The organism is Thioalkalivibrio sp. ALJ24, assembly GCF_000377785.1.
In the GTDB taxonomy this organism is placed as follows: Bacteria; Pseudomonadota; Gammaproteobacteria; order Ectothiorhodospirales; family Ectothiorhodospiraceae; genus Thioalkalivibrio.
In genome coordinates this window covers 118473-174845 of record NZ_KB898728.1, presented here as the reverse complement: position 1 = coordinate 174845, position 56373 = coordinate 118473, and the positions used below count along the sequence as shown (strand labels likewise).

Below are 56373 nucleotides of genomic sequence, written 5' to 3'. Positions count from 1 at the left end.
CGTGCTGCTGCATCCGACCTCGCTGCCGGGGCCGCACGCGGTGGGCACGCTGGGCGAAGAGGCCTTTCGCTTCGTCAACTGGGCGGCCTCTGCCGGCTTCTCGCTGTGGCAGATCCTGCCGCTGCATCCGGTGCAGGGCGACGGCTCGCCGTACGCCAGCATTTCGGCATTCGCCGGCGATCCGCGGCTGATCGACCCGGCCCGCCTGGCGGAAGCGGCCGGTATCGTGGACGACGGCCGGCCGCCGGCGGACCTGCTGGCACTGGCCGGCGAGACCGTGGCGGGCGAGGGGCATGCCCTGCATGCGGCCTATCGGGCGTTCCTCGAGGAGCAGGGCCCGGTGTGGCTGGATGATTTCGCCCTGTTCTGCGTGATCCGTTCCCTGGAGGACGGCCGCCCGTGGTGGGAATGGGCGCCGGAGCTGCGCGATCGCCAGCCGCAGGCGCTGGAGCGGGTGACCCGCGATCACGCGGATGCGCTGGAGCGGGTGCACTTCGAGCAGTTCGTGTTCGCCCACCAGTGGCGCGCGGTTCGCCGACACGCCAACGACTGCGGCATCATGCTGCTGGGGGACATGCCGATCTTCGTGGCCCATGATTCCGCGGACGTGTGGGCCCACCCGGACCTGTTCGATCTCGACGAGCAGGGCCAGCCGCGGACCGTGGCCGGTGTGCCCCCGGACTATTTCTCCGAGACCGGCCAGCGCTGGGGCAATCCGCAGTATCGCTGGGATCGGCTTGCGGAAACCGGCTACGCCTGGTGGATCCGCCGCGTGCGCCGCGCGCTGGAGACGGTGGATGCCCTGCGCATCGACCACTTCCGTGGTTTCGAGGCGAGCTGGGCGATCCCGGCGCAGGAGCCCGATGCGACCCGGGGCTACTGGTTCGAGGGACCCGGAGCGGAGTTCTTCGAGGCCCTGGCCGGGGAGCTTGGCAGCCTCCCGGTGCTGGCCGAGGACCTCGGGGTGATCACCCCGGAGGTGACGGCTCTGCGCGAACGCTTCGATTTCCCGGGCATGCGGATCCTGCAGTTCGCGTTCGAGGGCGGGGACGACAACCCCTATCTGCCGGCGAATCATGACGAGGTGAGCGCGGTCTACACCGGCACCCACGACAATGACACCACCGTGGGCTGGTTCGCTTCGCTGGACCCCGACCAGCAGCAACACGTGCTGAACGTCCTCGGAGAACCGGATGCCGCGGCGGCGATGCCCTGGCCGCTGATCCGCGCCGCCTGGGCCTCGCCCGCGTGCATCGCGATCGTGCCGATGCAGGATGTGCTGGAGCTGGACGGCGAACATCGCATGAACCGTCCGGGAACGGTCGAGGGCAACTGGTCCTGGCGCTTTGAATGGGACCAGGTGCCGGCCGGCCTGGCGGAAGAACTGCGGGCGCTGTCCGAGGCCCACGGTCGCCTTCCGGCCGATTCCTGACCTCGTTGCCCACGCGGCGAACGCTCGGGTCGCAACAAAAAAGGCCCGGTCCTGAGAGGACCGGGCCTTGCTGGCTCGAACGGTTGTCCGCAGTGATTACTGCTGGGGCGCCATGCCCGGAGCGCCACCGCCACCCTGCTGTTGCATCATCTCCTGCTGCAGGGCTTCCATGCGCTCGATGACGTCGTCGATGTCGGCGTTCTCGGCGCGCATCGCCTCCATCAGGTCATCCTGCAGGGCTTCCTGGGCCTCGAGGATCTCGCGATCTTCGGCCACGGCCTGCTGGGCTTCCTGCAGATTCTGCTGCGCCTGCTGCACGTCTTCGGACTGGATCAGCTGCTGACGTTCTTCCGCGCTCAGTTCCGGATCCTGCAGGCCTTCTTCGGCGGACTCCAGGGTGTCCAGATCGGAACGCGGCTGGAATCCGGCTTCTTCCATCTTGCTGATCACCAGCTCTTCGAGTTCCTCACCCTTCTGTTCCAGTTCGGGGTTGTTCTCGATGGCCTGCTGCTGGGTCTGGATCAGGGTCTGCTGGAGCTCCTGCATCTCCATCTGCGGGCCACCCTGCTGCTGTTGCTGCTGTTGCTGCTGGCCACCCATGCCCTGACCTTCGCCCATCTGGGCGTGGGCCAGGCCGCTGGCCATCGCGAGAGCCGCCGCGGCGGCAAGGCCGATGATCGACCGGGAATGATTGTGCATCGTTACTGCTCTCCTGAAGGGATGTCTTTGCGACGCTACTATCGAGTCATGAACCCAAGCTTAACAGTCCCGGGGCCCGGATGTCCGCCCGGGGAAGGGACGCAGGCCTGGACCGTACGGGTCTGAGACGTTCGCCACGGCCTTTCGTTCCGCGGGACCGGGTCAGCGGCGCAGGAAACGGAACCAGGACGCGATGTTGAGCAGGCTGGCCAGCGACTGCGCGAGATAGGTGTACGCGGCGGCGCGCAGGATGCGTTCGGCGTGGCGATAGTCCGGCGGATGCAGGTAATCGCCGTCGCGCAGCATCGGCATGGCCCGCCGGAAACTGGCGTCCAGCTCGGTGGGCAGGGTCACGAAGTGCACCAGCGCTGCCAGCCCCATCGACAGCACGCCGGCCAGGAAGAACAGGATGCCCGGGGCCGGGTGGCGGGTGATCAGGGTGATGATCGGGATGCCGATCATCAGGATCGCGCCGAGGCGCTGGGCGTGACGGGTGGCGGCCACCAGGGTCCCGCGCAGCTGCAGTGGCCGATAGCCCCGGGCATGCTGTACCGCGTGGCCGACCTCGTGGGCCGCCACGGTGACCGCGGTCAGCGAATGGCCGTGATAGTTCTCCTGCGACAGCCGCACCGTGCGGTCGGCCGGGTCGTAGTGGTCGCCGTCCTTCGTGACCTCCACCGCGACCTGCGTCAGGCCATGGCGATGCAGCAGTTCGCGAGCCATGGCCGCCCCGCTGTGGCGGTAGCGGTCTTCCGGACGGTGATACTTCTGCATGGTACGCCGGACCCACCAGCCCGGCAGCCAGGCGATCAGCAGAAGCAGCGGTATGACCAGGATCAGCAGACGCATGGGATGATCATCGCCGGGGCACCCGGCGCGGGAAAGATCCCCCGGTCGGGTGCGGGTCGCGGCTGGTCCGCGCGGTCACTCGTCGACGTCGTCGTAATCGCCCTTGTGTTTTGGATTGGGGCGCGAGCGACGATCCCGCGAGTAGTCGGTTTCGTCGGTGTCGCCCTCGGGCATGCGCCGTGATTCCAGCACCCGCAGGTTGGCCGCCGGCGCGGAGCCGTCCTTGTCCTCGCCGAAGTACAGCGTGGTGTGCGGGAACGGGATCTCGATGCCGGCGGCGTCGAAATGACGCTTGACCAGGCGGTTGAACGCCCGGCCCAGGCCGAACTGGGTCCCCGGCGCGGTCATGATGCGGATGCGGATGTTGACCGAGGAGTCGTCCAGCGCGGTGACCCCGTGCACCTCCATTTCGTCGAGCACGTTGGGGCCCTGTTCGGGGTCCTGCTTGAGCTCCTCGAAGGCTTCGCGCAGGCGCACGATCACCTCGTCGATGTCCTCGCGATAGGCCACCCCGTATTCGCCCACGTGGTAGCCGTATTCGCGCATGTAGTTGGACACCGCGTCCACCGAAGAGAACGGGATCAGGTGGTAGGTCCCGGCGAGGTCACGCAGGCCGAGCGAGCGGATGGTGAGTTTCTCCACCGTGCCGGTGGTGCCGGTCACGGTGATCACGTCGCCCACGTTGATGGCGTTCTCCAGCTGGATGAACACCCCGGTGATGATGTCCTGCACCAGCTTCTGCGCGCCGAACCCGATGGCCAGGCCGAGCACGCCGGCGCCGGCCAGCAGCGGGCCGATGTTGATGCCGATCTCGGCCAGCACGATCATCAGGGTGAACACCAGCAACGCGATCGCCACCGCGTTGCGGAAGATGGTCAGCAGGGTCTTCTCGCGGGCGTTGGGCTCCCCCTCGCCGGTGTTGGGGTTGAGGCGGTGTTCCACCCAGCTGGCGAACACCAGCCAGGCCAGCGCTGCGGCGAGCAGGATCAGGGCCACCGAGATGGCGGTGCCGAGGATCAGCGCGCCGGCATCGGAACGGATCCAGTCGAGCAGGCTGAAGCTGCCCCAGGCGTCGGCGATCACCGCCAGTACGATCAGCAGGATGACCAGGCGCATGGTCTTCAGCGCCTTGGGCACGTAGGCGTTCAGACGTGTCTCCAGCAGCGGGAACTTCTCGCGGGTGTCCGCGGGGATCGCGATCTCGCGTCCGATGATCTGGGTCAGCAGGCTCGCGATGAAGAACCCGGCGAACGCGGCGATGACCGTCTGCAGGGTGGCGGCGGCCATGAACGGCAGTGCGTCGTCCGGGCGCACGATGCTGACGACGGTCAGCGAGAGGAAGTAGACCAGCGCGATCACGTGCCAGAAGCGCGCGAGCAGGCCGGTCGCGATGCGGGTGAACGAGAAATACGAGCGATTCGCCAGCGCCATCAGCCGGTCATGCACCCGGCGCCGGTTCTGCAGGATGATGGTCGCCGCGTAGAGGAAGGCCGTGAGCATCACCAGAAGGCTCAGCGAGCGGCCTGCCTCGAACGACACGTGCATGTTGGTCAGCGGCACCAGCAGCAGCAGGCCGTAGCCGATGTAGGACACGATGCGTGCCAGCCAGGCGTTCCAGTAGGCCGCCTCCTCGCCCTCCATCGGCAGCAGCCGCAGGCCCTGGTAGCGGGTCGCGAAAATCAGCCGCAGCGCCGCGCGCGCCAGCTCGATCAGCAGGAAGGCATTGAGGAACAGCGAATGCCGCGTCTCCATCGCGCCGGATTCGCCAAGCAGGAACAGCGCCAGGCCATAGCCCGCGACCCAGGCCAGGACCACGGCGAACAAATCGATGAGCGCAGCGAGCCCCACGCCGGGCAGCGTTCGCAGCAGGCGGTACTGTTCGCCGGCACCGAGGACCCAGCGGTCCAGTCCCGCGAACAGCGGCGAGACGACGCGGCGCAGGACCCAGTAGACGATCAGGGTGAACAGGATGACGATCGCCAGATCGCCCACCGCGAGCCCGAAGGCAACCGGCTCGATCGCGCGCAGCTGCGCGACCGTATCCTCGGCGACCGTGCCGAGCGTGCGGATCTCGGCCACCGTGCCTTCCGCCAGTCCCTGGGTCAGCTGGGCGATGCGTCGAGGCAGGGTGACCGCCTCCTCCCCGGGCGCGGCTTCCTCGGCCGCCTCCGCGTCGCGTGGGACGCCCTCGGCGCGCAGGGTCTCCAGCAGGCGTTCGCGGGCCTCGGGGTCTTCCAGCAACTCGATCAGCGCTGCATGGGTCTCGGCGGAAGACGGCGCCTCGTCGGCCGTGGCCGGACCGGCGGTCATGGCCAGCGCCAGCAGCAGTGCGGCGAGGGCGGCAAACAGCCCGGACGCGCGGGGGGAGAGTCGTGAGGACACGCGGAACCTCGGAAAGGGTGTGATGGAAGTCCCGGAGTGTAAAGGAAACCCCGAGCCGTACGCACGGGAACGCACGACGGGGCCCCTCAGCGGTCGCGCGACCGCACGGGTCGCAGCCAGCCGGTCCCGAGCACTTCCATCTGGCCTTCGATCCAGGCGATGCGGCGTTCCAGACCGTCGTTCGGGGAGACCGGATCCAGGCGGCCCGGCGACGGCAGGATGGCGGCCAGGCGGGCGGCCTGCTCCGGGGTCAGGTCGGTGGCGGGGATGCCGAAATAATGCTGCGCGGCGGCCTCGATGCCGTAGAGGCCCGGGCCCCACTGGGCGAGGTTGAGGTAAACCTCGAGGATGCGTTCCTTGCTCCACAGCAGTTCCATGCCCACGGTCAGGCCGGCCTCCAGCGCCTTGCGCAGCCACGAACGGTCGTGCCACAGGAACAGGTTCTTCGCTGTCTGCTGGGTGATGGTGGAGGCCCCGCGCAGGCGTCCGCCGCGCGCATGGTCGGTCAGCGCCTGGCGTACCGAAGACCAGTCGAAGCCGCGATGCCGCGGGAAGCGCTGGTCCTCGGCCGCGATCACCGCCAGCAATACGGCGTCCGGCAGCTCGTCCAGCGAGCGCCAGTACGGGCGGTAGTGCGAGGCGGTCGCACGGTCGGTCGCCGTGACCATCGCCATGCCGTAGGGCGGATCGACACGGGCAAAGTAGAGCAGGACCGCCACCACGGCGGTCAGCGCCAGCGCGAGCAGCGCCAGCAGGAACCCGAACAGGTAGCGCAGCGGGCCCGGTGGCCGGGCACGGCGGCGGCGACCGAGCAGGATCATCGCGCGAACCCCTCCGTTATCGGATTCTCGTGGCGGTGATGGCCGAAACGGGTTCTCATGGCCGGCAAGAATAGCGCACCATGCGAAGTGTTGGGTGGCCGGGCGAACTTGCGCGTCCTTGTGTGGCCCAACCTGCCAGCGGCACCGGCTGCGTTATGCATCATGACCTGTGCGGGAACGGGCCCGGCCCGATAATGACGACAAGGAGGCGAGCCATGGAATATCTGCCGTATCGCTACACCAGCGGGAGCGGGGAGCAGCTGAGCTTCGATTTCCCGCTGCATCCGGAGACCGATTCGGCCGTGCGCGTGCAGCAGCTGCTGGACCGCGTCCTGACAGCGATGGACCACGAGATCGCGGTGCTGGGGGACACCTGCAACGGCGACGTGCTGCAGGCCCTCGCGATGGCCCTGGCGGTGCGCACCGAGATGATTCCGGCTGACGGCGAGATGACCCGCGGGCTGGCGCGCGACGTTGTCGAACGGGCTCTGGGGGCTCTGCCCGAGGCTCACCATCATCTGATGGGACCGGTGGGACATGCCTGAGGCCGATACGCGACCGGTGGTGTTCTTCGATGGCGGCTGTCCCCTGTGTCGCCGCGAGATCGGCCACTACCGGCGGCTGGACAGTGCCGGCCGCATCGAATGGCAGGACATCCATGCCGACCCCGCGCCGCTGGCCGGCTACGGCATCGATCCGGAGGATGCGATGCGGCGGATGCATGCGGTGGACGAGCGGGGAAGGGTGGTCAGCGGGGCCCCTGCCTTCGTCGTCACCTGGCGCCACCTGCCGTACTACCGTCTGGCCGGAGCGGTGTTGCATCGCCTGCCGCCGGTGGTCTGGCTGATGGACCGGGTGTACGGCCTGTTCGCCCGCGCACGCTGGCGTTCGCGCTGCCGCGACGGCGTCTGCCCGCCACGGTGAGGCCCCGGTGAGCCGTGCGGCGCGGCACGGGCCGCAAAGGCCGCAGAAGACCTGTGCGGTATGCGGCCGTCCGTTCACCTGGCGGCGGAAATGGGCGCGCTGCTGGGACGAGGTGAAATACTGCTCGCAGCGCTGCCGGCGGATGCGGGGCCGGCGCGGCCCGGTATAATCGCGGCCTGGTCCAGGCATGCCCGGGAGGGCCGATGTCCCGACACGATGCGCCCGACGCGCTGGAGCTGACGCTGGAGGCGGTTCTGTTCGCCGCCGACGAACCCGTACCCCTGCGCGATTTGCGTGCTGCCTGTGCGGAACTGGGACAAACCGACCGCGCGGCGGTGGAGGCGGCGCTGGCACGTCTGGACGCACGCTATTCCGACCGCGCGATCGAACTGGTGCGCTCGGCCGGCGGTTACCGTTTTCGCGTACGGCCGCAGTACTCGGGCAGCGTGCGCGCGGCGCGGCCGGAACGCCCGCAGCGGCTGTCGCGCGCGCTGCTCGAGACCCTGGCGATCATCGCCTATCGCCAGCCCGTCACCCGCGCGGAGATCGAATCGGTGCGCGGGGTCGCGGTCAGCTCCGGCATCATGCGCGGACTGCAGGAACGCGAATGGATCTACGTCGTCGGGCACAAGGAACTGCCGGGGCGCCCCGCGCTGTACGGCACGACCCGCACCTTCCTCGATGACCTCGGGCTGCAGACGCTGGACCAGCTGCCGCCGCTGGATGCGATCCGTGATCTGGCCGATGTGGCGTCGGATGCCGGCCTGACGCTGGCTCCGGAGGGCTCCGATGAACCGGCTGCCGTGCCGGATGGGAGCGGGGACGGGACGGAAGATGACGAGTCCGGCGGCGACCCGGTCGGCGAACGCTGAGTCACACCCGTCCCGCAGGGGGCAGCGGGGCCGGCCGTTCAGCGGTCGCGCCCCTCGTACATGCTCTCGATCGCCTCGCGGTAGTGCTCCTGGACGACCGGGCGCTTGAGCTTCATGGTCGGGGTCATCATCCCGTTCTCTACCGTCCAGGGTTCGTGAATCACGTAGACGTGGCGGATACGGGCATACCCGGGGAAATCCGCCAGCTGGTGGTGAATGCGGTCAAGGATCGCGCGTTCCACCTTGCGCGGCGGTTCGCCGGCGGTCGCCGGATCGATCCCCTGGTCGGAGGCGAAGGTCTGCCAGGCGTCCGGTTCCGGCACCATCAGCGCAGTCAGGAACGGGTGGCCGTCGCCGACCACCATGATCTGGTCGAACAGGCCGTCGAGGCCGATGGCCATCTCCATGTCCGCCGGGGGCACCTTCTCGCCGTTGGTCAGCACCAGGATGTCCTTGATCCGGCCGGTGATGAACACGTGGCCCGAGTCGTCGATGCGCGCCTGGTCGCCGCTGCGCAGCCAGCCCTCGGCGTCGATGGTCTCGCGCGTGGCCTCCTCGTTCTTCCAGTAGCCCAGCATCACGCAGTTCGAGCGCGTCTGCAGTTCCTGGTTGTCGCCGATGCGTACCTCGACGTCCTTCAGCGGCTTGCCGATGGAGGCCGGCAGGTTGTCGTCCGGGGTGTTCACGGTGACCACCGGCCCGGCCTCGGTCATGCCGTAGCCGTGCAGCACCGGCAGCCCGAGGCCGATGAACAGCTGCGCGACCGGCGGGGGCAGCGGGGCCCCGCCGCAGACCGCGAAACGCACCTGGCCGCCCAGGCGGTCGAGCACCTTGCGCGCGACCAGGCGGTCGAGCAGCGGCCACAGCAGGAAGCCGGGGGACCAGCCAGCGCGCCCTTGCTGGTGTTCGAAACGTCGCCAGCCAACGGAGACGGTCTTTTCGAACAGCCAGCGCCCCACGGCCGACTTCTGCCGCAGCCCGGCGCGGATGCGGCCGTGCACGCGCTCGTAGATCCGTGGCACCGAGATCAGCACGGTCGGCCGGATGGTCTGCAGATCCTCGCCGAGCCGCTGGATCGAGCGGGCGAAGGCGACCTCGGCCCCGACCATCATGGGCATGTAGCAGCCGGCCGTGCGCTCCAGCATGTGCGACAACGGCAGGAACGACAGGAACCGGTCGGACGGTCCCAGCGGGCCGGTCAGCGACGAGGCCCAGGCGTTCTCCAGGATGTTGCGGTGCGACAGCATCACGCCCTTCGGACGCCCGGTGGTGCCCGAGGTGTAGACGATGGTGGCCAGCGCATCCGGCTCCAGTTCCGGATAGTGAATCGCATCCGGCTCACCGGTCTCCAGCCACGACTCCAGGCCTGTGACCCGGGAACTGGCGGGGACGTCGTTGCCTTCGGTCAGGCGTACCACCCGCTTGAGCGACGGCATCTTCTCCAGATGCTCCATCAGGCGGCGCCCGTGCACGGTGTCGCCGATCAGCAGGGCGCGGGCCTGGGTCTGACCGACGATGTAGGTGACGTTTTCCGGGCGGTCGTCGGTATAAAGCGGTACCGTGACCAGGCCCATCTCCATGGCCGAGAGGTCGGCCGCGATCCACTCGCGGGAATTGCCGACCATGATGGCCACCCGATCGCCCGGGCGCAGCCCTTCGGTGGCCAGCGCCGCCTGCCAGCGGTCGACCATGCGGCCCATCTCGTCCCAGGTAGTGGAGGTCCAGTCCTCGCGCTCGGGATCGAACTGGCGATAGGCCGGGGCGTCCGGGGTCGCGGCCACACGGGCGCGGAACAGCGCGGGCAGGGAGGGGGCGTCTTCCGGACGGATGGTCCCCGGGTGGACCTGGGCGTAGGACATGCGGCGTCTCGCAGGACTGGTCTCGCCTCGCAAGTTAGAGGACCGACCGGCCCCGGGGCAAGGGCAACGCGAAACCTCCTGGCTACATCCCCAGCGGGTGCATCGCCGGGCCGGCGGCCACCGCACCCAGCACCAGGCTGAAGCCCAGTACCGCGATGACGGCGCCGCCGGCGAGACCGAAGGCGGGGCCGATCCAGGTCAGGCCGGCCGCGCGGGTGCCGGCGAAGCGTCGCCGTGTCCAGTCGCGGGCATACACCGCCAGGGCGGCGAGCACCGAGACCGTGATCGCGGTCCCCAGCGACATCGCGAGCACTGCCGCGACCCCGGCCCAGACCAGACCCACCGCGACCGAGACCGCGAGGATCAGCACCGCCCCCGAGCAGGGCCGGATCCCCACTGCCAGCACCGTGCCCCACCAGGTGCCCCGGTGGTCGGGGTCGACGTGGTGGGGTGTGCCGCAACCGCAGTCGTGGTCATGATCGTGCCCGTGGTCATGATCATGGGCATGTTCGTGGTGGTGCCCGGGGTCATGGTGCGCGTTCGCGGCCGCGCGCCGGCGCCGCCAGGCCTGGCGCAGGCCGCGCCACATCAGCCATACGCCCAGCAGTCCCACCAGCGCGAAGCTGGCGACCTCCAGGTGGCGCACCTGGCCCAGGGTCTCGCGCGTCAGCCAGCCGAGGATGCCGACCAGCACACCCACCAGCAGGATCGCGGTCAGCCCCTGGGCCAGCGCCGACAGGGTGGACAGCGCGATGCCCCGGCGCAGGTTCTGTGGCTGGGTCAGCAGGTAGGTCGTGATCACCGCCTTGCCATGCCCGGGGCCGGCGGCATGGAACACGCCGTAGAGGAAGCTGACCAGGATCAGCAGGCCCCCGGCCTGCGCCGAGGGGGCGTCGCGCAGGCCGTGCAGTCCCTGAGTCAGGTCGCGATGCAGCTGGCGCTGGGTCTGCAGCACCCAGCCCACCAGGCGTTCCAGCGGGCCCGCCTCGTCGTCCACCGGCCATTCTTCCCCGGCGTCGGGGTCGGCGAGCTCCGCCGGCGGATCGGCGAGGCCCGGGGCGTCGGGATCGGGTTCCGGTGCGCTCTCTTCTTCCGCGCCGCCGCCCAGCGGGTGGCCGGCCGTGGCCAGCGCGGGCAGCAGCCCGAGCAGCAGCAGGAACAGGAGCAGGGCCCCCGTGCGAGAGGAGGATGGCCGGGTCACGGGTCTCATGATTGCGTTATGGTATAACAGCGATGATTCGTTCGGGAACCGGCGTCAGTCACATTCCAGGCTCGCGATCTCGGCGAAATGGCGCCCGAGGTCTTCGACCGGGCTGCGCGAGTCGCGTTCCAGGGTGGCGGCGTAGCGCACCAGCTGCGGATCCGGGCGGGCCTCGCGCAGGTCGACCCGGCAGCCGCCGTTATTGACCTGGATCACGTCATCGGGGTCGTGACGCACCTCGATCCAGTAGGTCGGGTCGTACACCCGATAGCTGAATTCGGTGTCCGTATCGACGTCGAGTTCGTCCAGCGGGAGCTCGAAGCCCAGATGCAGGCGACGGTCCCGCAGCTGCAGATCGGGGGCCTGCGCCGGCGGGGTTTCGCGGGTCTCGCCCGCGACCTCCAGCTCGGTGAAGTGGTCGTATTCGGCGAGGTTGTCGAGCATGCGCGGGCCGACCTTTTCTAGCACCGAGTCGATGCCGGCGTCGCCGTCCATGTCGCGGGTCATGTCCTCCAGCAGCATGTGGCTGTAGGTCGGGTCGATCACCCACAGCTGGTGCATCGAGGCCAGCCGGCCGTCGGCGTCGAAGTCGAGGGTCACGCGCAGGTCGATCCAGGCATGCGGGTGGGCCGCGGCCATCGCGGGCAGACCGGCCGCCACTGCCAGCAGAAATGCCGGCGCCAGCCGGGCGCGTGCCCGGACGTCGCTGCGGAGACCCCGTTCAGGCGCGCTGCCAGCGGGTGCCATCCGGGGTGTCCTCCAGTTCGATGCCGCTGGCGGTCAGCTCGTCGCGGATCGCGTCGGCGGTGGCGAAATCGCGCGCGCGCCGCGCCTCGGCGCGCGCGGCGATGCGCTCCTCCACCCAGGCGGCGAGGTCTTCGTCCTGCGCCGCGTCGCCGCGGAACCAGGCCTCGGGTTCCTGCTGCAGCAGGCCCAGCAGTCCGGCGCCGGCCAGCAGTTCGCCCTTGCGGCGGGCCCGTTCGTCCGCGTCACCCGCGGCCTGCAGGGCATCCGCCATGCGGTGCAGGGCGGTGATCGCCCCGGCGGTGTCGAGGTCGTCCAGCAGGGCGGCGAAGACCGGGGTGTCACCGGCCTCGGCGGGGAGCGCCTCGATGTCCGCATGCTCGCGCAGCACCCGGTAGAGACCGTCCAGTGCGTTGCGACTCTGTTCCAGGGTGTCCTCGGAGAAGTTGAGTGGCGCGCGGTAGTGGCGCGACAGCAGCGCCAGGCGCAGCACCTCCCCGGGCCAGACCTGCAGCAGATCGTGCAGCAGGCGGAAGTTGCCCAGCGACTTGGACATCTTCTCGCCTTCGATGGTCACGTGCCCGTTGTGCATCCAGTAGCGGGCGTAATGGCCGCCGTGTTCCTCGCAGCCCGCGGCCGCGCAGCCCTGGGCGATCTCGTTCTCGTGGTGCGGAAACACCAGGTCGTGGCCGCCGCCGTGCAGGTCGATCGCGTGCCCGAGGTGGGTGCGGATCATCGCGGTGCATTCCAGGTGCCAGCCCGGGCGGCCGTTGCCCCAGGGGCTGTCCCAGCCGGGTTCGTCCGCGCCGGCCGGCTTCCACAGCACGAAGTCGCCGGGATGGCGCTTGTAGTCGGCGACTTCCACCCGGGCCCCGGCCTGCATCGCCTCCAGGGTGCGCCCGGACAGGGCGCCGTAGGCAGGGTAAGAGGTTACGTCGAACAGCACGTGGCCGTCCGCCGCGTAGGCGTGGCCGCGCGCGAGCAGATCCTCGATCAGGGCGATCATCTCGGCGATGTGATCGGTGGCCCGGGGCTCGAGGGTCGGCTCCAGGGTGCCGAGCCGGGCGATGTCCTCGTGGAAGGCCCGGGTGAAGCGTTCGGTCAGCGCGGCGATGGGTTCGCCGTTGTCGCGCGCGGCCTGATTGATCTTGTCGTCCACGTCGGTGATGTTGCGGGCGTAGACCACGTGCTCCGGTCCGTAGAGTGCGCGCAGCACGCGGAACAGCACGTCGAACACCACCACCGGCCGGCCGTTGCCCACATGCACGCGGTTGTACACGGTCGGCCCGCAGACATACATCGTCACCCGCCGCGGGTTGGCGGGGACGAAGGGCTCGCGCTGCCCCCCGAGGGTGTTGTGGATGACGAGCTGCGGTGCGCTGGCGTCGGCCATGTTCGGTGTTCCTTGTCGCGGTTTCAGGAGGCGCCGTAGAGGGTCTCGGGGTCGATCTGCGGGTCGCTGGTCACGGCGACCTGATCGCCGTCGACCTGCAGATAGAAGCAGCTGCGCCGGCCGGTGTGGCAGGCGGGGCCGGTCTGATCGACCTTCGCCAGCACGGTGTCGCCGTCGCAGTCCAGATGCAGCGACCGCAGCTGCTGGACCTGCCCGGAGGACTCGCCCTTGCGCCACAGCGCCCCGCGCGAACGCGACCAGTAGCAGACCCGTCCGGTGCGCAGGGTCTCCTCCAGGGCCTCGCGGTTCATCCAGGCCATCATCAGGACCTCGCCGCTGTCTTCCTGCTGGGCAATGGCCGGGATCAGGCCGTCGGCGTTGAAGCGCACGCGCTCCAGGACCTCGGCGAGGGGTTGGCGCTGCCCGGCGGGGGCCTTTTCCAGGGTCTTGAACATGGGGCGATCAGCGGGTGTTGGGAGAACGCGGAGGATAACATCGCGCGCCCGGCATGCGGCGAAATGTTGCGCCCCGGCAACGGTCGGGCGATCCTCGGGGAAGACAGGCGGTGGACCCCGGGAGGACGGCATGACAGGCGCGAAGCATCCGGCCATGCGTATGCGGCACGGAGCCGCAATGACGGCGCTGGGCATCACCCTGACCTACCTGGCGGTCGGTCTGACCTGGATCGCGTTTTCCGATCAGGCGTTGCTGGCGCTGGTGGACGATCTGGAGCTGCTGTCCCGGCTGCAGACCTGGAAGGGCTGGGCCTACGTGCTGGTGACGGCCGGGCTGCTGTTCCTGCTGATCCATCCCTCGCTGGCTGCGCGGGACCGTCAGGCGCGCGAGGCGCGCCGGGTCGAGCGTATCCTCGAGCATTCTCCGGTGCTGGCGATCGAGTGGCAGGCATCCCCCGGCTGGCCTGTGACCTACGTGTCTTCGAATGCCGAGCGCTGGGGTCTGGAGCGCGAGGCTCTGCTGGCGGGCACGTCGGATTACGCGAGCCTGATCCACCATGAGGATCTGCCGGTCATTGTGGAAGACGTGCAGCACCACATCGAACAGGGCCCGGACGAATATACCCAGATCTACCGTCTGGTGCTGCCGCGGCGCGGCGTGGTCTGGGTGGAGGACCGGACCTGGCTCAGTCGCGATGTGCACGGGCAGGTGACCCGCATCCACGGAGTGCTGCTGGACATCACCGAACGCCGGCATCTGGAGGAGGAGCGCGAGCGGCAGATGGAGCGGCTGGAACGCGCGGAGCGGGACGCCGGGCTGGGGATCTGGGAGTACGATCCGGACAACGGGTTCTGGTGGTCGGAGCAGCTGTTCCGGCTGCTGGGGCATGCGCCGGACAGTCCCGAGCCGGACGTCCCGACGCTTTTGCAGCGCGACCTCGATACGGCCACCGCGGACGGTCCGCGGCTGGCCACCGCCCTGCGCGACATGGCGGCTGGCACGCCGCCGGAAAGGCAATGCCTGCAGGTGCGGCGTCACCCGTCACGCGGCCCCGAGACCTGGCTGCGATTCAGCATCCAGCGGCCGCTTCGGGGGGGCGCGGACGGCTGGAGCGTGCGCGGGACCGCTCTGGATGTCACCGAGTTGCGTCAGGCCGAACTGGAACTGCGGGCCCTGAATGCCGATCTGGAGCGCCGGGTGCAGCAGCGTACGGCCGAGCTGCAGGCCGCCAATCAGGAACTGGAATCGTTCTCCTACGCGGTGTCGCATGACCTCAAGGCCCCGCTGCGCGGTATCGAAGGGTACAGCCGTCTGCTGGAGGCCGACCACGGCGAACGGCTGAACGACGAGGGCCGGGAGTTCCTGACCCGCATCCGTGAGGGCGTGACACAGATGAACGAGCTCATCGGGGACCTGCTCGCCTATTCGCATATGGAGCGGCGGCCGCTGGAGCAGCGCCGGATCCGCGTGCGCGAGCTGGTGGAAGAGATCCTGCGCAACCTGGAGACGGAATACCCGGCGGCGGCCACGGCCACGATCGACGTGCCGGAGGAACTGGAGATCGAGACCGATCCCGACGGTCTGGGACTGATCCTGCGCAACCTGCTGGAGAACGCCTTCAAGTTCAGTGCCGGCCGTGAACGGCCGCAGGTCCGCATCCGCGGGCAGCGGCGGACCGGGAACGTGCGTCTGGAGGTGGAAGACAACGGGATCGGCTTCAGCGAGGCTTTTCAGGAGCGCATCTTCGAGATCTTCCAGCGCCTGAACCGTGCCGAGGACTACGGCGGCACCGGCGTCGGCCTGGCCCTGGTGCGCCGAGCCGCCCGCCGCCTGGATGCCCGGATCGAGACGCAAAGTCGCCCTGACGAGGGTGCGACCTTCCGCGTGGAGCTGCCGCAATGACCCCGGCGGCCGGCGGTCCGCCCCCGATTTTCGTGGTCGAGGACAACCCGGTCGACCTCGACCTGATGCGGCATGCCTTCCGCCGGCGCCGGCTGAGCAACCCGCTGACGGTTGCGCGCGACGGCGAGGAAGCCCTCGGCCATCTGCATCGCTGGGGTCAGGGCGAGGAGGCCGAACCGGCCGTGGTCCTGCTGGATATCCGCCTGCCGCGGGTGGATGGCCTCGAAGTGCTGAAGGCCATCCGGGCCCATCCCGACTGCGCGCGCATCCCGGTGGTGATGCTGACCTCGTCGGCGGATGACGGCGACGTACGCCGCGCCTATGAGTACGGTGCCAACTCCTACATTGTGAAACCGGTGGATTTCGACAAGTTCATGGAGGTGGCCGAACAGATCGAACTTTACTGGTGTGTGCTCAATCAGCCCCCCACGTGACGGACCCGACAAAGACGGATGCAAATGGGCCTGCGGAGCCGATGGATAGTGTTTCCACGCGGGGAAGATGCCACACTGAAGTCACGAGGCGGCGGGGCTCGAGGGATTTGATGTCGCCGGGACGGCAAGAGGCGCGCGCATGAAGATCCTGCTGGTGGAAGACAGCCCTGTGGACGCCGATCTTCAGCGCCGGGCGCTGAGCCGCGGACAGGAAAGTGTGGACATCCGCACCGCGGGCTCGATCGCCGAGGCCTGGGCCGCGCTGGAGGAAACCCGTTTCGACTGCCTGCTGCTGGATCTGCGGCTGCCGGACGGCAACGGCATGGACCTGATCCCGCGGCTGCGCGAGGCCGGCCGCGAAGAGGCGATCATCGTGATGACCGGCCACGGCGAACAGGAAACCGTGGTCACGGCCTTTCGCATCGGTGCCGATGACTACCTGCCCAAGAATGATTCCTACCTGGAACGACTGCCGGCACGGGTGCGCGACGCACTGCATCGCCGCGTGCAGCGGCACGCGGAACTCGAGCCGGTCCGGGTGCTGTACGCCGAGCACAACAGCTTCGATGTCTCCCTGACACGACGCGAATTCGCGCGCTCGGCGCCGCATCTGCGCATGGAGGTCGTGGGCTCGGCCGACGAGGTCCTGCGGCGTCTGGACGGTGCCGCCGCGGGGGAGGAGATCGCCCCCGACATCCTGCTGCTGGATTACCGCCTCCCGGGCATGGACGGGCTTGAGCTGGCGCGCCGCATCCGCGCGGAGCGCGGGATGGACATCCCGGTGATCCTGGTGACCGGTCAGGGGACCGAGGAGCTGGCCACCCAGGCCCTGCGGCTGGGGGTCGACGATTACGTGCTCAAGAGCGGCGGCTATCTCAAGGGACTGCCGGTATTGGTGGATCAGGTGGTCGCGCGCGGACGGCTGCGCCGCGAGCAGGCGGCCCTGGCCGAGAGCGAACGCCGCTACCGCCAGGTGATCGAAGGCGCCGGCGACATCATCTTCCAGACCGATGCCGGAGGGAGACTGACCTTCCTCAATCCGGCGTGGACCCGGGTTACCGGACGGCCGGTGGAACAGGTCCTGGGCCAGCCGCTGACGGACTTTGTGGATGCCGGGGACCACCCTTGGGTCGAGGCGGTTCTGAGCGGCGAGATCTCACCGGGAAGCGCGCCGGAAGAGGCCGCGATCGGCGTCCTGACCCGCGGTGGCGGACGCCACTGGATGCAGTTGCAGGGGGTTTGCGAATACGGCTCCGGCGCGCGCCCCAGCGGGTTCTCCGGCAACCTGGTGGACGTCACGCGCCGCGTACGCGAGCAGCGGCTGGCGACGGTGCGGGCGCGGATCCTGGACCGGCTGGCGACCGGAACCCGTGACCCCGCGTTCCTTTCGGACGTGATCCAGGAAGTAGAGTCGCTGCTGCCCGAGGTAGCCGCGTCGATCATGCTGCGCGATCGCGAGACGGGCATGCTCGAATGCGTGTCGGCGCCCTCCCTGCCGCGATCGCTGCCGTGGCTGCACAGCCCGGTCCCGGCCAGCGAGGGCGTGGGGTCCTGTGGAACGGCGGCCTTTCGCGGGGAGTCGGTGGTGGTGCCCGAGGTCGCCAGCCACCCGTACTGGGAAGGGCTGCACGCGCCCATGGACGCGGCGGGCCTGCAGGCCTGCTGGTCGTTCCCGTTCTTCGATGACGACGGCGAGGTGCTCGGCACGCTGGCCACCTACCTGGCCGAGGCGCGCGAGCCCAGTGACGAGGAACGCGGCCTGATCGACGAGTTCACCCAGCTGAGCGGACTGGCGGTGCAGAAACTGCATGCGGCGCGGGCGCTGGATCATCGCGAACGGGCCCTGCAGGACTCCGCGCGCATGACGCTGACTCTGTTGCAGACCGAGAGCCCGGGCGACGTGCTCAACGCGCTGCTCGGGCGGCTGGGAGAGACCCTGGTCGGTGACCGGGCCTGGATCATGGTGGTGGCCTCGGAGGAGAATGGGGCGGCGGATACGCCCGGGACGCATCGGCACTACTGGCTGCGCAGCGACCCGGCGACCCCGGTACGCCCGCCCCCGCTGCGCAATCTGTCAATGGAGTCCCTGCCGGAACGCTGGACGGCCCGGCTGCGCGAGGGTGAGGCGGTGGCCGGTACGCGGGCGGAGTTCCCCGCGCAGGAGCAGGAGCTCCTGAATATCCATGGGCTGCAGTCGCTGTTGCTGGTGCCGGTGTTCGTCGAGGGGGAGTACCGCGGCTTCGTCGGTGTGGATACCCAGCTGCGGGCGCGCGCCTGGAGTGCCACTGACATCAGCGTCGCGCGGATCTTTGCCAGCAGCCTGGGGGCGGCGCTGTCGCGGCGCGAGACGGTGGCCGGGCTGCGCCGGCTGGAGGCGGTATTCCGCAGTACCCGCGACGGGGTGCTGATCACGGATCTTTCCTCGCGCATCCTGGCGGTCAATCCGGCCTTCACCGAGATCACCGGGTATCCGGAGGAGGAGGTGCTGGGGCAGAACCCGCGCATCCTGCAGTCGGGCTATCACGACCGCGATTTCTATCACGCGATGTGGGAAGAGCTGGAACGCAACGGCTACTGGTCGGGGGAGCTCTGGAACCGCCGCCGCGATGGCACCATATACCCCGAGTGGCTGAGCCTGTCCGTCGTGACGGACGAGCGCGGGCGGCCGATTTATTACGCCGGTACCATCACCGACATGTCCGAGCTCAAGCGCTCGGAGAGCGAGCTGAACTACCTCGCCGAACACGATCCCCTGACCGATCTGCCCAACCGCACGCGGCTGCATACGCTGCTGTCGCGGGCCATCGAGGAAGCACGCGCCGAGCGTCGCAGCCTCGGTGTTCTGAGTCTGGATCTGGATCGTTTCAAGGACGTCAACGATTCGCTCGGCCATCCGGCCGGTGACGAGGCCCTGGTGGAGGTCGCGCGGCGGCTGGGCGAGGTGGTCGCATCACCGGATATCCTCGGTCGTCTGGGAGGCGACGAGTTCATGGTGATCAGTCAGCACACCCGCGACGACGACACCCTGGGCGAGATGGCGCGCACGCTGCGTTCCGCGCTGGAGGCCCCGATGCTGCTGGACAGCGGGCGCAGCGTACACCTGAATGCCTCCATCGGAATTGCGCGGTTCCCGGATGACGGAGACACCGCCACCACGCTGATTCAGCATGCCGACGCGGCGATGTTCCACTCCAAGCAGGACGAACGCGAGATGTGGAGCTTCTACCGTGCGGAGCTGACCCGAGCGGCCAGCGAACGACTGGAGCTGGAGGGGCGGCTGCGCGAGGCACTGGCCGCCGGAACCGGCGAGCTGCATGTGGAGTTCCAGCCGCAGATGCGCCTGAGCGACGGGCAGCCCACCGGGGTGGAGTGTCTCTCGCGCTGGGCCACCCCGGACGGCGAGGGCATCACGCCCGACCGTTTCATCCCGGTAGCGGAGGCGACCGGGTTGATCGTCCCGCTGGGCGAGCGGATCCTGCGCGAGGCCTGCGAGCGCGGCGTGCAGATGCTGGAACAGGTGCGCGGGGACCTGGTGGTGGCGGTCAACCTGTCGCCGGTACAACTGCGCGACCCGCAGCTGGTGCGCCGAGTGGGCGAGATTCTGGAGGAAACCGGCTTCCCGGCGGAGCGTCTGGAGCTGGAGGTGACCGAGAGCGCGATCATGATCCAGGGCGATCAGGCCGTGTCCCGGCTGCAGGCGCTCAAGACCCTCGGCGTGCGCCTGGCGATCGACGATTTCGGTACCGGCTATTCGTCACTGGCAGCGCTGCAGAACTTTCCGCTGGACGTGCTGAAGATCGACCGCAGTTTCGTCGAGCAGGTGGATCACGAGGGGCAGGGGCGCTGGATCGCGGCGACCATCATTGCCATGGCGCGCAACCTGCATCTGGAGGTGATCGCCGAAGGCATCGAGACGCGGGCCCAGGCCAACTGGCTGCGTTCCCAGGGCTGCGACGAGGGGCAGGGCTTCCTCTACAGTCCGGCCCTGCCGGCTGACGAGGTGCTGGTCTGGCTGCGCAGGCACGAGCACCGCGCGGCCGCCGGTTGAATCGGCCGGCCGTCCGGGCCACCGCCGGCTGGCGGCGGCCGGTGCGGCCGGCGCGTTGACCGCTTGCGGTTTACATCATGGCCTCGATCACGATGCGGTCCACCAGCTCGTTCACGTCCTCCAGCGCGGCGCGCGAGTCATCGTCGCCGATCGTCGGGACCCGCTGATAACTCACGTAGATGGTGCCGGGCTCATCGGAGAGCTCGTAGACCGTGATGACGTACGGGCAGAAGGTGATGTTGTGCGGGTCGGCCTCCATGGTGTTGCGCGAATAGGTGGCCGAGCAGAAATCCAACGACCGTCCGTCCAGGTAGATGCCTTCCCCGGCCTCCTGGCCCGCAGTGCGGTCCAGCATCCGCGAGATATAGCCGACGTTGTTGATCACCAGGCCTTCGGATTCGATCGCGAATTCGATCATCTCGAAGATCTCGTCGAATTCCGCCTCGGTGCTGTAGATCACCCGCGCGTCGTTCTCCTCGACCACCTCGTAGGCCGCCGCCGTCAGTGGCAGGGCGAACACGAGGGCTAACAGTGCGGGGGCGAACAGCGCGGGGGCCATCAGTTTGCGGGCGATCCGGATCGCGTTCATGGGTTTTTCCTCTCTCGCTTGGGGGCCCGGTCAATTGACGTTTTCCGGGCCCGGGGGGTTCTCCGGCAGAGCCTGGCGGGCGTAGCCCTCCGGGATGCGGAACAGGCTCGCTTCCAGTGTAGCCGTATCCACTTCGGTCAGCTGCGTGGTGATGCCGTTATGTTCGCGGACCTCCAGTGGTACGCCGTCCACCCGCGGCAGCATGGAGCCACCCAGCTGTTCGGTCAGCGGCCCGCCAGCCTCCAGCGCGCGCAGCGAGAGTTCGTGCAGCCGGTCCATCAGGGCGCTCAGGGTGGCGAAGTCGTCCGCGGCCAGGCCCAGCTCCTCGGGCGGGGCCACGCAGACACTGCTGCGCGGCTGTTCGCCCACGTAGACCTCGTTCGCCTCGCAGGCGTATCCGGCGATCTCCTCGGTCTCGCCGGTGGGGCGGGTGGAGATCTCGGCCTCGAAGCCTTCGGGCGTCAGGCCGAGGTCGCGCTCGAGCTGTTCGCGCATCTCCGGCGGGAGCTGCTGCATCTGCTGGCGCAGGTCGCTGACGGTGTCGGTCATGGCCCGGATCTGCTGGTCCATGGCCTCGGGCGTGAGCTCCACGTAGTGTTCGCGGTCATCGTCCACCACGGTCAGGGTCCCCGAGGTCGCATCGAACAGCATGAAGCCGCGCGTGCCGCTGTTGGCCTCGGTCAGGTCCATGCGCACCGTGTCGCCGCGGACCAGGATGGGGCTCTCGTTGCCCTGGTCGTCGACGTAACCCAGATGGGCATCGGCCTGCGCATTCAGCGGGGCCGCGGCCAGAAGCAGCAGTGCCCCGCCGCCGATGCCGGCGCGGGCGAGGGTTGTGAGAGGGGCCGCGAGAGGGGCACGGGGTCCGGGGATCATGGGGGCTCCGTTATCGGGTTGCGGGAGTGGGTCAGGGTGCCGGGTATTCAAGGTGCCGGGCCAGGCGTTCGGCGTCCAGCGGTCGCCCGGGGCCGACCTCCACCGCGTGCTCGTCGGCCCCCGGCCATTCTTGCTGCGGGCGCTGCTGTTGCATCACCGACACATCGGCGTCCGAGGCATCGCGCCCCTGTGCGGCACGCGCCTCCAGCCGCTCGCGCAGCAGATCCTCGTCGGCGTGGCACGCGACCACGGCGAACCCGATGCCCCTGCGCGCCGCCAGCTCGCGGAACGGGTCGCGCTGGCGGCGCTCGAGGAAGGTGGCGTCGACGATCACCGTGTGGCCCAGTTCCAGCAGTTCGCCGGCCCGCTGCAGCAGGTGGTCGTAGATCCGCGCGCGGGCATCCTCACTGTAGGACACCTGATCATTCATGCGCTTGCGTTCGACATCGGAGCGCAAACGGATCGCACCCAGGGCCTGCAGCACGCGGGTGCTGATCACGGTCTTGCCGGAACCGGAGACCCCGTGCATCAGCACCAGGCGCGGCTGCCGGGCCTCGGTCAGGCGTTCGGCCAGGGCCAGGTAACGGCCCATCTCGGCCTGGTGGGCGGCCTTCTCGTCGGACGGCAGGCTGGGCTCGGCCGCGTGGATGCCCTGGACCTTGGCCCGCACCAGGGCCCGATAGACCTGGTACAGCGGCAGCAGGGCCAGCCCTTCAAAGTCCTCGCGCTCTTCCAGCCACACGTTCAGCAGCCGCCAGGCGTGCGCCGGTGCCCCGCGAGCCAGCAGGTCCATGGTGGTGAAGGCGATCTCGGAGATCACGTCGATCCAGCGCAGTTCCGGGTCGAATTCGATCGCGTCGAATGCGACCGGGCGCTCTTCCCCGTGATCGGCCCCGTCAGCGGCGACGTAGACCATATTGCCCAGATGCAGGTCACCGTGGCAGTGGCGTACCTGCCCGTTGTCGTGGCGCGCCTGCATCAGGGGTCGCAGGCGGTCGAGCTGCTCCTCGCTCCAGGCCTGCAGGCGCTGCAGCCGGGCGCGTTCCCCGGACTGACGCGCCGACTCGAACAGGCTCGGGAAATTGTCCCGCATCGGCGCCGCCGCGGCCTCCGGGGTCCCGTGGGGCGAATCCGGGGTGCTGCGTTCGACTGCCTCGTGGAAGCGGGCGATGTAGCGTCCCAGCGCATCCATCGCCTCCGGCGGCAGGGCGCCGCGTTCCAGTAGGCGGTCCAGCTGGCGCTCGCGGTCGAAGCGCCGCATGCGCACCGCGTATTCCAGCACCTCGCCCGGCCCGTTGATCACCGGGTGCTCCGGGTCGCCATTGACGCTGGCGACCTCGTGATAGATCTCCGGGGCGAGACGCCGGTTGATCGTCAGCTCCTCTTCGCAGTAATGCCGGCGCGCCTGGAGCGTGGAGAAATCCAGGAACCCCAGATCCAGCGGCTTCTTGAACTTCCACGCCCAGTCGCCCGCCAGGATCACGGTGGAGATGTGGGTCTCGATGCGCCGGATGCGCTCGCTCGCCCCCCCGTCCGGGAACGCCCCGGTCTCGATCAGTCGGCTGAGAATCTCGTGCTGCTGGTCCAGCGCGCTCATGCGGCCTCCGTCCATCGCATCCTGACTCAGGTTATCATTGCGGCTGCCGCGGGCGGGATGTCCGCGTGCGCCCGTTCACGTTCCAGACCGCGAGAGCCATGCCGCGTTCCCCCCGATCCCGTACCCCGCGCAGGCGCCGCCCGTCCGGTGGTGGCTGGCTGCGCCGCACGCTGCGCGCCAGTGGCTGGACCCTGCTGGGCCTGCTGCTGGCGGGCGCCGGGGTGGGTGCGCTGTACGTGCACGACCTCGACCGCGAGATCCGCGAGCGCTTCGAGGGTCAGCGCTGGGCCCTGCCGGCGCGGGTGTATGCCCGGCCGCTGGAGCTCTATCCCGGACAGCAGCTGGATCGCGAGCGGCTGGTGACCGAACTGGAGGCCCTCAACTACCGGCGTGGCCAGCAGGCCGGTCGCGCCGGGGAATACGCGGTCAACGGCAATACGGTGGAGCTGACCACGCGTCCGTTCACCTTCGGCGACGGCCCCGAACCGGCGCACTCGGTGCGGGTGGAGCTTTCCGGGGGTTATGTGCGTTCGGTGGTCGACCGCGATTCCGGGGCGGCGGTCGACCTGATGCGGGTGGAGCCGCTGCTGATCGGGAGCATCTATCCCACCCATGGCGAGGACCGGGTGGTGGTGGATCTGGATGATGTCCCGCACGAGCTGATCGGGGCGGTGATGGCGATCGAGGATCGCCGGTTCCTGTCGCACCGGGGTGTGGACCCGATCGGCATCGCACGCGCCGCCTGGGCGAACCTGCGTGCCGGGCGGACGGTGCAGGGGGGCAGCACCCTGACCCAGCAGCTGGTCAAGAACTTCTATCTGACCCAGGACCAGACCCTGTCGCGCAAGCTCAACGAGGCCGTGATGGCCCTGATCCTGGAGCATCGCTATTCCAAGGAGGCGATCCTCGAGGCCTACCTCAACGAGGTCTTTCTCGGCCAGGCGGGGGAGCGCTCCATCCATGGCTTCGGGCAGGCCGCGCGCTTCTATTACCAGCGTCCGCTGGACGAGCTGCGCCTGGATCAGCTCGCCCTGCTGGCGGGGCTGGCGCGCGGTGCGAGCTACTACGACCCGCGCCGGCACCCCGAACGGGCCCTTGCGCGCCGCGACCGCGTCCTGGATGCGATGCATGCGACCGGGCTGATCGATGCCGCGACCGTGGAGACCGCCCGCGACATGCCGCTGGATGTCTCGCCGGCGATGGCCGGCGGCAGTCGCTTCCCGGCGTTTCTGGATCTGGTGCGGCGCGAGCTGCGTACCGAATACGCCGAGGAAGACCTGCGTTCCGAGGGCCTGCGCATCTTCACCTCGCTGGATCCGGGCATCCAGCTGGCGGTGGAGGACCGTGTGCGCGAGGAGGTGGATGCGGTGGCCCCGCAGGCGGGCGAACATGCCGACGACCTGCAGGCGGCCGCGGTGGTGACGGATGCGCGTTCCGGCGAGGTGCTCGCGCTGGTGGGCGGGCGCGATCCGGGGTTCCCGGGGTTCAACCGGGCGGTGCAGGCGCAGCGGCCGGTCGGTTCGCTGATCAAGCCGTTCGTGTTCCTGGCGGCCCTGACCAATCCGCAGCGCTATACCCTCGCCAGTCCGCTGGAGGACAGCCCGGTCACGCTGCAGCTCGCGCATGGCGAGCCCTGGACCCCGCGCAACTTCGATCGGGAACATCGCGGCGAGGTCACCGCCTGGGAGGCCCTGGTGCATTCCTACAACGTGCCCGCGGTGCTGCTGGCCGATCGGATCGGGATCTCGCAGCTGGTGGATGTACTGCAGACCTTCGGCCTGCAGCGGACCCCGGAACCCAACCCCTCGCTGGCGCTGGGGTCCCTGGACCTGTCGCCGCTGCAGGTCGCGGAGCTCTACCAGGGGCTGGCCAGCGGCGGATATGCCACCGGCACGCGGGCGATCCGCGACGTCCTCGACACGCATGACGAGGTACTTTCGCATTACGGCCTGGAACTGCGCGGCGCGGTGCCCGACGGGGCCGCGCATCTGCTGACCGAGGCGCTGCACGACGTGACCGTGGACGGCACCGGCCGGGTGATCGGCGAGCGCCTGCCCGGCCGGCGCCTGGCGGGCAAGACCGGGACCACCAACGATTTCCGTGATGCCTGGTTTGCCGGCTACGACGACCGCCACGTGGGCGTGGTCTGGCTGGGCCTGGACGACAACCGTGCGACGGGACTGACCGGCGGATCCGGCGCGGCGCCGGTGTGGGCCGGGATCATGGGCGAGCTGCCCGGCGGCTCCATCGCGCCGCTGAACCACCCGACGATCGAGTTTCACGAGATCGATCTGGAGACCGGGGCGCGGATCGTGGACGAGGATCACGCCTGCGAACGCGCCAGACGGCTGCCGTTCTGGCAGAATTCGGCTCCCGAGGCGGTCGCGGAATGCGAGGGCGAGGCGGAAGGCGACGATGCCGGCTGGTTCGGCCGCATGTTCCGCGGCCGCGATTGAACGACCCCGGCAGGGCTCCATGATGACGCGACGGCGACAGGGCGAAAGGGTGGCGGTGCGTTCCGCGCGAGCGGCGCGCTGGATCGCCGTGTGTGCGGCCCTGGCCTTGCTGGCCGGCTGTGCCACTCCCGAGCCGCGACCCGGCCCGGAAGAGGCGGCGACCGACGTGCCGGAACCCGAGGTGCTGGAGGTCGAGCCCGACGCTGCCGCGGATCCCGAGCTGGCGGCCGGGGTGGACAGCGCGGCGGCCGGGCTGGCGCAGCGCGCGCAACAGGCGCGGGCGGAGGCCGATCTCGGCCGCGCCGGTCAGCTGCTGGAGCGGGCCCTGCGCATCGCCCCGGGGGATGCGCGGCTGTGGCAGCGCCTGGCCGAGGTGCGGCTGGAGCAGCGCAACTTCGAACAGGCCGAACGGCTGGCGCAGCGTTCGCTGGGCATGGCCGGGAACGACCGGGATCTGCAGCGGGAGAACTGGACCGTGATCCTGCAGGCCCGCGAGGGCCGCGGGGATGACGAAGGGGCCCGCGAGGCCCGTGAGGCGCTGCGTGCCCTGGGAGGGGAACGTGCCTGAGACCTCGGGCTCACCGGCGGTCCGGGCGCTCAGTCCGGGGGGTGACATCGCCGAGGCGGTCCCCGGATTCCGCCCGCGCGAGCCGCAGCAGGCGATGGCCGAGGCGGTGGAGGACAGCATCAGCACCGCGCCCTCGGCGTTGCTGGTCGAGGCTGCCACCGGGGTCGGCAAGACCTTCGCCTATCTGGTGCCGGTGCTTCAGCGGCGCAAGCGGGCGCTGATCTCCACCGGCACCAAGACCCTGCAGGACCAGCTCTACCATCGCGATCTCCCGGTGGTCTGCGGCGCGCTCGGCTACCAGCCGAAGATCGCGTTGCTCAAGGGGCGCTCGAACTACCTGTGCCACTATCGCCTGGAGGTCGCGGAGGCCGATGCGGCCGGGGCTACCGGTTCGGGGGTCCGTGCCGAGCGCCTGCATACCCTGCAGGAACTCCAGGCGATGGCGCGCACTGACGACAGCGGGGATCTCAGCCAGTCCGGCCTGCTGGCCGAGGACTCGCCGCTGTGGCCGCAGGTGACCTCGACGGTGGACAACTGTCTGGGCAACGAATGCCCGCATCTTGATGACTGCTTCGTGGTGCGCGCGCGGCGCCGGGCGCAGGAGGCGGATGTCATCGTGGTCAACCACCACCTGCTGCTCGCGGACATGGCGCTGAAGGAAGAGGGCTTCGCCGAGCTGCTGCCCGAGGTCGATGCGGTCATTGTCGACGAGGCGCATCAGCTGCCAGAGATCGCCGGGGCGTTCTTCGGCGTGGCCCTGAGCACCCGGGCCCTGCGTGAACTGGCGCGCGACACGCGCCGCGAGCAGGAGCAGCATGCCCCGGAGATGACCGACATGCGCCAGCGCGTGGCCGAGGTGGAGGCCGCGGCCGGCGGGCTGCTCGAGGTGACCGAGGGGCACGAAGGGCGCGCCAGTCTGGAGGATGCCGACCCCGAAGGCGCGCTGGGCCCGAAGCTGGACGCCCTGGACGACGCGCTGCGCTGGCTGCACGACGCCCTCCAGGTCGCGGCGCCGCGGGCGCCCGGACTGGAGCAGCTGCGTGCGCGCTGCGAGCTGCTGCGCGAGCGGCTGTCCGCGTGGCGTGAAGATACCGATGACACGGTCGCCTGGCTGGAGCGCTTCCGCCAGAGCCTGACCCTGCACCGCACCCCGCTGGATGCCGCACGCCCGCTGGCGCAGCGCCGCGCGGCGCGCCCGGCCGCCTGGGTCTTCACCTCGGCGACCCTGGCGGTGGGCGAGGATTTCACCCACGCGGCGCGTCGCCTGGGGCTGCCCGGAGACGTCGCCACCGCGCGTCTGGACAGCCCGTTCGACTTCGCGCGTCAGGCCTGTCTGCTGCGCCCGGATCCGCCGCTGCCGGATCCCAATGCACCGGATTACACCCGTGCCTGCCTGCGCTGGGCCTGGCCGCTGCTGAAGGACGGACCGGGCGGCGGATTTTTCCTGTTCACCAGCCATCGTGCTTTGCAGGAGGCCGCGACCCTGCTGCGCGAGCATCTGCCGGAGGACCGCGAACTGCTGGTGCAGGGGGAGCAGTCGCGTGGCGAACTGCTGGAACGCTTTCGCGCGGCCGAACGGCCATGGCTGCTGGGTGCGCACAGCTTCTGGGAAGGGGTCGATATCCGCGGGACCGGGCTGTCGGTGGTGGTGATCGACCGCCTGCCGTTCGCCGCGCCCAACGACCCCGTGCTGCAGGCCCGCGCCGCGGCGCTGGAGGCCGAGGGCCGGCACCCGTTCATGGAGTTCAGCCTGCCGCAGGCGGTGCTGGCGCTGAAGCAGGGCGCCGGGCGCCTGATCCGCGACGGATCGGACACCGGCATCCTCGCGTTGTGCGATCCGCGCATCGACGGCAAGCCCTACGGCAAGCGCTTTCTCAACAGCCTGCCGCCGTTCCACCAGGCGCACAGCCCGCGGGCGGCGCTGGAGTTTCTGCAACAGGCCCGGGAGCGCCACGCATGCGCCTGATCGCCATCGACACCGCCACCGAACGCTGTTCCGCCGCCCTGTGGGTGGATGGCGAGCTCTATTCCCTGTCGGAGCGCGCGCCGCGCCGCCACGGGGAACTGATCCTCGGCCAGATCGAGCAACTCCTGGCCGAGGCCGGGATCGATCGGCATTCACTGGATGCGGTGGCGGTGGGGCGCGGCCCCGGGGCCTTCACCGGCGTGCGTCTGGGCCTGGGCGTCGCCCAGGGGCTGGCCTTTGCCCTCGACTGCCCGGTGGTCCCGGTGTCGTCGCTGCAGGTGCTGGCCCAGCAGGGCCTGCGGCTGGCGCCCGAGCCCGCCCCGGCGGCGGTGCTGGCGGCGCTGGACGCGCGCATGGGCGAGGTGTACTGGAGCCTGTGCCCGGTGGCCGGCAACCGGGTGCTGCCGGCCACCGAGGCCGTGGCGCCGCCGGAGGCCGTGGCGCCGCAGTGGCCGCCGGGCGAGCGCCTCGCTCTGGGCACCGGCTTTCGCGCTTACCCCGAGCTGATCGAACGCTGCGGTCTGGCCGCGGAGCGGGTGGACCCCGATGCGCTGCCGGATGCCTTCGATCTGGCACTGCTGGCGGTGGAGGCCCGGGAACGTGGCGAAGCGGTGGATCCGGCGGATGCACGGCCGGTGTATCTGCGTGATGACGTGGCGCAGCCGCCGGCGTTGTCATGACGGCCGCAGCGGTCTGGCCCTGGGTGGTGCCGCTGCAGGGGCGGCTGAAGGTCAGTCCCGAGGATTTCCGGGTGGAGGAGCTTCCGGCCACCCTGCCGGAAGGCGCGGGCGAACACCTGTGGCTGGAGATCGAGAAACGCGGGCTGAACACCGAGGACGTGGCCCTGTGGATCGCGCGGTCCGCGGGCGTGGGACGTGGCGCGGTCAGCTACGCCGGGCGCAAGGATCGCCATGCCGTGACCCGGCAGTGGTTCAGCGTGGCCTGCGCGCCGGAGGTCGATCCGGCGTCGTGGGCGGTGCCGGAGCCTGGCGACGCGATCGCCGCCGATGCCTGGCTGCGGGTACGCCGCCATGCGCGCCACGCACGCAAGCTGCGCACCGGGCACCTGCAGGGCAACCGCTTCTGCCTGCGCCTGCGCGAGCTGGAGGGCGAGCCTGAGGAGGCCGAACGCCTCCTCGTGCGGATCCGTGCTGGCGGGGTGCCGGCGTACTTCGGCGAACAGCGCTTCGGCCACGACAACCTGCGCCGTGCCGAGACCTGGCTGGGGGGCGGGCGGCGTCCGCGTGGGCGCAACCAGCGCAGCCTGCTGCTGTCCGCGGCGCGTTCGGAGCTGTTCAATGCGGTGCTGGCCGAGCGGGTGCGGCGGGGTGACTGGGACCGCATCCTGCCCGGCGAGCGGGTCAATCTGGCTGGCAGCGCGAGCGTGTTCACCGCGAAGACGGTGGATGCGGAGCTCGAGGCGCGTGCCGCGCGGCTCGACGTGCATCCGACCGGGCCGCTGTGGGGGCGCGGGGACCCCGGCACCGGGGGCGAGGTGCGTGTCCTCGAAGACGCGGTCGCCACGCAACACGAGGTCCTGGCGCGTGGTCTCGAGGCAGAGGGGGTGAAGGCCGCGCGCCGTTCGCTGCGTCTGGTGCCGCGAGCGCTGGACTGGGAATGGGAAGAAGCAGGGGTGCTGCGCCTGGACCTGGAGCTCGGGCCCGGCGAGTACGCGACCAGCGTGGCCGGCGCGCTGATGCAGATGTCCGGCGAGGACTGACCGGTTCAGGCGGAGCGGGATTCCTTGCCGGCGAGCTGGCGCTCGGCGCGTTCGGCACGTTCCTCGGCCTCAACGCGGGCGGTGATGTCCTTCTGGATGCCGATGTAGTAGGTCAGTCGGTCTTCATCGTTGAACACCGGCGTGAGCGACAGCTCGTTCCAGAACAGCGAACCGTCCTTGCGGTAGTTGCGCAGGGTCACCCGGCAGGGGCGATCCTCTTCCAGCGCGGCGCGGATCTCGCGCACCGCGTCCTGGTCGTTGTCGCCTCCTTGCAGGAAACGGCAGTCGCGGTAGAGGATCTCTTCCGAACGATAGCCGGTCAGCTCCTCGAAGGCGCGATTCACGTAGATCAGGATGTTGTCATCGCCTTCACGCTCGGCGATGACCACCCCGTCATTGGAGGCGTCGATCGCGAGGGCGAGCAGTTCGGCATCAATGGTTCGCGTCATGTCTTCGATTCGAAAGGTTCCGTCCAACAACTGTCCAGATTGTCATAATCCCGGATCTGTGTCCCTTTGTCCCTGCCGGGATTCGGTTTGTTCACCTGCGCAAAGAAAAGGCCGCATCAGGTGCGGCCCTTTCGCTTGCAGCTTGTTACCGGAGGGGATTACATCTCCTGAGTGATGGTGAACGCGCCACGTACCTGGCCGGCCTCGTAGCCGGTGGCCTCGTCTTCGGGATACAGGCGTTCCAGCGCGTGCTTGATGTCGGAATCGACCTCAGCGCCGTGGCAGGCCAGACATTCACCGCCGGTGGGGATCGCGGCCATGAAGCGGAACCGCGCGCCCTCGTCCGTCTGCACCACTTCGTGGGACGGGGCGATCTCGTCGGCCGGGGTGCCGGCGGCGACCTCGGCGTCAAAGCCTTCCAGCACCGCGCGCTCCCATTCGTCCGGGGCGTTGTCCGGGTTGCGCAGCTTCAGGCTGGTGCGCCCGACATCCCAGCCCGTGTCGGCGGAGATATCCGCGGCGATCTCGGGGGCCACCTCGTTGCAGACCTGGATGGCCTCGGTGGGACCGCCTTCTTCCATCGCGGCCATGAGTTCGCCCTGCAGGGTGCTGGCGAACTGCTGGATCGCCTCGCGGCTGTCCGCGGCGCGCTGTTCGATCTCTTCCTCGCTGACTTCGGTGGCGGCCTCGTCGGAGGTTGCCGCTTCGTCATGATTGGCGCAACCCGCGGCGAGGGCCGCAATGCCGAGGGCGATCGGGGCAAGTTTCCAGTGGTTCATCTGCAGCACCTCTCGTCGCAGTATCCGTTGCCTGCCCGGAGCGCCCCGGACAGATTTTGTACAAAACCTGTACAGGATGGTCTCTTAACCGCTGCGGGATTGCAAGTCAAAGGACGCATTAGGCCCTTGCGGAACGCGGTTGAAACCATCCGTTCGCTACAAGGTAACCCTGGACATGATCTAAATCAACATGTTGTCGAGTGCTAATGCTGACGCCCTCACAGCGTTTCGCGGCGACGTTTCAGCAGGACGTACACCGCGCCGGTCCCGCCGTCGGTCGGGCGCGCGGAGCAGAAGGCCAGAACGTCGTTGCGCTGGCGCAGCCAGTGATCGGTCAGCCCCTTGAGCACCGGGCCCCGGGGGCTGGAGCGCTGGCCCTTGCCATGCACGATGCGCACACACAGCCGGTCTCCGGCTCGCGCCTCGTCGATGAAGCCGGCCACCGCCTGGCGCGCCTCGTCGGCGAACAGGCCGTGCAGGTCGAGCTCATCCTGGATGCGGTAGTGTCCGCCGCGCAGCTTGCGAAACACCCGCTGGCTGATGCCGGGGCCGCGGAAGTTCAGTTCGTCCCCGGGCTGAAGGTCGCCGAATTCCAGCGGGTCGCTCATCCAGTCGCGCCGGGCCTGTTCCTCGTCGCGGTCGCGCTGGGCCGCACGCGCCGGCGGACGCGGGGCTTCGTGCTCTGCGCGGTCGCTGTGGATGCGGCGTACCGGGCCCACCGCGCGCCGGAACTCGTCGAAATCGCTGGGACCATCCCCGGAATTCATGGCACGATACTCGCTTTCCGAGGCCCCGGTGCAGGCAGGAAACTGCATGTCCCGAGGCCGTTTCCAGTATATTGAAGACCCTTTCAAAGCCTCCGGCTCCCGAATGCGCATTCTGGTCAGTAACGACGATGGAATCCATGCCCCCGGCATCCAGTGCCTGGCCGGTCACCTGCGCACGGTGGCCGAGGTCGAGGTGGTGGCGCCGGACCGTGACCGCAGCGGCGCCAGCAACAGCCTGACCCTGGTGCGTCCGCTGCATGCCCGCCCGGTGGAAGACGCCGGGGTGCAGGTGGACGGCACGCCCACCGACTGCGTGCATCTGGCGATCACCGGCCTGCTGGACAGCGAACCGGACCTGGTGATCTCCGGGATCAATGCCGGAGCGAACATGGGCGATGACGTACTCTATTCCGGCACGGTGGCCGCCGCGATGGAGGGGCGCTTCCTCGGCCTGCCGTCGATCGCGGTTTCGCTGGTGGGGACTGACCTGCGCCATTACGACACCGCGGCGCGGGTGGTGCTGGATCTCCTGGACCGGCTGCGTCGCATGCCGCTGCCGGCGGCGACCATCCTCAACGTGAACGTGCCCGACATCCCGTTCGAGTCGATCCAGGGTGTGCAGACCACGCGCCTGGGCAACCGTCACCGCGCCGAACCGATGGTCGCCGACAGCGATCCGCGCGGACGCCCGATCTACTGGGTGGGTCCGGCGGGACCGGAACAGGATGCGGGGCCGGGGACCGACTTCCATGCGGTGCGCGAGGGCTACGTGTCGATCACCCCGATCCAGGTCGATCTCACGCGTTACGACGCCATCGACACCGTCGGACGCTGGCTCGAGGGCGCAGCCCCGGGCGATCACCATTCGGGGGGGACACCATGGTGAACGACCCTTCGGGCGCCGGGCTCACGTCCCGGCGTGCCCGAGACCGCTTGGTCCGTATCCTCGAGCAGCAGGGGATCCGCGATCGCCGCGTGCTGGAGGCGATCCGCAGTGTCCCGCGGCACCTGTTCGTGGAGGAGGCCCTCAGTCACCGCGCCTACGAGAACATCGCGCTGCCGATCGGGCATCGCCAGACGATCTCGCAGCCGTTCATCGTCGCCCGCATGACCGAGGCCCTGCTGGAGGCCGGTCCGATGAGCACCGTGCTGGAGATCGGTACGGGGTCCGGCTATCAGGCGGCGGTGCTGGCGCAGCTGGTCGACCGGGTGTTCTCGATCGAACGCATCCAGGCGCTTAGCCGCAGCGCGCGTGAACTGCTGAGCCGGCTGGGCATCAACAACGTAAACCTGCGTCATGGCGACGGGGCCGAGGGCTGGCCCGAACGCGCGCCGTACGACGGCATCATCCTGACGGCCGCCCCGCGCGACGTGCCCGAGACCCTGCTGACCCAGCTCGCCCCCGGCGGGCGCCTGGTGGCGCCGGTGGAAGGCCCGGACGGGCGGCAGCAGCTGGTGCGCTATACCCGTACCGACGATGCCTACGTGCGCGACATCCTCGATGCGGTGATGTTCGTGCCGATGCTGTCCGGCGCAGAACAGTAATCCCGTGCCCGGAGTCCTGGTGCGATGAAGCTCTTCGAGCCGGTCTATGACCGCGTGATGCTGTGGTCCCGCCACCGTTACGCGCCGCGTTATCTGGCCGGGCTGTCGCTGATCGAATCCTTTGTGCTTCCGTTCCCGCCACCGGACGTGATGCTCGCCCCGATGTCGGCCGCGGCGCCCACGCGTGCGCTCTATCTGGCGGCGCTCACCACGGTCGCGTCGGTGATCGGCGGGATCCTGGGCTATCTTGCAGGCTGGCTGGCGTTCGAATGGCTGGGTCCGTGGTTGCGCGAGATCGGTTATGCGCAGGAACTGGAGCAGGCCGAGGACTGGTTCGGGACCTGGGGGGTGTGGGTGGTACTGGTGGCGGGTTTTTCGCCGCTGCCGTACAAGCTGTTCACCATCACCGCCGGGGCCCTGGCCATGGCCTGGCTGCCCTTCGTTCTCGCTTCTCTGCTCGGGCGGGGCGCCCGATTCTTCCTGGTGGCGCTGATCATGGCCTGGGCCGGCCCGCGGGCCGAACGCCATCTGCGACCCTACATGGAGCGCATCGGCTGGGTCACGGTGGCCGTTCTGGTGGTCGCCATCGTGGTCTATCTGGCGCTGGAGTAAGCATGGGCGGCGGGGTGCGGCAAGGCCTGATTCTCCTGCTGCTGGCGGCCCTGCTGGCCGCGACACTGGCCGGCTGCGCGATGCGCCCCCCGGGCGAACCGCGCGTCCCCGAAACGCACACAGTGTCCAGCGGCGAGACCCTCTACAGCATTGCGCGCGAGTACGGACTCGAATGGCGCGAACTGGCCGAGCGCAACGCGATCGGCGCGCCCTACGTGATCCGGCCCGGGCAGAACCTGCGCCTGACCGGGCCGGCGCGGTCGTCGCCGCCGGCGGGCGGCGGAACCGCGCAGCGGCCGGAATCGGAGACGCCCTCGTCGGGCGAGGCGTCGCCGGAGCCCTCGGACCCGGCGCCCGAGCCGCCGCCGGAATCCGCGGGTGACTGGGTCTGGCCGGCCGATGGCGAGGTGGTGAGCGAGTTTTCCGACAGTGGCAGCGCCCGGCGCGGTCTGGGTATCGGCGGCGAGCGCGGCGATCCGGTACGTGCCGCGCGGGGTGGCGAGGTCGTGTATGCAGGCAGTGGCCTGGTGGGGTATGGTCGCATGATCATCGTGCGCCACGACGAGCGGTTTCTGTCCGCCTACGGGCACAATGACGAGCTGTTGGTGGAAGAAGGCGATACGGTGGAAGGCGGCGACGACATTGCGCGTCTGGGGGCATCGGGCACGGATCGGCCGATGCTGCATTTCGAGATCCGTCTGGATGGCTCTCCGGTTGACCCGCAGACCTATCTCCCGGATCGTTGAACAGAAGCAGTCGAGAGGCAGGTTCACGCATGACTGATTCCCGCCACCGGGCCGATGTCCACGGCCCCGAAGGCCCGGAGCCCGAATCTCCGCTGGAGACCTCGGATCTGCATTCCCCGGAGATGGAAGACGAGCCGCAGGAGGAGGCCGGGGCGGTCGACCCGGAGGCGTCGCTGACCCCGGAGGACGAGGTCCCGGTGCGTCCGCGTACCCTGCGCGACGCCAGGCCCGCCGAGCTGGATGCGATCCAGCTGTATCTGCGCGACATCGAGTTCCGCCCGTTGCTGACCCCGGAGGAGGAGCGCCATTACGCCCGCCTGGCGCGTCAGGGCGACGAGGCCGGGCGCCAGCGGATGATCGAATGCAACCTGCGCCTGGTGGTGAAGATCGCGCGGCGCTACCTCAACCGCGGGCTGCCGCTGCTCGACCTGATCGAGGAGGGCAATCTCGGCCTGATGCATGCGGTGGAGAAATTCGATCCGGAGCGCGGCTTTCGTTTCTCCACCTACGCGACCTGGTGGATCCGCCAGACCATCGAGCGCGCGCTGATGAATCAGGGGCGCACCATTCGCATCCCGGTGCACGTATCCAAGGAGCTGCGTACGCATGCACGGGTGGCGCGCGAACTGACCCAGGAGCTGGGGCGCGACCCCACCGAGGAAGAGCTGGCCGCACGTCTCGACAAGCCAGTGGCGGAGATCCAGAAACTGCGGGCGATGTCCGAACCCTCGACCTCCATGGACCTGCCACCGGGCCCGGAAGGCGATCGGTCCCTGACCGACATCCTCGCCGACGTGAACGCGGTGGAGCCCTCGTCCATCCTCGAGGATCAGGATATCCAGGATCTGGTGGAGGAATGGCTGGGCCTGCTGGATGACAAGCAGCGCGAGGTGCTGGTGCGCCGCTTCGGTCTGCACGGCTTCGAGCGTTCCACCCTGGAGAAGGTGGGCGCGGAGATCGGGGTCACGCGTGAACGCGTGCGCCAGATCCAGATGGATGCGCTCAAGCGCCTGCGGCGGCTGCTGGAATCGCGCGGGATGAAGGGCGACGAGGTGCTGCCCGGGTCCTGAGTGCTGCCGGGTCCGGAGCCCGGTTTTCAGCGACTCAGTCGTCGGCGGCTTCTGCCGGTTCCACGATCAGGGCCGCGGCCACATCGCGCCCCTCGGCCATGATCAGGTTGTAGGTCCGGCAGGCCGCTGCGGTATCCATGATCTCCACCCCCAGTTCGCGCCGCTGCAGTTCGCGCCGCAGTTCGCGTGGGGGAAAGCGGCTGACTTCGCCGGTTCCGATCAGCAGTACCTCCGGGGGGTCTTCGAGGACCGGTTCCAGCGCCGCGAGGTCCAGCTCGCCGGCCGCGCGCACCGGCCAGTCCTGATGCAGCGAGCGCGGCCGCACGATCAGGCTGGCATGGTAGCCGATTTCGTTGATCCCGATCGCACCCGGGGCATGCCCGGTGATGCGATAGGTGACGCCGTCGGAGGTGAGTTCGGAAAACTGCATGACGCAGACGCTACCCCGCGGCGGCGCCGGGCTCAAGAGCCGGTGTCGGCGGGAGGGGTCAGCGGCGGGGCTGGAAACCCGGCGGACGCTCGGCGATCCAGTCCACGAAGCGCCGGATGGCAGGCTCGGCCAGCAGGGCCTCGCGAGTGTTCAGACGTTCGGCGAGGGTCTGTTCGTCGAACTGGCGGTGGATGTGGTCGTGGCACGGGCGGCAGACCTGCAGCAGGCGGCCCTCGCGTTCGGCGCGCGTGAACCGGCGGCGGATGCGCCGGCGCCGGTGCTGCTTGCGTGGAATCAGGTGGTGCCGGGTCAGGCGCTCGTGGCGCCCGCACAGCTCGCATGGCCCGCTGGCGGGGGCTTCCGGGGGTGTTCCCGGCGACGATTTCGACGGTGATCCGCGATGGCGGTTCCCGGGCGGGCACATGGATCGGCGTTTATCTACAGGCGCGGCCGGATCGGATCGCCGGGGTGGGCACCGGGCAGGCCCATGCGCATGCGACAGCGCGGCGGCGGATTGGTCACGAAGTACTCCGGCGCGGCCAGATCGCCCATGCAGCCGATGCGATCGGGCTGGAAGGCGCGCCGCGCCAGCGCGTGCAGGGCATCGTCCAGCGGCCCTTCCTCGCGCACCCGTTCGCTGCTGATCGGCTGCCATTCACCGTTTTCGCGTTCGGCGATGGCGAAGCCGAAGGGGAAGTAGCCGGGGCCGCCCAGGCGGATGTCGGTGGCGACCAGGCGCGGCGGACGGTCCTCGTCGTACTGCGCGTGAAAGCGCAGGAACGGGCCGCTGAATTCGCGCAGACGCCGGCCGTCTTCCAGTTCCATGGCGGCTTCTTCGAGCCCGTGCGGGTCGCGGCGGAAGGTCTCGAAATCGGGCCGGATCGGCTCATCGAAGATCCCGACCCAGGCCTCGTGGAAGTGGTTGCCGTCGAGCACCGTGACCCGCCACACGAGCATGTTGAACGGGGTTGGCTGGACCAGCCGTGGCTGGTCTTCCAGCCCGGCCTGGGCCAGCGCGGGCTGGATGTTGCGGTCCAGCCACGCCTGCAGGGCCAGGCCGCCGCCGGCATAGGCGGTGGAGAGCACCAGACCGGCCACCAGCGCCCGAGGGGCAAAGCGCCAGAAGGCCGCGACGATCACCCCGATCAGCAGCGGCAGGGTGTACAGCGGGTCGATCACGAAGATCGACGCGGTCCCCACCGGGCCCACCGGTAGTGGCCAGAGGACCTGGGTGCCGTAGGTGGTCAGGGCATCGTTGAGCACGTGGGTGACCAGCACCAGCGCAAAGAACCACCACCAGCGGGCAAAGCCGATGTCGCGCGTCGCCGGGATCCGCGAGGCCAGCCCGGCGGCAGCCAGCGAGAACAGCAACAGCACCGGGATCGAATGACTGAATCCCCGGTGCAGGGTGAAATCCGAAACCGCATCCCCGTAAGCTATGAAGATGTCGAGATCCGGAATCAGGGCGACCAGCGCGCCGAGTACCAGGGCCTTGCGCCCCAGCCGTGAACCGAGGACGAGGCCGCCGACGGCGGCGCCGAGGCTGGCGTGGGTGACGGGATCCATGGGGGTCTGCGTTTCCCTGCGATGCGTGGGCGGGTGGTCCTGCGACCGGCCGCGGCGCGGCGAGTTCGGGGCGCAATGATGGCGGGCGGCGACGATCACGCACAAGCCCGCAGCCGGCACGCGGATACACGGCCCTGGCATTTCTGGATCGACCGCGGCGGCACCTTCACCGACATCGTGGGGCGCGACCCCGACGGGCGGCTGCATTCGCACAAGCTGCTGTCGGAGCATCCCGAGGCCTACGCCGACGCGGCGGTGCAGGGCATCCGCGATCTCCTCGGACTCGCACCGGGCGAACCGGTGCCGGCGACGCGCATCCACGAGGTGCGCATGGGCACCACGGTGGCCACCAACGCCCTGCTGGAAGGCAAGGGTGAGCCGGTGGTGCTGGTGATCACCGCGGGCCTGGAGGATGCGCTGCGCATCGGGCATCAGGCGCGCCCGGAGCTGTTCGCGCGCGACATCCGCCTGCCGGTCCCGGTGTACGACCGGGTGGAACCGGTGGACGAGCGCGTGGATGCCGCCGGACGGGTGCTGCGCGCGCCCGATCTGGACGCCCTGCGGTCGCGCCTGCAGGCGGCGCGGACGGAGGGGTATCGCGCGCTGGCGGTGGCCTGTGTCCACGGCTATCGCTTCCCGGCGCACGAGCAGGCGGTGGCCGCGCTGGCGCGCGAGCTGGGCTTCGAGGAGGTGGTTGCCAGCCACGAGGTCAGCGGCCTGATCAAGCTGGTGCCGCGCGGCGAGACGGCGGTGGTGGACGCCTTCCTGTCGCCGGTGCTGCGACGCTACGTACGACAGGTGACCGCCGAGCTGGGGACGGTGCCGCTGCGCTTCATGCAGTCTTCCGGCGGACTGGTGGATGGCGAGCGCTTTCGCGGGCGCGATGCGGTGCTGTCCGGTCCCGCCGGCGGCATCGTCGGCGCGCTGCGCACCGCGGCTCCGCTGGGCTTCCAGCGCCTGATCACCTTCGACATGGGCGGGACCTCCACCGACGTCGCGCACCTGGCGGGCGAGCTGGAGCGGCGTCAGGAGAGCGAGGTGGCCGGGGCGCGCCTGCGCGTACCGATGCTGGACATCCACACCGTGGCGGCCGGCGGCGGGTCGATCTGTCGGTTCGACGGCATGCGCCTGCGCGTGGGGCCGGAGTCGGCCGGGGCGCAGCCGGGTCCGGCGGCGTACGGTCAGGGCGGCCCGCTGACGGTCACCGACTGCAATCTGCAGCTGGGGCGGTTGCGGCCCGAGTATTTTCCGGCGGTGTTCGGGCCGGATCGCGACCGGCCGCTGGATGCCGGGGCGGTGGCGGAGGGGTTTGCCGCGCTGGCGGCCGAGGTGGGGGCGACCCAGGACGAGACCCCGTCGCCCGAGGCGCTGGCCGAAGGCCTGCTGGAGATCGCGGTGGAACACATGGCCCGCGCGATCAAGACGATTTCGGTGCAGCGCGGGCACGACGTCGGCGGTTATGCGCTGGTCTGTTTCGGCGGGGCCGGCGGGCAGCATGCCTGCCGGGTCGCCGAGCGTCTGGGCATGCGGCACGTGCTGCTGCATCCGCTGGGCGGGGTGCTGTCGGCCTTCGGCATGGGCCTGGCCGAGCTGCGGGCGCTGCACGAGGCGAGCCTGGAGTGTCCGCTGGACGGCGATGGCGCGGCGCGGCTGGAGGCGGCGCTGGACGAGCTGGAGGCCCGGGCCCGGGACGAGCTGACCGGGCAGGGCGTGGAGCCCGGGCAGCTGCGACTGCGACGGCGGGTGCAGCTGCGGGTGGAGGGTTCCGATTCGACCCTGGAGGTGGAGGCCGGGAACCCGGACGCGATGCAGCAGGCCTTTGCCGAGTCCTGGCGCCGGCGCTACGGCTTTGCCCCGCCGGACCGGCGGCTGGTGGTGGCGGTGGCCGCGGTGGAGGCCGTGGGGCCGGGGGCGGAGCACCCGGCGGAGGCGGCGGGCACCGCCGCGGATGACGAGGCCGCGACGGGCGAACCGGAATGCGCGGAACGGGTGTCGATGTTCACCGCGGGGCAGTGGCGCGAGGTGCCGCTGTATCGTCGCGAGGCCCTGAGCCCCGGCATGCGGCTGACGGGGCCGGCGATCGTGATCGAGGCCACCGGCACGGTGATCCTGGAGCCGGACTGGCGCGGCCGCATGGCCGCGGACGGCACCCTGGTGCTGGAACACCACCCCGCCGCACCGGCGCGTGATCGCAAGCGGCGCGAGGACCCGCAGCGTCGCGACCCGGTGCGGCTGGAGGTCTTCAACAACCGCTTCATGGCGATTGCCGACCAGATGGGCTTCACCCTGCAGAACACCGCCCACTCGGTGAACATCAAGGAGCGTCTGGATTTCTCCTGCGCGCTGTTCGACGGGGCCGGCCGGCTGGTGGCGAACGCGCCGCACATGCCGGTGCATCTGGGCTCCATGGGGGCCAGCGTGCGCGCGATCGTGGCGGCCTTCGGCGACGACCTGCGTCCGGGCGACACCTACGTGCTCAATGACCCGTTCAACGGCGGGACCCATCTGCCGGACATCACCGTGGTCACGCCGGTGTTCCTGGATGCCGCGGGCGGGGTCACCAGCGATCCGGCGACCCCGGCGGTGCTGCGGTACTTCGTGGCCTCGCGCGGGCATCACGCCGATGTCGGCGGGATCACGCCGGGATCGATGCCGGCGTTCTCTTCCACCCCGGAGGAGGAAGGCGTGCGCATCCCGCCGGTGCGGCTGGTGCGCGATGGACAGTTCGATGGCGAAATCCTCCAGACGCTGCTGACGTCCGGTCCGTGGCCGGCGCGCAATCCGGCGCAGAACCGCGCCGACCTGGAGGCGCAGGTGGCGGCCAACCGGCGCGGTCTGGAGGAGCTGGATCGCCTGCTGGGCGAGAGCGGGCCGGCAATGGTGACCGCCAGCATGCAGCACGTGCAGGAGAACGCGGCCGCGGCGGTACGGCGCCTGATCCCCGAACTGGAGCCCGGCCACTTTCGCTGTGCCCTGGACAATGGGGCGGAGATCGTGGTGTCGGTGGCCCCGGATCGGCCCGGATCGGCGGAGGATGCGCGGCTGGTGATCGATTTCGACGGGACCTCGGCCCAGCGTGCGGACAACTTCAACGCGCCGGTGTCCATCGTGCGCGCGGCGGTGCTCTACGTGCTGCGCTGCCTGCTGGACGACCCGGTGCCACTCAACGACGGCTGCCTGGACCCGGTGGAGCTGCGGGTCCCGGAGGGCTGCATGCTCAACCCGGTGCCGCCCGCCGCGGTGGTGGCCGGGAACGTGGAGACCTCGCAGGCGGTCACCGACGCCCTGTTTGGTGCCCTGGGGGCGCAGGCGGCCGCGCAGGGGACGATGAACAACCTGACCTTCGGCAACGACCGGCACCAGTATTACGAGACCATCGCCGGGGGTGCCGGTGCGGGTCCCGGCCACCATGGTGCCAGCGCCGTGCAGACCCACATGACCAACTCGCGCCTGACCGACCCGGAGGTGCTCGAGAGCCGCTTCCCGGTGCGGGTAGAGCGCTTTGCGCTGCGCACGGGCTCGGGCGGCACGGGGGCCTGGCGGGGCGGCGACGGGGTTATCCGCCGTCTGGGTTTCGACGAACCGATGGAACTGACCCTGCTGGCCAATCGCCGCCGCGTGGCACCGTTCGGCCTGTGCGATGGTGGCGATGCGGCGGCGGGCGAGGACTGGCTGATCCGCGCGGACGGGCGCCGCGAGCGCCTGCAGGGCTGCGATCGGCGTGCGCTGGAAGCGGGCGATGCGGTGGAGATCCATACCCCGGGCGGCGGGGGATGCGGGACCCCGCAGACCGAGTAGAGCCGGTCGTTCGGCGGGGCGGCCCGCGCGAGGCGTCAGCCGGTGGCGCCGGCCGATTCCCCCGTGCCCAGCTTCTGCTCCATCAGATGATCGAACAGGGACTCTTCCGGGATGATTTGTGCGCGTCCGGTGCGGAACTCCTGGGCCAGTCCCTGGAGGCTGTGCTGGCGCTTGCTGCGGCCGGCGGCATCGGTGAACAGGAAGCGCCCGGAGTTGGTGCCGCGCCAGACCAGCTTCATGCGCGTGACCCGGGTGCCGGCGGGCGAGGTGAACTGGATCCAGGTGCCGGACGCCAGGCTGTCGGCGGTGTCCACGTGCTCGTCGTCGTGATCGCGCATCAGTGACGGGTCGTCGTCCGGGAGGCGCGCTGCGGTGGCGAACGGACTGGCCGTCGAGCGGCCCTCGCTGCGTCGGCCGCGTTCGCGAGTGCGCTCCGAGCTGGTTTTCCCGAAATCCTGATCGCGGGTGCTCGCGGCCTCCGAGGATCCGGTGCCGCCCGTTTCGTGAGCGGACTCTCCGGCGCCCGGCTCTGCCGGCTCGGGGCGGGCGGGCTTGCGTCCCGCGGCCATCAGGTGGGCACTGACCAGATCGGACTTGATGCGGGCGCGCTCCTCCGGCGACAGCGGAGCCCGGTCCAGATAGGCGCGGATGCGGGCCAGCAGTGGTGCGGAGGACTTGAAATCCGGGGCCTCGCGCATCAGCTGCAGCAGTTCCTCGAGCAGCGCGAGCCCGGCGGGGGATTCCCGGCCGTCGTCGGTTTCCTGGCTGTCAACGGCGGCGGATGCGGCGGTGTCCGCAGGCTGTTCGCCGGGGGTGGCGGCCGGGGTCTCGTCGTCGGGCCCGTCCGTGGTGCCCGTCTCCGCGGCGCCGGCCGGGACGTCGGACGCCCGAGAGGATCCCGGACCGCCGTCCTGCACAGGGGCCGGCGCGGTGGCGGCGTCCGTACTGCCCCGCGATTCGGGGGCCGTCGCCACGCGGGCGGTCTCCTCCGCGGTGAGCAGCGGGACCCAGGCGTCCATCAGCTGCTGACGGGCCTGGTCGGGCAGGCCGCGTCCGGCGCTTTCCACGGTCTGGTGGACGGTGGTCTCCATCTTCCAGGAGACCTCGATCCGGGTCTCCTCCTGTTCCGCCTCCCGGCGTTCCTCGGCCGCCTCGGTTTCGATCTCCGACTCGACCTGCTCGAGGTCTTCGCGCAGGGCCTGCAGTGCGCTCTGATAGGCGTCGGCGCTGTCCAGGCCGGCGCTGCGCAGGCGTTCGACGTGTTCGGCCACCAGCCGCGCCAGCGGCAGCTCGCGGGCGTCGCCAAGATTCAGGTCGGGATCCACCCGCAGGGCGATATTCAACAGCAGCCCGGTGAGCTGGCGCGCCGGGTGCTGCTTGTCGCGGAAGAAACTGGCGTCCTGCATGGCGATGCGCACCAGCGGGAGCTGGAGATCGGCCAGCGGTTCACGCAGGGCCGGGTTGAGGTCGTCGCGCTTGAGGATCAGGTCGAACAGGCCCTGGAGCAGGTCCATGATGAACGGCTCCAGCGATTCGCGGCTGGGGGCGTTCTGGACCATGGTGGCCACTGCCAGTGGGCCCGTCATGCCCTGCGGCGTTGCCCCGCCCCCGGCGGGCACCAAGCCCCGATCTCCCGAAGGGACGACATAGCCGAACTGGCCCCAGTGGCCGGCAGGTGCCACGGCACCCGGGGGCTGGCCGGGTGTCGCCCCGGCTTCCGGAGCATTGTCCGGAGCGGGCTCCTGCGGTCCCGGTCCTCCGCGGGACGGTCCACTGCCTCCGGTGGTCCGCGAGCGGGCGACCGGACCCAGCTCTGGGACGGCCAGACCGGCCTCCCCGAACGCACGCAGCAGGGCCTGCATCTCCGGCTGCAGGTCGCGAATTACGTCGCGGTCGAACCAGTGAAGCAGCATCAGACAGTCTTCGGGCGGCAGTGGCACTGCTTCGACGGCTTTCAGGAAGGCCTCGCCCAGGGCATGCGGATGCCATGGTGCCGCTTCCGGGGAGGAGGCCAGATGGTAATCCCGCGTGAGCTGTTCCAGGGCGTCGATCTCGTGTGACATGACCGAGCGCGCCCCGGCGACCACCTTGCGCAGCGCGACTTCCCGCTCGGTCGCTTCCTGATCCATCACGCTCAGTTCGAGCGAGTCGTCTTCCGCATCGCTACCTTCGTCAAAATCGACCGGTGCGGGCACCAGTCTCTGCGCCAGTCCGTTGCGGAACTGTTCGAGCACGGGATGGGCGGCCATGCGGATCTGCCGCGACAGCATCATGTTCTGCTGGGCACGCTGGCTGTCGATGGCCTTTTCCGCCGCATCCATCAGGCGGTCATCCAGTTCGTTGAGGAATGCCCGGTTCTTTTCCTGCAAGGCGTCCATGAACGGGGTCCAGACGCGTTGCAGCAGACGGGGCGGGATGCGGTAGGGCTGGGCCATGGTCACGCGCAGACTGGGTATTGGGTCTCACTCTATCACCGGCTTCGGACTTGAGGGGTGATTGCGCTCACGTCCGTACCCGTTTTTTTCGGGGGGTCGGTGTACACCGGAACCGAGCCTGCGCGTTCGGGTCAACCCTGCACGGGGGCAAACAGGAGAGACGGGCGTGGAACGATTGATTGACTGGGCAGAACGCGGTCGGGTGCCGGATGCAGCCATCCGGGCCGGGGTCCGTCACCTGCTGCGCCGGCGGCTGCGCGAGAGTGGGGGGGCGCCGGAGGCGGTGCGCCAGCGGCGCGAGGCGCTGGTGCGGGCGATGCGTGAGGCCCCGGTGGCTCTGTCCACCGACACCGCCAACGAACAGCATTACGAGCTGCCGACGGAATACTTCGAGGCGTGCCTGGGGCCGTGGATGAAATATTCCTCCGGATGGTGGCCGGAGGGAGTCGAGGATCTGGCCGGGGCCGAGGCCGCGATGCTGCAGCTGACCACCGAGCGTGCCGGCCTGGCGGATGGCCAGCGGATTCTGGAACTGGGCTGCGGGTGGGGTTCGCTCTCGCTGTGGATGGCGGAACAGTTCCCGCGGGCCTCGATCCTGGCGGTGTCCAATTCGGCGACCCAGCGTGCGGCGATCGAGCAACGGCGCGATGCCCTCGGCCTGACCAACCTGGAGGTGGTGACCGCCGACATGAACGACTTCCGGCCCGCGCAGACCGGCTTCGACCGGGTGGTGTCGGTGGAGATGTTGGAGCACATGCGCAACTGGCCGGAGCTGTTCCGTCGCATCCACGACTGGCTGCGGCCGGGCGGACGCTTTTTCATGCACGTGTTCGCGCATCGTGACCGTCCATACTTCTTCGAGACCGACGGCGACGCCGACTGGATGGCCCGGCATTTTTTCCGCGACGGGCTGATGCCGTCGGAGGATCTGGTGCATGACTTTCAGGACGACCTCCGCGTGTGTCATCAGTGGCGGGTGGGCGGCGAACATTATGCGCGCAGCCTGAACGCCTGGCTGGAACGCCAGGATGCCGCCCGTGAGCGGCTGCTGTCGCTGTTCTCCCGCACGCAGGATGCGGCGGAGGCGGCGCGCGTGTTCCAGCGCTGGCGGATGTTCTACATGGCCTGTGCCGAACTGTTCGCCTGGAACGGCGGATCGGAGTGGTTCGTGTCTCATACCCTGCTGGAACGTCCGCTGCGGGAGGCCGCGCAATGAGTCTTCCGCTGGCTTTCCTGTGGGGCCTGCTGGCGGCCCTGGGCCTGATGAGCCTGGTCTGGGTCGAGGCGGTGCGCCGGCGCGACGCGAGCCTGGTGGACCGTTTCTGGGGAATCGGCTTCATCGTGGTCGGCGTGCTGTGGTGGGGGCTGGCGGGGTTCCCGGCGGCGGGACTGTGGATGCTGGTACCGGTGGTGTTGTGGGGGCTGCGCCTGTCGGCCTACATCACCTGGCGCAACTGGGGGCACGGCGAGGATGCCCGCTACACCGCGATGCGCGGGGACCTGAGTGATGCGGCCTTCGCGCGGCGCAGCCTGGTCACGATCTTCGGCCTCCAGGGCGCGCTGGTGGCGGTGATCGGTCTGCCGGTACTGGCGGGGGTCAGCGCGCAGTCGCTGCATCCTCTGCTGCTGGCGGCAGGGCTGGCGGTCTGGGCCTCCGGTTTCGTTTTCGAGAGCGTGGCGGATGCACAGATGGCTCGCTTCCGGGCCGATCCGCAGCAGCGGGGCCGGGTCATGGACCGCGGGCTGTGGCGTTACAGCCGGCACCCGAATTACTTCGGCGAGATCGTGGTGTGGATCGGTTACGCCCTGCTGGCGCTGGCCGCCGGCGGCTGGTGGGCCGTGCCCTCTGCGTTGCTGATGATCGTGCTGATCCTGCGCGTCTCCGGGGTGACCCTGCTGGAGGCGCGCCTGCACGAGACCCGCCCTGGTTACGCCGAATACGTCGCGCGGACCCCCGCCCTGATCCCCGGACGGCCGCGCCGGCGCGACTGATCCGCCCCGCGGGCCCGGGCCTTTCGAAGGAAGAGGCTTGCCGGGCCCCGGGGCAGCACGCTATAAATGCGCGATTCCGTCCGGCCCCGGACGGACTGCCCACCCTCCGACCATGGAATCGTGCATGAGCGCCTCCCCCAGCTCCGTCCAGGCCGTCGAACTCAAGGGCCGCATGCTCCTGGTTTCGGTGCTACGGGTGTACGACACCGAGCCGCAGAACCTGAGTATGATGCTGGCGGCAAGGCGCGACGAGGCGCCGGAACTGATGCGCGACATGCCCATCGTGCTGGACCTGGAACCGGTCGCCGAGGCCGGTGAGGCGGCCCTGCGGGAGGTGGTCGAACGCGTGCGCGCCGAGGGCTTTCGCCTGATCGGGCTGCAGGACGGCGAGGCGGCGCGGGCCCTGGAGTCGGCGGATGCCACGGGACTGCCGCCGCGGTTGTCGATGGGCGGTCGTGGTGGCAGTGGTGAGCTGCCGCTGGGCGAGGGCCGCGCGCCGCGGGAGACGGCGGATCAAGGGGCTTCGGGCGAGGCGTCGGCAGCCACGCAGTCGGCGTCGGGTCCGGTAGCGGTCCACAGTGCGACCCGCGTGGTGGACCAGCCGGTCCGCTCGGGGCAGCAGATCTATGCCCGTGGCGGGGACCTGCTGGTCACGGCGCCGGTGTCGGCGGGCGCGGAGCTGCTCGCCGACGGCAACATCACGGTCCTTGGACCGCTGCGCGGTCGGGCACTGGCCGGCGTGCGCGGGCTGGTGACCGCGCGCATCTTCTGCCGCCGTCTGGAGGCCGAGCTGCTGTCGATTGGCGGTCATTACCGGATTGCCGAAGACATCACGGAAGCCGAGCGCGGTGACAATCGGCTGGTGACACTGGCCGGCGAAAGCATCAACATCACGGAATCCTGAGCGGACCCCGCTCCCCCTCGACTTTCAAGGAGACGCAGCCAACATGGCACGTATCGTAGTGGTGACCTCCGGCAAGGGAGGGGTGGGCAAGACCACCACCTCCGCCGCCATCGCGACCGGGCTGGCCCTGCGGGGCCACCGGACTGCGGTGATCGATTTCGACGTGGGCCTGCGCAACCTCGACCTGATCATGGGCTGCGAGCGACGCGTGGTCTACGACTTCGTCAATGTGATCAACGGCGACGCGAATCTCAAGCAGGCCCTGATCCGCGACAAGCGGGTGGACAACCTTCACATCCTTCCGGCCTCGCAGACGCGCGACAAGGACGCGCTGACCGAGGATGGCGTGGAACGGGTGCTCGGCGAGATGGCCGAGGAATTCGACTACATCGTGTGTGACAGCCCGGCCGGGATCGAGCGGGGTGCGCTGATGGCCGCCTATCACGCGGACGAGGCCATCGTGGTGACCAATCCCGAGGTCTCCAGCGTGCGTGACTCCGACCGCATCCTGGGCATTCTTGCCAGCAAGACCCGCCAGGTGGAACAGGGTGGCGACCCCATTCCAGGGCGGCTGCTGCTCACCCGTTATTCACCGGAACGCGTGGAGCGCGGCGAGATGCTGAGCATCGAGGACGTCGGCGAGATCCTGGCGATCGACCTCCTGGGGGTGATCCCGGAGTCGCAGGCGGTTCTGAATGCGTCCAATGCCGGGCAGCCGGTGGTCATGGACATGGAATCCGACGCCGGGCAGGCGTACGACGACGCCGTGGCACGGTTCCTCGGAGAGTCGCGGCCGCTGCGCTTCGTCGATGCGCCGAAACGTGGCCTGTTCGGGCGTCTTTTCGGAGGTTAGGCCATGGGGATCTTCGATTATTTCCGTCAGCCGAAGAAAGGCAGCGCCGGCGTGGCCAAGGAACGGCTGCAGATCATCGTGGCGCGCGAACGTGCGGCGCGCTCGGGGCCGGATTACCTCCCGGCGATGCAGCAGGAATTGCTGCAGGTGATCCGCAAGTACGTCGAGGTCGATGACGACGCGGTCCAGATGAACGTGGACCGTGAGGGCGACTGCGAGGTGCTGGAGCTCAACATTACCCTCCCGGACCACGAAGAGAGTCGCGGCTGAAGGTGGCGGGAACGCCTTCCCCCTGCGGGCTGTCCACCGAGGACGACCACACAGGGAGACGGCAACATGATGCGGACGATCCTGATCGTCACCACCAGTCACGACGAGCTGGCCCCCGGCCATGCGACCGGGCTGTGGTTCGATGAATTCGCGATTCCTTACCAGCGCTTCCGCGAGGCCGGTTTCGAGATCAAGGTGGCCAGTCCGCGGGGCGGTCCGGTCCCGCTGGATCCGAAGAGCCTCGACGCGGTCGAGCTGGTCGGCCCCGCGGCCGTTGCCGCACAGCAGGCGCTGGATCACACCATCGCGCTGGATGAATCGGTGCACCATGAACCCTATGTGGCGCTGTTTTTTCCCGGCGGTCACGGCACCATGTATGACCTCCCCGACAACCCCCATGTCCAGCGTCTGGTCACCGATTTTCTGAGCCATGACAAGGTCCTGGGCGCCGTCTGTCATGGACCCGCCTGTCTGGTGGGCGCGATGCTCGCCGACGGTACGCCGGCGGTGTCCGGGCGTCGGGTTGCGGCGTTCACCAACAGCGAGGAAAAGGGAGTGGGCCTCGACGCCAGCGTGCCGTTCCTGCTGCAGGATCGCCTGCAGTCGCGGGGTGGTGAGCTCGACAGTGCCGAGGACTGGGCCGAACACGTCGTGGTCGACGGCCGCCTGGTCACCGGCCAGAACCCGCAGTCCTCGCGCGGCGTCGCCGACGCCATGGTGCGCCTGCTGCGCGGCGCCTGAGTCCCGCTGGCGGGCGTGCCGCGAGCTGTCCTCCCCGAGCTCGCCACGCCCGCCGTCTCACCTGTCTGACACCGCCGATACCGCTCACGGATCGGCCGGCGAGCAATCGCATGCACCCGCCGGGGTTTTCGTCTAGAATCGCTTCCGGCTCATCCGGGAGCGCGCGGGAAAGGTCGCGTGAACCCGCCGGGCCGGGCTGTCGTCCGCGATGGAACCCGGTCAACCATAGATGAACGTCAATCGGTCGTATCTAGATTATTTATTTGTTATTAGTGGTTAACCTTCCTAACCTAGGCGACCGTCACGATTAACCAACGCGTAGGAGAAAGCCACATGGCCGCCAAGAAGTACTCCGCGGGCGTCAAGGATTACCGCGAAACCTACTGGATGCCGGAATACATGCCGCTGGATACCGACCTGCTGGCATGCTTCAAGATTACCCCGCAGCCGGGCATCGACCGCGAAGAAGCCGCAGCCGCCGTGGCCGCCGAGTCCTCCACCGGGACCTGGACGACGGTGTGGACCGACCTCCTTACCGATATGGACTACTACAAGGGCCGTGCCTACGCCGTCGAGGACGTGCCGGGTGACGACGAGTCCTTCTACGCGTTCATCGCCTATCCGATCGATCTGTTCGAGGAAGGCTCGGTGGTGAACGTGTTCACCTCGCTGGTGGGCAACGTGTTCGGGTTCAAGGCCATCCGTGCCCTGCGCCTGGAAGACGTGCGTTTCCCGATCGCCTACGTCAAGACCTGCGGCGGTCCGCCTGCCGGTATTCAGGTCGAGCGTGACAAGATGAACAAGTACGGTCGGCCGCTGCTGGGCTGCACCATCAAGCCGAAGCTGGGTCTGTCGGCCAAGAACTACGGGCGTGCGGTCTACGAGTGCCTGCGTGGCGGCCTCGACTTCACCAAGGACGACGAAAACATCAACTCGCAGCCGTTCATGCGCTGGCGCGAGCGTTTCGAGTTCGTGCAGGAAGCGACCGAGAAGGCCGAAGCCGAAACCGGCGAGCGCAAGGGTCACTATCTGAACGTGACCGCGCCGACCCCGGAAGAGATGTACAAGCGTGCCGAGTTCGCAAAGGAAGTCGGTGCGCCGATCATCATGCACGACTACATCACCGGCGGGTTCTGCGCCAACACCGGCCTGGCCAACTGGTGCCGAGACAACGGCATGCTGCTGCACATCCACCGTGCGATGCACGCCGTGCTCGACCGTCATCCGAAGCACGGTATCCACTTCCGCGTGCTGGCCAAGATCCTGCGCCTGTCCGGCGGTGACCATCTGCACACCGGCACCGTGGTCGGCAAGCTGGAAGGCGACCGCGCCGCGACGCTCGGCTGGATCGACATGCTGCGTGAATCCTTTGTCCCGGAAGATCGCTCGCGCGGCATCTTCTTCGATCAGGACTGGGGCTCCATGCCGGGCGTGTTTGCGGTGGCCTCCGGTGGTATCCACGTCTGGCACATGCCGTCGCTGGTCACCATCTTCGGCGACGACTCCGTGCTGCAGTTCGGCGGCGGTACCCTCGGCCATCCGTGGGGCAACGCCCCGGGCGCGACCGCCAACCGCGTCGCGCTGGAAGCCTGCGTCCAGGCCCGTAACGAAGGTCGCGACGTCGAACGCGAAGGCAAGGAGATCCTGACCCAGGCCGCGCAGCACAGCCCCGAGCTGAAGATTGCGATGGAGACCTGGAAGGAGATCAAGTTCGAGTTCGATACCGTCGACAAGCTGGACACCCAGCACAAGTGATCGCCCGAGTGCGGGCGGCCACCCGCTGCGCCGTCCGCACCCTGAACGAACCAGACACAGGATGACCGACATGTCCGATATTCAGAACTTCAAGCCGGTGCAGAAGTACGAGACCTTCTCCTACCTGCCGGAGATGAACGCCGACCAGGTGCGCAAGCAGATCGAATACTGCCTCGCGCAGGGGTGGAACCCCTCCGTGGAGTACTCCGAAAAGGAGCACGCCATGTCTCCCTACTGGTACATGTGGAAGCTGCCCTTCTTCGGCGAGCAGTCCGTGGAAGCCGTGCTCCAGGAGATCGAGGAGTGCCGCCGCAGCAACCCCGGCATGATGGTGCGCTTCGTCGCGTACGACAACTACGCCCAGAGCCTGGGCATGGCCTTCGTGGTCGATCGCGGCCGCTGATCCGGCTGCGGCCGGGTCGGCGTTTGCCGGCCCGGCCATTCCATACAGGGTTTTACTGTTGCCGTCGCCAACTGTAAGGAAGTGCCATGAGTAATCCGACATCCGCGTCTGCAGGCCTCTCCGGTCGCGAGCTGGCCCGCGAACGGCGCAAGGCCATGTCCCGCAATGGCAAGGCCGCCGTGAAGGGCTCGAACCAGGGCGTCTCGCGGTCCGAGGTGGTTCGTCAGAACCCCGCGCCCGCGGCGCCTGAGCCCGAGCCGGCTCCCTCGGCCCCGGAATCGGCGCGTGAGTCCGACGCGCCCGCGCAGCCCGAACCCCGGTTCGCCGAACCGCGGGCGGAGCGGCAGACCGATGGGTCCGACGCGCCGCCTACGGGCGCCCACCAGGGTGCCTCCAACGGGCGTCAGGCCGCGCTCGAGCGTCGGCAGAAGATGGCACGTCAGGGCAAGAAAGCCCTGGGGCGGGGCAACACGCGCGGCTCGGGCGGATTCGCCCGGGCCGGCTCGGAACGCTCGCGTCAGCTCGAAGTCCTTGCGCAGAGCCAGGACGTGGACTGCGAGAACATGAGCGGCCGCGAGATCTGCCGCCTGCGCCGTCAGGCGCTGGCGCAGAACGGCAAGAAAGCGATGGCGGCCGAGCCGCGGCGCGAGGATCGTCTGCGTGGCCGGGAACGCGACCCGGAACCGCCGCGTCCGACGCGTCCGCCGCGGGAAGCCGCGCGTCAACCGGAACCCGTTGGCGAGGATGTGTCCGCGGAGCGCGCGGAAGAAGCCTTTGACCAGGGGCTGGATCGGCTGTGCACGCAGGTGGAACAACGTCAGGACGAGAACGATCGCGAGATCAAACCAATGATCTCCGACGTGCGGGCGATCTGCATGGCGCGCCGGGACGCGATGGCGAACCAGGGCAAGAAGGCGTTGCGGCGGCGCTATCAGGCCGGTACCAAGCGGCCGTCCGATCTGCCGCGCGAAGGTTCCTGGAAGGCGCTGCAGCGCAAGGGTCTGTCGACCCGAGAGATCGCGCGGCAACGTCGCCAGGAGCTGTGCAGCATCGGCCGTGGTTCCTCCGAGCCGGGGCGTCCCTGTGGTCGTCCGCGCAACGACGCTGCCTCCGAGGCGCCGCCCAAGGTCGAGGAAAGCACCACGCTGTCGGGCGGACACGTCAGTGGTACGCAGGTCGAGACCACGCCGGGCGTGACCGGAGGCGAGGCCGGCAGCTGCCACTCGATCACCGGTACCGAGTACCTGGGCGCCGAGCACTTCGACCGATACTGCGGCGCGCTGCCGCAGCCCAATCCGGCCAAGGTCGGGCACTCGCATACGAGCCATGGCCAGGAGGTCAGTGGTACCGAGGTCGGCCGTTCGCGCCGCGTGACCGGGGACGAACGCGGTTCCTGCGAGGCCATCACCGGCACCGAGTACCTGAGCACGGAGCAGTACGAGGGGTTCTGCGGGACCCGCCCCGCGCCGGGCACCATGCGCACCGGCGTGATGCACACCGGGCATGGTCGTGATGTCTCCGGTACCACGGTCGGTCGCAGCCCGAAGGTGACCGGCGACGAGCCCGGTTCCTGCCGTAGCGTGACCGGCACCGAATACCTGAACACGCGCGACAGCGAGGTGCCTTGCACGGGAAAGTCTGACGGAGCGCCGACCCGGGTCGGGGTCATGCACACCCTGCGGGGTCGTGAACTGACCGGAACCGAGGTCGGGCGCTCCTCTCCCGTGACCGGCACCGAACATGGGGACTGCAAGCCGGTGACCGGTACCGAATACCTGGGGACCGAAGACTTCCAGCGCTGCAGCACGCGCATGGAAGCCGCGCCGGGACGTGTCAGCGAGATGCACAGTCAGCAGGGGCAGACGGTCACCGGGGTATCGGTCGACCGAAGCCCGCGGGTGACCGGCGACGAGACCGGCTCCTGCGCTTCGCTGACCGGAACGCCGTACTACAACCGCGCGGATTTCGCGGAGATGTGCGAGCAGCCGGCGGCGGGCGGTGTGCACAAGGTGGGTGTGATGCACACCCTGCACGGACGCGAAGTGTCGGGGACCCGCGTGGAATCTTCGAACCGGATTACCGGGGATGAATACGGGGGCTGCAAGCCCATTACGGGGACGGAATACGTGGGATCGGACCATTACGAAACGCTGTGCGGCACCACCCCCGAGGCCGGGCCCGAAAAGGTGACCATGAGTCGCACCTGGAAGCAGCAGGGCGTGTCCGGCACTGCAGTGGGCCGTTCCCCACGGGTGACCGGTGACGAATACGGCGCCTGCCAGCCGATCAGCGGCACCGCCTACTTCGGGCCCGATCAGTATCAGCAGTACTGCGCGCCACAGGAGGCCCGCTCGGCCGAGGTGCGGGTGGCGGATCGCCATTCCACGCCTGGCCACGCGGTCTCCGGCAGCCAGCCGGGGTATGACGAGCGTGTGACCGGTACCGAGCATGGTGCCTGCCAGGATGTATCCGGTGCGCCCTACGTCGGTGCGGACGAGTTTGCCTCCACCTGTGCCAACGTTGCCGGGGACCTGCATCCTCGCCTGCGTCCGGAGGGTGTGGATGGCAACGCGGCCATGCAGACAACTGCCGCTTACCAGACCGCGCCGGCCGGCTTTGATAGCGGGGTTCCCGCGGGCGGATTCAGCGTGCCGTCGCCGGCCCGCGAGGCGCGGGAACGTCGGGTGACGGGCACCGCGTACGGTTCCAGCGGGTCCATCACCGGTTCGGTCAACAAGGCGGTCGGCCTGGTGTCCGGCACCGAGGAGTTCCGTTATGGCGAGGCGCGTGCCCGTGCCGGTGCGCCGATGGCGATGGCGCAGGCGGCCATGTCGGAAGTCCGTGCGGCCGAGGAAGAACGTCGTGGCGCGGAGCGCGTCACCATCAATGGCGCGGGTGGTGGTGTGGCCATCACCGGTGATGACTGGCAGCGCGGAGATTCCGTGACCGGGACCGAGGGCTTCTCGACGCGTCGCAACAACACCATGCGGGGGAATCCGCGGGGTGAGGGCAGCAGTGCCTGGAGTAATCGGGAGCTGGAACGCAAGGAGGTTCCGCCGAGCCGCATTACCGGTTCGTCCGGCAGCACCGATGCGGGGTCGCTCGTGACCCTGTCCGGCGGCGCCCGCGGCTGATTCGGGGAGTCCGGAGCTGATGGTCGTTCGCCGCCGCCGGAAACCGACGTCTCTGCGCCCTCGCGGGAGCGTGAGCGCGCGCGGCGTTGCCGCAGCGCCCCGGGCCGACCGGGTTGCGTCCGCCGGGGCGGAGCCGGTTGCGGGGCCCGAGCTCGGTGAGGTCGGGCGCTACGCGCCGGTGGACAGCGGGGGCGGCGTCCGGCCGGGGCACCCGTTGGCGGACATGCGCGGGAATGAGCGACTGCATGCTTTCGAACAGGGTTTCCGCGACCGCTTTGCCGAACTGGTTCCCGTGCTGCGCGAGATCCATGCGATGCAGCACGAAAAGGATTTTGCGGAACGGGCACAGTCGGTCGCGGAGGGTCGACTGGGGATCCGGCTGCCCGAGCAGGTGCTCGAGGATGCCTGGATCAACCACCTCGACACGCGTCGGCTGTATCTGGAAGGCAGTTTCCGTCTGTTCGACCGGATGGTGAACGAGTACTGGGCGGGCCGCGACGACCTGGTTGCCGAAGCGGAAGCCGCGATCGCGTGGTTCCTGGATTGCGATTTCCACGAGGTGGATATCTCGCCGTGTTCCGACGGTCGGCTGCTGGGCCTGCGGCGCTTTATCCTGCGTCTGCCGGATATGGCGGTGCGAGTGAAGAGCTATGCCGGCGCCCTGTTCGACATTGAAGAGGACGTACGCCACTGGACCAAGCGCGAATTGATGCGCTTCCGCGAAGGGCGGCCGACGACGGCGGATGTGCCGAGTCGCTATCTGAAGGTCGCGGCGTATCACTACAGCAGTGCGGATCCCGATCACCAGGGCTGCACGGCGCATGCCTCCTGCGAACGCGAGGCCGCGGATGCGGCGCTGCGCCAGCTGCGGGCCTTCCGGCAGGCGGTGGAGAACACCTACTGCTGCGGCGCCTCGGTGGACACTTTGCTGATCGGGGTGGATACGGATACGGACGCCATCAAGGTGCACGTGCCGGATGCCGAGACGCGGATGAGCCTGTACCGGTTCGTCGACAGCGCGGCGCTGTATCGCGAAACGCAGCACATGAACGAGCAGGATGCGTCGCTGGCGTTGTATCGCGCGATCCAGGACACCGTGCACCAGCAGGGCTGGGGCACGGGCAACGGGGCACCGCACGAAGGCATGCTTCGCTTCATTTCGCGGCTGCTGATGAACAACCTGTCGCAGCTGGACTATGTCGCCCGTTATCACGGTGGGCATTACGCCGATGTCGGGCATCGCGAGCGGATGATCATCGTGGGCCAGGAAGTGGAGGAGATGCAGGTCCGGAACTTCGCCTACATCGCCCACCTGGACACGATGGAGGAAGGTGCCGAGAGCATGGATGTGGGGGTCAACAAGGTCTTCCGCAAGCTGAACGTCGAGCGCGGTCTTCCGGTGCCGGTGGTGGTCCACTTCCGCTACGACCGCAAGGTCCCCGGATCACGCGAGCGCGTCGAGGCGCGCTGCCGTCGGGTGCGGGACGAGATCATGCGCCGGTATCGCGATCTGGCCGAGAAGGGACTGATCGGCTGCCACATGGTGATTCGGGACAAGCGCAGCGGTTCGCAGCTGGAGCCGCTGGAGGCCTGAGGCCAACGGGAACGAAATGAAAATCTGCAAGGTAGAAAAGACACTGGTATCAACCAACCGTATCCGCGACCTCGGGCACCGGCCGTTGCTGGTGGTGCAGGAGAAGGTCGGCGGGCCCCGGACCGTGGCGGTGGATGCCGTGGGCTGCGTGCCGGGCGACTGGGTGATCGTGGTTGGTTCGTCGGCGGCGCGCGAGGCGGCCGGCGACAAGTCCTATCCGAGTGACGCGACGATCGTAGGGATCATTGATCACTGGGAGGAGCAGTAAGCCATGGACATCATGCGCGTGGAGGACGAGCTGACGGTAACCCGTCGGGTCGATGGCCTGAAGACGGCTTCCTTGCGCGTGCTGGTGGATGCCAAGGGCGGTCGCGCGGTGGCGGTGGACCCGGTGGGGGCGCACCCGGGTAACTGGGTGTTCACCATCAGTGGATCCGCGGCACGCCTGGCGCTGGACGACAATACGATCCAGACCGACCTGACCATTGGCGGAATCATCGACTACTGGGACGACGGCACGGATGATGCCGCGTCCGGATCGAACAAGGCTGGGCAGGACCAGACCGAGTCCGGGCGCTCGGGAAGCGGACGCAGGGCCGCTTGAGCGTCGAATTTTTCGAAGTAACCGTAACTCCGGGAGAAAAAAGCAATGGCGAGTGAAAACTTTGGTGTGGCCCTGGGCATGATCGAGACCCGCGGTCTGGTTCCGGCGATTGAGGCGGCGGATGCGATGACCAAGGCC

Annotated in this window: 51 protein-coding genes (1 of these 51 cut by a window edge); 32 read left to right on the top strand and 19 right to left on the bottom strand. The window is 69.1% G+C overall.

Annotation, left to right across the window (positions count from 1 at the left end; all coding sequences use genetic code 11):
* Window positions 1–1432, top strand: partial view of a 4-alpha-glucanotransferase gene (gene malQ / locus D571_RS0108215; RefSeq protein WP_018936201.1) — the 3' portion only. The gene continues 50 nt to the left of window position 1, outside the view; 1432 of the gene's 1482 nt are visible here — the last part of the coding sequence; the start codon falls outside the window, past its left edge; its stop codon occupies window positions 1430–1432.
* A 96-nt stretch (window positions 1433–1528) separates the two neighbouring features.
* On the opposite strand, the gene D571_RS0108210 is transcribed toward malQ, so the two are convergent.
* The 4 genes from D571_RS0108210 to mtgA all read right to left on the bottom strand — a co-directional run bounded on the left by D571_RS0108210 (window position 1529) and on the right by mtgA (window position 6183).
* Entirely contained in the window at window positions 1529–2131 is a 603-nt protein-coding gene (locus D571_RS0108210; RefSeq protein WP_018936200.1) for a hypothetical protein, read from the bottom strand.
* Between the two features lie 162 nt (window positions 2132–2293).
* A complete protein-coding gene (locus D571_RS0108205; protein ID WP_018936199.1) occupies window positions 2294–2980 on the bottom strand; it encodes a zinc metallopeptidase in 687 nt (228 codons plus the stop codon).
* Between the two features lie 75 nt (window positions 2981–3055).
* Window positions 3056–5290: a mechanosensitive ion channel domain-containing protein gene (locus D571_RS0108200; RefSeq protein WP_083916886.1), complete on the bottom strand. Its 2235-nt coding sequence runs from the start codon at window positions 5288–5290 to the stop codon at window positions 3056–3058.
* Between the two features lie 158 nt (window positions 5291–5448).
* The gene (gene mtgA, locus D571_RS0108195) at window positions 5449–6183 is read right to left on the bottom strand and encodes a monofunctional biosynthetic peptidoglycan transglycosylase (protein ID WP_018936197.1); all 735 of its coding nucleotides are present in this window, start codon (window positions 6181–6183) and stop codon (window positions 5449–5451) included.
* A 215-nt stretch (window positions 6184–6398) separates the two neighbouring features.
* On the opposite strand from mtgA, the gene D571_RS0108190 reads away from it, so the two are divergent.
* From D571_RS0108190 to scpB, 4 genes are read left to right on the top strand one after another with little or no spacing between them, the layout of a single operon-like run.
* Window positions 6399–6728, top strand: coding sequence for a hypothetical protein (locus D571_RS0108190; RefSeq protein WP_018936196.1), 330 nt, complete (start codon window positions 6399–6401; stop codon window positions 6726–6728).
* Window positions 6721–7107, top strand: a complete 387-nt coding sequence (locus D571_RS0108185; protein WP_018936195.1) for a thiol-disulfide oxidoreductase DCC family protein — start codon at window positions 6721–6723, stop codon at window positions 7105–7107. The genes D571_RS0108190 and D571_RS0108185 overlap by 8 nt, the downstream gene beginning before the upstream one ends.
* Window positions 7108–7114: 7 nt before the next feature.
* Window positions 7115–7276: a DUF2256 domain-containing protein gene (locus tag D571_RS14085; protein WP_083916881.1), complete on the top strand. Its 162-nt coding sequence runs from the start codon at window positions 7115–7117 to the stop codon at window positions 7274–7276.
* Window positions 7277–7310: 34 nt separating this feature from the next.
* Complete coding sequence (gene scpB / locus D571_RS0108180; protein ID WP_018936194.1) at window positions 7311–7979, top strand: SMC-Scp complex subunit ScpB; 669 nt, start codon at window positions 7311–7313, stop codon at window positions 7977–7979.
* Between the two features lie 38 nt (window positions 7980–8017).
* On the opposite strand, the gene D571_RS0108175 is transcribed toward scpB, so the two are convergent.
* The 5 genes from D571_RS0108175 to hisI all read right to left on the bottom strand — a co-directional run bounded on the left by D571_RS0108175 (window position 8018) and on the right by hisI (window position 13631).
* A complete protein-coding gene (locus tag D571_RS0108175; RefSeq protein ID WP_018936193.1) occupies window positions 8018–9838 on the bottom strand; it encodes a long-chain fatty acid--CoA ligase in 1821 nt (606 codons plus the stop codon).
* 82 nt (window positions 9839–9920) lie between these two features.
* On the bottom strand, window positions 9921–11048 hold the full coding sequence (locus D571_RS0108170; protein WP_051076167.1) for a nickel/cobalt transporter: 1128 nt from the start codon (window positions 11046–11048) through the stop codon (window positions 9921–9923).
* Between the two features lie 45 nt (window positions 11049–11093).
* Complete coding sequence (locus tag D571_RS0108165) at window positions 11094–11786, bottom strand: DUF1007 family protein (RefSeq protein ID WP_018936191.1); 693 nt, start codon at window positions 11784–11786, stop codon at window positions 11094–11096.
* Complete coding sequence (gene cysS, locus D571_RS0108160) at window positions 11761–13176, bottom strand: cysteine--tRNA ligase (RefSeq protein WP_018936190.1); 1416 nt, start codon at window positions 13174–13176, stop codon at window positions 11761–11763. Before cysS ends, D571_RS0108165 begins: the two co-directional genes overlap by 26 nt.
* 23 nt (window positions 13177–13199) lie before the next feature.
* Window positions 13200–13631, bottom strand: coding sequence for a phosphoribosyl-AMP cyclohydrolase (gene hisI, locus D571_RS0108155; protein WP_018936189.1), 432 nt, complete (start codon window positions 13629–13631; stop codon window positions 13200–13202).
* 178 nt (window positions 13632–13809) lie between these two features.
* On the opposite strand from hisI, the gene D571_RS0108150 reads away from it, so the two are divergent.
* The 3 genes from D571_RS0108150 (at window position 13810) to D571_RS0108140 (ending at window position 20016) form a co-directional block, all read left to right on the top strand.
* Complete coding sequence (locus D571_RS0108150; protein ID WP_018936188.1) at window positions 13810–15534, top strand: ATP-binding protein; 1725 nt, start codon at window positions 13810–13812, stop codon at window positions 15532–15534.
* The gene (locus D571_RS0108145; protein WP_018936187.1) at window positions 15531–15968 is read left to right on the top strand and encodes a response regulator; all 438 of its coding nucleotides are present in this window, start codon (window positions 15531–15533) and stop codon (window positions 15966–15968) included. The genes D571_RS0108150 and D571_RS0108145 overlap by 4 nt, the downstream gene beginning before the upstream one ends.
* A 139-nt stretch (window positions 15969–16107) precedes the next feature.
* Complete coding sequence (locus D571_RS0108140; protein WP_018936186.1) at window positions 16108–20016, top strand: EAL domain-containing protein; 3909 nt, start codon at window positions 16108–16110, stop codon at window positions 20014–20016.
* A gap of 70 nt (window positions 20017–20086) precedes the next feature.
* Here D571_RS0108140 and D571_RS0108135 read toward each other — a convergent pair whose 3' ends face one another.
* The 3 genes from D571_RS0108135 to D571_RS0108125 are packed head-to-tail and all read right to left on the bottom strand — an operon-like array spanning window position 20087 to window position 23078.
* On the bottom strand, window positions 20087–20575 hold the full coding sequence (locus D571_RS0108135; protein WP_156815770.1) for a DUF302 domain-containing protein: 489 nt from the start codon (window positions 20573–20575) through the stop codon (window positions 20087–20089).
* A 60-nt stretch (window positions 20576–20635) separates the two neighbouring features.
* On the bottom strand, window positions 20636–21481 hold the full coding sequence (locus tag D571_RS0108130; RefSeq protein ID WP_018936184.1) for a DUF4412 domain-containing protein: 846 nt from the start codon (window positions 21479–21481) through the stop codon (window positions 20636–20638).
* Between the two features lie 31 nt (window positions 21482–21512).
* The gene (locus tag D571_RS0108125; RefSeq protein WP_018936183.1) at window positions 21513–23078 is read right to left on the bottom strand and encodes a bifunctional aminoglycoside phosphotransferase/ATP-binding protein; all 1566 of its coding nucleotides are present in this window, start codon (window positions 23076–23078) and stop codon (window positions 21513–21515) included.
* A gap of 98 nt (window positions 23079–23176) precedes the next feature.
* On the opposite strand from D571_RS0108125, the gene mrcB reads away from it, so the two are divergent.
* Genes mrcB through truD form a run of 5 tightly spaced genes read left to right on the top strand, consistent with a single transcriptional unit; the run spans window position 23177 to window position 29788 of the window.
* Complete coding sequence (gene mrcB / locus D571_RS0108120) at window positions 23177–25534, top strand: penicillin-binding protein 1B (protein WP_018936182.1); 2358 nt, start codon at window positions 23177–23179, stop codon at window positions 25532–25534.
* A 19-nt stretch (window positions 25535–25553) separates the two neighbouring features.
* Entirely contained in the window at window positions 25554–26102 is a 549-nt protein-coding gene (locus D571_RS0108115; RefSeq protein WP_026287709.1) for a tetratricopeptide repeat protein, read from the top strand.
* Window positions 26041–28068 (top strand): ATP-dependent DNA helicase, encoded by a 2028-nt coding sequence (locus D571_RS0108110; RefSeq protein WP_369773857.1) that lies wholly within the window; start codon window positions 26041–26043, stop codon window positions 28066–28068. Before D571_RS0108115 ends, D571_RS0108110 begins: the two co-directional genes overlap by 62 nt.
* Window positions 28059–28748, top strand: a complete 690-nt coding sequence (gene tsaB / locus D571_RS0108105; protein WP_018936179.1) for a tRNA (adenosine(37)-N6)-threonylcarbamoyltransferase complex dimerization subunit type 1 TsaB — start codon at window positions 28059–28061, stop codon at window positions 28746–28748. Before D571_RS0108110 ends, tsaB begins: the two co-directional genes overlap by 10 nt.
* The gene (gene truD / locus D571_RS0108100) at window positions 28745–29788 is read left to right on the top strand and encodes a tRNA pseudouridine(13) synthase TruD (protein ID WP_018936178.1); all 1044 of its coding nucleotides are present in this window, start codon (window positions 28745–28747) and stop codon (window positions 29786–29788) included. The genes tsaB and truD overlap by 4 nt, the downstream gene beginning before the upstream one ends.
* 5 nt (window positions 29789–29793) lie before the next feature.
* On the opposite strand, the gene D571_RS0108095 is transcribed toward truD, so the two are convergent.
* The 3 genes from D571_RS0108095 to D571_RS0108085 form a co-directional block, all read right to left on the bottom strand.
* Complete coding sequence (locus D571_RS0108095; protein ID WP_018936177.1) at window positions 29794–30237, bottom strand: PAS sensor domain-containing protein; 444 nt, start codon at window positions 30235–30237, stop codon at window positions 29794–29796.
* Between the two features lie 158 nt (window positions 30238–30395).
* A complete protein-coding gene (locus D571_RS0108090; RefSeq protein ID WP_026287707.1) occupies window positions 30396–31016 on the bottom strand; it encodes a DUF3365 domain-containing protein in 621 nt (206 codons plus the stop codon).
* Between the two features lie 218 nt (window positions 31017–31234).
* The gene (locus D571_RS0108085) at window positions 31235–31783 is read right to left on the bottom strand and encodes a Smr/MutS family protein (protein WP_026287706.1); all 549 of its coding nucleotides are present in this window, start codon (window positions 31781–31783) and stop codon (window positions 31235–31237) included.
* Window positions 31784–31886: 103 nt separating this feature from the next.
* Between D571_RS0108085 and surE the strand changes: the two genes are divergently transcribed.
* Genes surE through rpoS form a run of 5 tightly spaced genes read left to right on the top strand, consistent with a single transcriptional unit; the run spans window position 31887 to window position 35756 of the window.
* Window positions 31887–32669, top strand: a complete 783-nt coding sequence (gene surE / locus D571_RS0108080; protein ID WP_018936174.1) for a 5'/3'-nucleotidase SurE — start codon at window positions 31887–31889, stop codon at window positions 32667–32669.
* On the top strand, window positions 32663–33328 hold the full coding sequence (locus D571_RS0108075) for a protein-L-isoaspartate(D-aspartate) O-methyltransferase (RefSeq protein WP_026287705.1): 666 nt from the start codon (window positions 32663–32665) through the stop codon (window positions 33326–33328). The genes surE and D571_RS0108075 overlap by 7 nt, the downstream gene beginning before the upstream one ends.
* 24 nt (window positions 33329–33352) lie before the next feature.
* Window positions 33353–33940, top strand: coding sequence for a YqaA family protein (locus D571_RS0108070; protein WP_018936172.1), 588 nt, complete (start codon window positions 33353–33355; stop codon window positions 33938–33940).
* A gap of 2 nt (window positions 33941–33942) precedes the next feature.
* The gene (locus D571_RS0108065) at window positions 33943–34686 is read left to right on the top strand and encodes a peptidoglycan DD-metalloendopeptidase family protein (RefSeq protein ID WP_018936171.1); all 744 of its coding nucleotides are present in this window, start codon (window positions 33943–33945) and stop codon (window positions 34684–34686) included.
* Between the two features lie 29 nt (window positions 34687–34715).
* Window positions 34716–35756 (top strand): RNA polymerase sigma factor RpoS, encoded by a 1041-nt coding sequence (gene rpoS, locus D571_RS0108060; protein ID WP_018936170.1) that lies wholly within the window; start codon window positions 34716–34718, stop codon window positions 35754–35756.
* A gap of 34 nt (window positions 35757–35790) precedes the next feature.
* Here the strand turns inward: rpoS and D571_RS0108055 are convergent, their stop codons facing one another.
* The 3 genes from D571_RS0108055 to D571_RS0108045 are packed head-to-tail and all read right to left on the bottom strand — an operon-like array spanning window position 35791 to window position 37752.
* Complete coding sequence (locus D571_RS0108055; protein WP_018936169.1) at window positions 35791–36186, bottom strand: Mth938-like domain-containing protein; 396 nt, start codon at window positions 36184–36186, stop codon at window positions 35791–35793.
* 58 nt (window positions 36187–36244) lie between these two features.
* Window positions 36245–36610 carry a hypothetical protein gene (locus D571_RS0108050; RefSeq protein ID WP_018936168.1) on the bottom strand — a complete coding sequence of 122 codons (366 nt, stop codon included), beginning with the start codon at window positions 36608–36610 and terminating at the stop codon, window positions 36245–36247.
* Window positions 36611–36624: 14 nt separating this feature from the next.
* Complete coding sequence (locus D571_RS0108045; protein ID WP_018936167.1) at window positions 36625–37752, bottom strand: metal-dependent hydrolase; 1128 nt, start codon at window positions 37750–37752, stop codon at window positions 36625–36627.
* Window positions 37753–37827: 75 nt separating this feature from the next.
* On the opposite strand from D571_RS0108045, the gene D571_RS0108040 reads away from it, so the two are divergent.
* Window positions 37828–41550 carry a hydantoinase B/oxoprolinase family protein gene (locus tag D571_RS0108040; protein WP_018936166.1) on the top strand — a complete coding sequence of 1241 codons (3723 nt, stop codon included), beginning with the start codon at window positions 37828–37830 and terminating at the stop codon, window positions 41548–41550.
* Between the two features lie 35 nt (window positions 41551–41585).
* On the opposite strand, the gene D571_RS0108035 is transcribed toward D571_RS0108040, so the two are convergent.
* Window positions 41586–43985, bottom strand: coding sequence for a DUF1631 family protein (locus D571_RS0108035; protein WP_018936165.1), 2400 nt, complete (start codon window positions 43983–43985; stop codon window positions 41586–41588).
* 166 nt (window positions 43986–44151) lie between these two features.
* Between D571_RS0108035 and D571_RS0108030 the strand changes: the two genes are divergently transcribed.
* The 13 genes from D571_RS0108030 to D571_RS13655 all read left to right on the top strand — a co-directional run.
* Complete coding sequence (locus tag D571_RS0108030; protein WP_018936164.1) at window positions 44152–45201, top strand: cyclopropane-fatty-acyl-phospholipid synthase family protein; 1050 nt, start codon at window positions 44152–44154, stop codon at window positions 45199–45201.
* A complete protein-coding gene (locus D571_RS0108025; RefSeq protein ID WP_018936163.1) occupies window positions 45198–45977 on the top strand; it encodes a DUF1295 domain-containing protein in 780 nt (259 codons plus the stop codon). Before D571_RS0108030 ends, D571_RS0108025 begins: the two co-directional genes overlap by 4 nt.
* A 124-nt stretch (window positions 45978–46101) precedes the next feature.
* The gene (gene minC / locus D571_RS0108020; protein WP_018936162.1) at window positions 46102–46881 is read left to right on the top strand and encodes a septum site-determining protein MinC; all 780 of its coding nucleotides are present in this window, start codon (window positions 46102–46104) and stop codon (window positions 46879–46881) included.
* A gap of 43 nt (window positions 46882–46924) precedes the next feature.
* Entirely contained in the window at window positions 46925–47734 is an 810-nt protein-coding gene (gene minD / locus D571_RS0108015; RefSeq protein WP_018936161.1) for a septum site-determining protein MinD, read from the top strand.
* A gap of 3 nt (window positions 47735–47737) precedes the next feature.
* Window positions 47738–48004 (top strand): cell division topological specificity factor MinE, encoded by a 267-nt coding sequence (minE, locus tag D571_RS0108010; RefSeq protein ID WP_018936160.1) that lies wholly within the window; start codon window positions 47738–47740, stop codon window positions 48002–48004.
* Between the two features lie 66 nt (window positions 48005–48070).
* Window positions 48071–48745, top strand: coding sequence for a type 1 glutamine amidotransferase domain-containing protein (locus tag D571_RS0108005; RefSeq protein ID WP_018936159.1), 675 nt, complete (start codon window positions 48071–48073; stop codon window positions 48743–48745).
* Between the two features lie 333 nt (window positions 48746–49078).
* A complete protein-coding gene (locus D571_RS0108000) occupies window positions 49079–50500 on the top strand; it encodes a form I ribulose bisphosphate carboxylase large subunit (protein WP_018936158.1) in 1422 nt (473 codons plus the stop codon).
* Window positions 50501–50570: 70 nt separating this feature from the next.
* Window positions 50571–50903, top strand: coding sequence for a ribulose bisphosphate carboxylase small subunit (locus tag D571_RS0107995; RefSeq protein WP_019022376.1), 333 nt, complete (start codon window positions 50571–50573; stop codon window positions 50901–50903).
* 86 nt (window positions 50904–50989) lie between these two features.
* Complete coding sequence (locus D571_RS0107990) at window positions 50990–54037, top strand: CsoS2 family carboxysome shell protein (RefSeq protein ID WP_018936157.1); 3048 nt, start codon at window positions 50990–50992, stop codon at window positions 54035–54037.
* Window positions 54038–54056: 19 nt separating this feature from the next.
* Window positions 54057–55631, top strand: coding sequence for a carboxysome shell carbonic anhydrase (locus D571_RS0107985; protein ID WP_255349492.1), 1575 nt, complete (start codon window positions 54057–54059; stop codon window positions 55629–55631).
* Between the two features lie 16 nt (window positions 55632–55647).
* Window positions 55648–55899, top strand: coding sequence for a carboxysome peptide A (locus D571_RS0107980; RefSeq protein WP_018870589.1), 252 nt, complete (start codon window positions 55648–55650; stop codon window positions 55897–55899).
* A gap of 3 nt (window positions 55900–55902) precedes the next feature.
* A complete protein-coding gene (locus tag D571_RS0107975) occupies window positions 55903–56235 on the top strand; it encodes a carboxysome peptide B (RefSeq protein ID WP_018936155.1) in 333 nt (110 codons plus the stop codon).
* Window positions 56236–56280: 45 nt separating this feature from the next.
* Window positions 56281–56373 (top strand): BMC domain-containing protein (locus tag D571_RS13655; protein ID WP_038030644.1); only part of this gene is annotated, 93 nt, incomplete at its 3' end.

What these genes read in the sequence shown, in the direction of transcription:
- D571_RS0108035 (WP_018936165.1), bottom strand. Translation starts at nt 43,985, where the DNA reads ATGGCCCAGCCCTACCGCATCCCGCCCCGTCTGCTGCAACGCGTCTGG.
- D571_RS0108110 (WP_369773857.1), top strand. Translation starts at nt 26,041, where the DNA reads ATGACGAAGGGGCCCGCGAGGCCCGTGAGGCGCTGCGTGCCCTGGGAG.
- D571_RS0108130 (WP_018936184.1), bottom strand. Translation starts at nt 21,481, where the DNA reads ATGATCCCCGGACCCCGTGCCCCTCTCGCGGCCCCTCTCACAACCCTC.
- rpoS (WP_018936170.1), top strand. Translation starts at nt 34,716, where the DNA reads ATGACTGATTCCCGCCACCGGGCCGATGTCCACGGCCCCGAAGGCCCG.
- D571_RS0108090 (WP_026287707.1), bottom strand. Translation starts at nt 31,016, where the DNA reads ATGAACCACTGGAAACTTGCCCCGATCGCCCTCGGCATTGCGGCCCTC.
- D571_RS0108170 (WP_051076167.1), bottom strand. Translation starts at nt 11,048, where the DNA reads ATGAGACCCGTGACCCGGCCATCCTCCTCTCGCACGGGGGCCCTGCTC.
- D571_RS0108150 (WP_018936188.1), top strand. Translation starts at nt 13,810, where the DNA reads ATGACGGCGCTGGGCATCACCCTGACCTACCTGGCGGTCGGTCTGACC.
- D571_RS0108205 (WP_018936199.1), bottom strand. Translation starts at nt 2,980, where the DNA reads ATGCGTCTGCTGATCCTGGTCATACCGCTGCTTCTGCTGATCGCCTGG.
- D571_RS0108070 (WP_018936172.1), top strand. Translation starts at nt 33,353, where the DNA reads ATGAAGCTCTTCGAGCCGGTCTATGACCGCGTGATGCTGTGGTCCCGC.
- D571_RS0108085 (WP_026287706.1), bottom strand. Translation starts at nt 31,783, where the DNA reads ATGAATTCCGGGGATGGTCCCAGCGATTTCGACGAGTTCCGGCGCGCG.
- truD (WP_018936178.1), top strand. Translation starts at nt 28,745, where the DNA reads ATGACGGCCGCAGCGGTCTGGCCCTGGGTGGTGCCGCTGCAGGGGCGG.
- D571_RS0108040 (WP_018936166.1), top strand. Translation starts at nt 37,828, where the DNA reads ATGATGGCGGGCGGCGACGATCACGCACAAGCCCGCAGCCGGCACGCG.
- surE (WP_018936174.1), top strand. Translation starts at nt 31,887, where the DNA reads ATGCGCATTCTGGTCAGTAACGACGATGGAATCCATGCCCCCGGCATC.
- D571_RS0108190 (WP_018936196.1), top strand. Translation starts at nt 6,399, where the DNA reads ATGGAATATCTGCCGTATCGCTACACCAGCGGGAGCGGGGAGCAGCTG.
- D571_RS0107975 (WP_018936155.1), top strand. Translation starts at nt 55,903, where the DNA reads ATGGACATCATGCGCGTGGAGGACGAGCTGACGGTAACCCGTCGGGTC.
- D571_RS0108175 (WP_018936193.1), bottom strand. Translation starts at nt 9,838, where the DNA reads ATGTCCTACGCCCAGGTCCACCCGGGGACCATCCGTCCGGAAGACGCC.
- scpB (WP_018936194.1), top strand. Translation starts at nt 7,311, where the DNA reads ATGTCCCGACACGATGCGCCCGACGCGCTGGAGCTGACGCTGGAGGCG.
- D571_RS0108115 (WP_026287709.1), top strand. Translation starts at nt 25,554, where the DNA reads ATGATGACGCGACGGCGACAGGGCGAAAGGGTGGCGGTGCGTTCCGCG.
- minD (WP_018936161.1), top strand. Translation starts at nt 46,925, where the DNA reads ATGGCACGTATCGTAGTGGTGACCTCCGGCAAGGGAGGGGTGGGCAAG.
- minE (WP_018936160.1), top strand. Translation starts at nt 47,738, where the DNA reads ATGGGGATCTTCGATTATTTCCGTCAGCCGAAGAAAGGCAGCGCCGGC.
- mrcB (WP_018936182.1), top strand. Translation starts at nt 23,177, where the DNA reads ATGCCGCGTTCCCCCCGATCCCGTACCCCGCGCAGGCGCCGCCCGTCC.
- D571_RS0108055 (WP_018936169.1), bottom strand. Translation starts at nt 36,186, where the DNA reads ATGCAGTTTTCCGAACTCACCTCCGACGGCGTCACCTATCGCATCACC.
- D571_RS0108210 (WP_018936200.1), bottom strand. Translation starts at nt 2,131, where the DNA reads ATGCACAATCATTCCCGGTCGATCATCGGCCTTGCCGCCGCGGCGGCT.
- D571_RS0107980 (WP_018870589.1), top strand. Translation starts at nt 55,648, where the DNA reads ATGAAAATCTGCAAGGTAGAAAAGACACTGGTATCAACCAACCGTATC.
- D571_RS0108185 (WP_018936195.1), top strand. Translation starts at nt 6,721, where the DNA reads ATGCCTGAGGCCGATACGCGACCGGTGGTGTTCTTCGATGGCGGCTGT.
- mtgA (WP_018936197.1), bottom strand. Translation starts at nt 6,183, where the DNA reads ATGATCCTGCTCGGTCGCCGCCGCCGTGCCCGGCCACCGGGCCCGCTG.
- D571_RS0108050 (WP_018936168.1), bottom strand. Translation starts at nt 36,610, where the DNA reads ATGTGCCCGCCCGGGAACCGCCATCGCGGATCACCGTCGAAATCGTCG.
- minC (WP_018936162.1), top strand. Translation starts at nt 46,102, where the DNA reads ATGAGCGCCTCCCCCAGCTCCGTCCAGGCCGTCGAACTCAAGGGCCGC.
- tsaB (WP_018936179.1), top strand. Translation starts at nt 28,059, where the DNA reads ATGCGCCTGATCGCCATCGACACCGCCACCGAACGCTGTTCCGCCGCC.
- D571_RS0108075 (WP_026287705.1), top strand. Translation starts at nt 32,663, where the DNA reads ATGGTGAACGACCCTTCGGGCGCCGGGCTCACGTCCCGGCGTGCCCGA.
- D571_RS0108065 (WP_018936171.1), top strand. Translation starts at nt 33,943, where the DNA reads ATGGGCGGCGGGGTGCGGCAAGGCCTGATTCTCCTGCTGCTGGCGGCC.
- D571_RS0108165 (WP_018936191.1), bottom strand. Translation starts at nt 11,786, where the DNA reads ATGGCACCCGCTGGCAGCGCGCCTGAACGGGGTCTCCGCAGCGACGTC.
- D571_RS0108095 (WP_018936177.1), bottom strand. Translation starts at nt 30,237, where the DNA reads ATGACGCGAACCATTGATGCCGAACTGCTCGCCCTCGCGATCGACGCC.
- cysS (WP_018936190.1), bottom strand. Translation starts at nt 13,176, where the DNA reads ATGGCCGACGCCAGCGCACCGCAGCTCGTCATCCACAACACCCTCGGG.
- D571_RS0107985 (WP_255349492.1), top strand. Translation starts at nt 54,057, where the DNA reads ATGGTCGTTCGCCGCCGCCGGAAACCGACGTCTCTGCGCCCTCGCGGG.
- D571_RS0108145 (WP_018936187.1), top strand. Translation starts at nt 15,531, where the DNA reads ATGACCCCGGCGGCCGGCGGTCCGCCCCCGATTTTCGTGGTCGAGGAC.
- D571_RS0107995 (WP_019022376.1), top strand. Translation starts at nt 50,571, where the DNA reads ATGTCCGATATTCAGAACTTCAAGCCGGTGCAGAAGTACGAGACCTTC.
- D571_RS0108200 (WP_083916886.1), bottom strand. Translation starts at nt 5,290, where the DNA reads ATGACCGCCGGTCCGGCCACGGCCGACGAGGCGCCGTCTTCCGCCGAG.
- hisI (WP_018936189.1), bottom strand. Translation starts at nt 13,631, where the DNA reads ATGTTCAAGACCCTGGAAAAGGCCCCCGCCGGGCAGCGCCAACCCCTC.
- D571_RS0108125 (WP_018936183.1), bottom strand. Translation starts at nt 23,078, where the DNA reads ATGAGCGCGCTGGACCAGCAGCACGAGATTCTCAGCCGACTGATCGAG.
- D571_RS0108025 (WP_018936163.1), top strand. Translation starts at nt 45,198, where the DNA reads ATGAGTCTTCCGCTGGCTTTCCTGTGGGGCCTGCTGGCGGCCCTGGGC.
- D571_RS0108140 (WP_018936186.1), top strand. Translation starts at nt 16,108, where the DNA reads ATGAAGATCCTGCTGGTGGAAGACAGCCCTGTGGACGCCGATCTTCAG.
- D571_RS0108045 (WP_018936167.1), bottom strand. Translation starts at nt 37,752, where the DNA reads ATGGATCCCGTCACCCACGCCAGCCTCGGCGCCGCCGTCGGCGGCCTC.
- D571_RS0108135 (WP_156815770.1), bottom strand. Translation starts at nt 20,575, where the DNA reads ATGGCCCCCGCGCTGTTCGCCCCCGCACTGTTAGCCCTCGTGTTCGCC.
- D571_RS0108000 (WP_018936158.1), top strand. Translation starts at nt 49,079, where the DNA reads ATGGCCGCCAAGAAGTACTCCGCGGGCGTCAAGGATTACCGCGAAACC.
- D571_RS0108005 (WP_018936159.1), top strand. Translation starts at nt 48,071, where the DNA reads ATGATGCGGACGATCCTGATCGTCACCACCAGTCACGACGAGCTGGCC.
- D571_RS0107990 (WP_018936157.1), top strand. Translation starts at nt 50,990, where the DNA reads ATGAGTAATCCGACATCCGCGTCTGCAGGCCTCTCCGGTCGCGAGCTG.